Source organism: Macellibacteroides sp., assembly GCF_050251695.1.
GTDB classification, from domain to species: domain Bacteria; phylum Bacteroidota; class Bacteroidia; order Bacteroidales; family Tannerellaceae; genus Macellibacteroides; species Macellibacteroides fermentans.
The window spans coordinates 1-44,015 of sequence record NZ_JBFWMI010000017.1 but is presented as its reverse complement, the minus strand read 5'-3'; the positions used below and the strand labels follow the sequence as shown (position 1 = coordinate 44,015).

At 41.4% G+C, this 44,015-nt stretch carries 38 protein-coding genes and 3 tRNA genes; 27 read left to right on the top strand and 14 right to left on the bottom strand.

Annotated elements, in window-relative coordinates; genetic code table 11:
* Window positions 1-123: 123 nt before the first annotated feature.
* The 4 genes from AB7E53_RS04425 to AB7E53_RS04410 form a co-directional block, all read right to left on the bottom strand.
* Window positions 124-1,422 carry an FAD-dependent oxidoreductase gene (locus AB7E53_RS04425; protein ID WP_446774388.1) on the bottom strand — a complete coding sequence of 433 codons (1,299 nt, stop codon included), beginning with the start codon at window positions 1,420-1,422 and terminating at the stop codon, window positions 124-126.
* Window positions 1,422-1,829 (bottom strand): hydrogenase iron-sulfur subunit, encoded by a 408-nt coding sequence (locus AB7E53_RS04420; protein ID WP_446771619.1) that lies wholly within the window; start codon window positions 1,827-1,829, stop codon window positions 1,422-1,424. Before AB7E53_RS04420 ends, AB7E53_RS04425 begins: the two co-directional genes overlap by 1 nt.
* Window positions 1,830-1,838: 9 nt before the next feature.
* Window positions 1,839-2,090 carry a sulfurtransferase TusA family protein gene (locus AB7E53_RS04415; RefSeq protein ID WP_446771618.1) on the bottom strand — a complete coding sequence of 84 codons (252 nt, stop codon included), beginning with the start codon at window positions 2,088-2,090 and terminating at the stop codon, window positions 1,839-1,841.
* Between the two features lie 73 nt (window positions 2,091-2,163).
* Window positions 2,164-2,730: a DsrE/DsrF/DrsH-like family protein gene (locus AB7E53_RS04410; RefSeq protein WP_446771617.1), complete on the bottom strand. Its 567-nt coding sequence runs from the start codon at window positions 2,728-2,730 to the stop codon at window positions 2,164-2,166.
* 131 nt (window positions 2,731-2,861) lie between these two features.
* Here AB7E53_RS04410 and AB7E53_RS04405 point away from each other — a divergent pair, with 131 nt between their 5' ends.
* From AB7E53_RS04405 to AB7E53_RS04385, 5 genes are all read left to right on the top strand, one after another.
* Window positions 2,862-3,539 (top strand): Crp/Fnr family transcriptional regulator, encoded by a 678-nt coding sequence (locus tag AB7E53_RS04405; protein ID WP_446771616.1) that lies wholly within the window; start codon window positions 2,862-2,864, stop codon window positions 3,537-3,539.
* 47 nt (window positions 3,540-3,586) lie between these two features.
* Window positions 3,587-3,964, top strand: coding sequence for an iron chaperone (locus AB7E53_RS04400; RefSeq protein ID WP_446774385.1), 378 nt, complete (start codon window positions 3,587-3,589; stop codon window positions 3,962-3,964).
* Entirely contained in the window at window positions 3,961-4,527 is a 567-nt protein-coding gene (locus AB7E53_RS04395; RefSeq protein ID WP_446774383.1) for a DUF1697 domain-containing protein, read from the top strand. Before AB7E53_RS04400 ends, AB7E53_RS04395 begins: the two co-directional genes overlap by 4 nt.
* Window positions 4,528-4,814: 287 nt before the next feature.
* Window positions 4,815-5,066 (top strand): RNA recognition motif domain-containing protein, encoded by a 252-nt coding sequence (locus AB7E53_RS04390; protein WP_079681803.1) that lies wholly within the window; start codon window positions 4,815-4,817, stop codon window positions 5,064-5,066.
* 226 nt (window positions 5,067-5,292) lie between these two features.
* The gene (locus AB7E53_RS04385; protein WP_446774382.1) at window positions 5,293-6,288 is read left to right on the top strand and encodes a metallophosphoesterase family protein; all 996 of its coding nucleotides are present in this window, start codon (window positions 5,293-5,295) and stop codon (window positions 6,286-6,288) included.
* Between the two features lie 421 nt (window positions 6,289-6,709).
* Here the strand turns inward: AB7E53_RS04385 and AB7E53_RS04380 are convergent, their stop codons facing one another.
* Window positions 6,710-7,264: a DUF3332 domain-containing protein gene (locus AB7E53_RS04380; protein WP_068178703.1), complete on the bottom strand. Its 555-nt coding sequence runs from the start codon at window positions 7,262-7,264 to the stop codon at window positions 6,710-6,712.
* A gap of 117 nt (window positions 7,265-7,381) precedes the next feature.
* On the opposite strand from AB7E53_RS04380, the gene AB7E53_RS04375 reads away from it, so the two are divergent.
* The 8 genes from AB7E53_RS04375 (at window position 7,382) to AB7E53_RS04340 (ending at window position 17,766) form a co-directional block, all read left to right on the top strand.
* Complete coding sequence (locus tag AB7E53_RS04375; RefSeq protein ID WP_446774380.1) at window positions 7,382-8,356, top strand: alpha/beta hydrolase; 975 nt, start codon at window positions 7,382-7,384, stop codon at window positions 8,354-8,356.
* A 34-nt stretch (window positions 8,357-8,390) separates the two neighbouring features.
* Complete coding sequence (locus AB7E53_RS04370; protein ID WP_421467737.1) at window positions 8,391-10,325, top strand: ABC-F family ATP-binding cassette domain-containing protein; 1,935 nt, start codon at window positions 8,391-8,393, stop codon at window positions 10,323-10,325.
* Between the two features lie 138 nt (window positions 10,326-10,463).
* Window positions 10,464-12,449 carry a glucosamine-6-phosphate deaminase gene (locus AB7E53_RS04365; protein WP_446774378.1) on the top strand — a complete coding sequence of 662 codons (1,986 nt, stop codon included), beginning with the start codon at window positions 10,464-10,466 and terminating at the stop codon, window positions 12,447-12,449.
* Window positions 12,450-12,598: 149 nt separating this feature from the next.
* Complete coding sequence (locus tag AB7E53_RS04360; protein ID WP_446774376.1) at window positions 12,599-13,780, top strand: DUF5009 domain-containing protein; 1,182 nt, start codon at window positions 12,599-12,601, stop codon at window positions 13,778-13,780.
* A 48-nt stretch (window positions 13,781-13,828) separates the two neighbouring features.
* A complete protein-coding gene (locus AB7E53_RS04355) occupies window positions 13,829-14,707 on the top strand; it encodes a hydroxypyruvate isomerase family protein (protein ID WP_068178689.1) in 879 nt (292 codons plus the stop codon).
* A 166-nt stretch (window positions 14,708-14,873) separates the two neighbouring features.
* A complete protein-coding gene (locus tag AB7E53_RS04350) occupies window positions 14,874-15,767 on the top strand; it encodes a bile acid:sodium symporter family protein (protein WP_371688750.1) in 894 nt (297 codons plus the stop codon).
* Between the two features lie 96 nt (window positions 15,768-15,863).
* Window positions 15,864-16,301, top strand: coding sequence for a DUF695 domain-containing protein (locus tag AB7E53_RS04345; protein ID WP_068178682.1), 438 nt, complete (start codon window positions 15,864-15,866; stop codon window positions 16,299-16,301).
* A 100-nt stretch (window positions 16,302-16,401) separates the two neighbouring features.
* Entirely contained in the window at window positions 16,402-17,766 is a 1,365-nt protein-coding gene (locus AB7E53_RS04340) for an alpha-L-fucosidase (protein WP_446774374.1), read from the top strand.
* A 581-nt stretch (window positions 17,767-18,347) separates the two neighbouring features.
* On the opposite strand, the gene thrC is transcribed toward AB7E53_RS04340, so the two are convergent.
* From thrC to AB7E53_RS04310, 6 genes are all read right to left on the bottom strand, one after another.
* Window positions 18,348-19,649 (bottom strand): threonine synthase, encoded by a 1,302-nt coding sequence (gene thrC / locus AB7E53_RS04335; RefSeq protein WP_446774372.1) that lies wholly within the window; start codon window positions 19,647-19,649, stop codon window positions 18,348-18,350.
* Window positions 19,650-19,653: 4 nt separating this feature from the next.
* The gene (locus AB7E53_RS04330) at window positions 19,654-20,862 is read right to left on the bottom strand and encodes a cofactor-independent phosphoglycerate mutase (protein WP_079681813.1); all 1,209 of its coding nucleotides are present in this window, start codon (window positions 20,860-20,862) and stop codon (window positions 19,654-19,656) included.
* Window positions 20,863-20,886: 24 nt separating this feature from the next.
* Entirely contained in the window at window positions 20,887-23,328 is a 2,442-nt protein-coding gene (thrA, locus tag AB7E53_RS04325; protein ID WP_446774370.1) for a bifunctional aspartate kinase/homoserine dehydrogenase I, read from the bottom strand.
* A gap of 301 nt (window positions 23,329-23,629) precedes the next feature.
* Window positions 23,630-24,568 carry a DMT family transporter gene (locus tag AB7E53_RS04320; protein WP_446774368.1) on the bottom strand — a complete coding sequence of 313 codons (939 nt, stop codon included), beginning with the start codon at window positions 24,566-24,568 and terminating at the stop codon, window positions 23,630-23,632.
* A gap of 92 nt (window positions 24,569-24,660) precedes the next feature.
* Window positions 24,661-24,742: transfer RNA gene (locus tag AB7E53_RS04315), tRNA-Tyr, on the bottom strand.
* 18 nt (window positions 24,743-24,760) lie between these two features.
* Window positions 24,761-24,834, bottom strand: a tRNA-Thr gene (locus AB7E53_RS04310).
* Window positions 24,835-25,074: 240 nt separating this feature from the next.
* Here AB7E53_RS04310 and AB7E53_RS04305 point away from each other — a divergent pair.
* The 7 genes from AB7E53_RS04305 to AB7E53_RS04275 all read left to right on the top strand — a co-directional run bounded on the left by AB7E53_RS04305 (window position 25,075) and on the right by AB7E53_RS04275 (window position 32,858).
* Complete coding sequence (locus AB7E53_RS04305; RefSeq protein WP_446774366.1) at window positions 25,075-25,797, top strand: MBL fold metallo-hydrolase; 723 nt, start codon at window positions 25,075-25,077, stop codon at window positions 25,795-25,797.
* A gap of 16 nt (window positions 25,798-25,813) precedes the next feature.
* Window positions 25,814-26,191, top strand: coding sequence for a VOC family protein (locus AB7E53_RS04300; RefSeq protein WP_079681816.1), 378 nt, complete (start codon window positions 25,814-25,816; stop codon window positions 26,189-26,191).
* A gap of 63 nt (window positions 26,192-26,254) precedes the next feature.
* Entirely contained in the window at window positions 26,255-26,995 is a 741-nt protein-coding gene (locus AB7E53_RS04295; RefSeq protein WP_446774364.1) for a copper homeostasis protein CutC, read from the top strand.
* Between the two features lie 43 nt (window positions 26,996-27,038).
* Window positions 27,039-29,702 carry a DUF5916 domain-containing protein gene (locus AB7E53_RS04290; protein WP_446774362.1) on the top strand — a complete coding sequence of 888 codons (2,664 nt, stop codon included), beginning with the start codon at window positions 27,039-27,041 and terminating at the stop codon, window positions 29,700-29,702.
* Between the two features lie 75 nt (window positions 29,703-29,777).
* A complete protein-coding gene (locus tag AB7E53_RS04285) occupies window positions 29,778-29,966 on the top strand; it encodes a PspC domain-containing protein (RefSeq protein WP_350456006.1) in 189 nt (62 codons plus the stop codon).
* Window positions 29,966-31,987, top strand: a complete 2,022-nt coding sequence (gene uvrB / locus AB7E53_RS04280) for an excinuclease ABC subunit UvrB (RefSeq protein ID WP_079681820.1) — start codon at window positions 29,966-29,968, stop codon at window positions 31,985-31,987. Before AB7E53_RS04285 ends, uvrB begins: the two co-directional genes overlap by 1 nt.
* A gap of 22 nt (window positions 31,988-32,009) precedes the next feature.
* Entirely contained in the window at window positions 32,010-32,858 is an 849-nt protein-coding gene (locus tag AB7E53_RS04275; protein WP_446774360.1) for an N-acetylmuramoyl-L-alanine amidase-like domain-containing protein, read from the top strand.
* On the opposite strand, the gene AB7E53_RS04270 is transcribed toward AB7E53_RS04275, so the two are convergent.
* Window positions 32,847-35,027, bottom strand: a complete 2,181-nt coding sequence (locus tag AB7E53_RS04270; protein ID WP_446774358.1) for a DUF5686 family protein — start codon at window positions 35,025-35,027, stop codon at window positions 32,847-32,849. The two genes, AB7E53_RS04275 and AB7E53_RS04270, sit on opposite strands and share 12 nt — an antisense overlap.
* A 166-nt stretch (window positions 35,028-35,193) precedes the next feature.
* Here AB7E53_RS04270 and AB7E53_RS04265 point away from each other — a divergent pair, with 166 nt between their 5' ends.
* A complete protein-coding gene (locus AB7E53_RS04265; RefSeq protein WP_079681823.1) occupies window positions 35,194-35,895 on the top strand; it encodes a Crp/Fnr family transcriptional regulator in 702 nt (233 codons plus the stop codon).
* Window positions 35,896-35,974: 79 nt separating this feature from the next.
* On the opposite strand, the gene AB7E53_RS04260 is transcribed toward AB7E53_RS04265, so the two are convergent.
* Complete coding sequence (locus AB7E53_RS04260; protein ID WP_446774357.1) at window positions 35,975-37,369, bottom strand: DUF4270 domain-containing protein; 1,395 nt, start codon at window positions 37,367-37,369, stop codon at window positions 35,975-35,977.
* Between the two features lie 5 nt (window positions 37,370-37,374).
* On the bottom strand, window positions 37,375-38,196 hold the full coding sequence (locus AB7E53_RS04255) for a glycogen/starch synthase (protein WP_079681825.1): 822 nt from the start codon (window positions 38,194-38,196) through the stop codon (window positions 37,375-37,377).
* A 215-nt stretch (window positions 38,197-38,411) separates the two neighbouring features.
* Here AB7E53_RS04255 and panC point away from each other — a divergent pair, with 215 nt between their 5' ends.
* The 6 genes from panC (at window position 38,412) to AB7E53_RS04225 (ending at window position 43,492) form a co-directional block, all read left to right on the top strand.
* Window positions 38,412-39,251: a pantoate--beta-alanine ligase gene (panC, locus tag AB7E53_RS04250; RefSeq protein ID WP_446774390.1), complete on the top strand. Its 840-nt coding sequence runs from the start codon at window positions 38,412-38,414 to the stop codon at window positions 39,249-39,251.
* A 24-nt stretch (window positions 39,252-39,275) separates the two neighbouring features.
* Window positions 39,276-39,626: an aspartate 1-decarboxylase gene (gene panD / locus AB7E53_RS04245; protein WP_068178639.1), complete on the top strand. Its 351-nt coding sequence runs from the start codon at window positions 39,276-39,278 to the stop codon at window positions 39,624-39,626.
* A gap of 92 nt (window positions 39,627-39,718) precedes the next feature.
* Window positions 39,719-41,041: an MATE family efflux transporter gene (locus AB7E53_RS04240; RefSeq protein ID WP_179399254.1), complete on the top strand. Its 1,323-nt coding sequence runs from the start codon at window positions 39,719-39,721 to the stop codon at window positions 41,039-41,041.
* Window positions 41,042-41,108: 67 nt separating this feature from the next.
* Window positions 41,109-42,434 carry a signal recognition particle protein gene (gene ffh, locus AB7E53_RS04235; protein ID WP_079681826.1) on the top strand — a complete coding sequence of 442 codons (1,326 nt, stop codon included), beginning with the start codon at window positions 41,109-41,111 and terminating at the stop codon, window positions 42,432-42,434.
* Between the two features lie 20 nt (window positions 42,435-42,454).
* The gene (gene folD / locus AB7E53_RS04230; protein ID WP_079681827.1) at window positions 42,455-43,351 is read left to right on the top strand and encodes a bifunctional methylenetetrahydrofolate dehydrogenase/methenyltetrahydrofolate cyclohydrolase FolD; all 897 of its coding nucleotides are present in this window, start codon (window positions 42,455-42,457) and stop codon (window positions 43,349-43,351) included.
* Window positions 43,352-43,418: 67 nt separating this feature from the next.
* Window positions 43,419-43,492 (top strand) — tRNA-His (locus AB7E53_RS04225).
* Window positions 43,493-44,015: the final 523 nt, after the last annotated feature.

The following is a 44,015-nucleotide window of genomic DNA, read 5'->3' as shown; positions in this document are numbered from 1 at the left end:
TGGTTGTTTTAGACAATACAACCAGATCTACTCCTTCCACGGCCTGACGTACCTTTTCTACATCTACATAATCGGAAATATTGCCGCCGCAGTGACAAATGTATACTCCTAATTTTTTCTTTTTCATACGTGTTGAATTAAAAAACTGATTGCTTCGGAGGATGCTGCTCCTGCAGATAAGATTGAATCGGGTATATCCATCGGGCCGATTGCCGTACCTGCTACAAATACACCCTCGATATTTGTTTTTGAAGGGCTTCCATAGGGATCTGCCTGCCCAATGAAACTGAACTGATCCAATTGTAATTTTTCAGTCTCAAATAGCTGACTGGCATCTTTGTTGGGTAATACTCCGGTGGACAGGATCACCATGTCGTGTTCGGCCTCCATCACTTTCCCTTCATTGATATCTTCGTATCGAAGAATCAGGTCTCCACCTTCTTTCTCTGTTATCCGTCCAATTTTACCCTTTACAAAATTAACTCCCATACCTTTTGCCTGTTGATAAAATTCTTCGAATCCTTTACCGAAAGAGCGGATGTTGATGTAGTAGATGGTTACATCTGCCATAGGTAAAGCCCCCATGAGCAATTGTGCCTGTTTAATAGAATACATGCAGCATATCTGCGAACAGACCGGATTCCCTACAGAAGCATCTCTTGATCCAACGCATAGAACATAGGCAATCCTATCCGGAACCTTTCCGTCCCCGGGGCGAAGAATTGTGTTATACGGTCGGGTTGGAGCCAGCTCTCTCTCCATTTGTTGAGCTGTAATTACATTTTTGAATTCACCGAAACCGTATCTCGGCATTCTTTTAGGATCAAATAAATTGAATCCAGTTGCAATCACTATTGTTTTGATCTGTAGTTCCATCTCTACGGGCTCCATGGTAAAATCGATACAATGTGTAGGACATGCCCTTTCGCAGGCTCCGCACAGCGTACAGTTCTCTATATCGATTGCCGCAGCCTTTGGATTACAGATGCTAAAAGGAATAAAAGCAGCTTTTCTACCAATAAGTCCGAATTGGAATTGATCTTTGACGCTCACCGGACATGCTTTTTCACATAACTGGCAGGCTGTACAATCTTCAATGTGCACGTAACGAGGCTTTTGGAGCACGTTTACTTTGAAATCATCCTCTTTGGTTTTTTGTATATTACGTACCTCACTTCCGGTTAGCACCTTTATATTTGGATGCCTTGATATCTCCGATACTTTAGGGGTGGTTATGCAGGCGGCACAATCCAACGTGGGGAAAACTTTACTCAGCAAGATCATTTTACCACCCACAGACAACTCCTTTTCAACCAGTAGGACTTTATATCCGGTGTTGGCCAAATTCAATGCTGCCTCGCCTCCGGCAATACCGGCTCCTATAACCAATGCATCGTACTGCTGTTCATTTATATGTTTCATCAGGCAGGTAAGCTTTTTAATAAGTATTCGTTGAAACTTCGGATTTGTTTTACAAAAGATTCACTGCAAACAGAACAAATCGCTGCCATTCTGAGCCGCGCCGGATCAATTGCACGTTCTTTCATTAGCTCGTGTGCTTTGCCAACCAGTTTCCCTGTCTTTTCGGTACAACTTTCGCCATATACACAATCACTACCGTCGGCAGCAATAAATACACCGTCAAATCCTTTCTCGTAGGCATAAAGAATCCACGAGGGTTTTATGCCGCTCGAACAGGGTACGGTAATCGTATATACTGTAGGAGGATAGTGCAATTTCAGTAATCCTGCCATATCAATGGCAGGATCTGAAATCTTATCGGTGGAGAACACCAATATTTTTGCACTCTTTTTGTTTATCTCATTCATAAAGGATAGTTACTTTTTTTTCATATATACTTTGAAGTACCCGTTTTCTTCAACGAACCCGAGATATTCGTGCCCTTGCTTTGTGCACCATTTGGGAATGTCTTGTTTTGTACCTTCATCAGCCGAGAGTATTTCCATTACTTCCCCTGCACTTACTGTTCCAATTGCTTTTTTAGCTTCTAATAGCGGTCCCGGACATGCTGTTCCTCTTGCATCAATTGTTTTAGCTACACTCAGACCTTTTAATTCGTCGTTTGTCATGATAATTTTGTTTATGCTTCCAGCTTTGTTTCTGAAGGCAGATTAATAATTCTATTTTTTGTTTCAACTCACATCAAATGAAAAGTTGCATGCTGCTTTCTCCGGCATCAGTTACAAACGTTGCCGCACCTGCGTATGTTAAATGTGGATAGTCTATAATCTCTTCTTTCTTGAATCCCATCAGATTCATTGACATTTCGCACACTACAATTTCTATTTCCAGATCTGCTGCCTCCTTGAACATCTGTTCGAGAGACATTACGTTTTGTTTTTTCATCAATCCGTGGATCATCATGGGCCCCATTCCCATCATGTTCATACGCGACAGGGCAAGTTTGTTTTTACCATTCGGAAGCATCATCCCGAACATTTTAGACACCACATCTTTTCCCTTGGGATGTTTATTGGGGTCGCGTAAAGCCGACAGTGCCCAGAAAGAAAAGAACAGCTTTACCTTCGTATCCATTGCTGCTGCAGCGATAGATATGATCATTGCCGCCAGAATCTTGTCCAGATCTCCGGAAACAACAGCAATGGATAATTGATCTTTACGCGCGTTTTCAAGTACAGAGATTCTTTTGTTCAAAGTTTCAATCTGTTCTTTAAGGTATTGTACCTCCGAATTTTTAATGTCTTCCATATTGAATAGTTTTTAGTAGAATATATTTCTTGATTGCAAATATATACGTTCTAATTGTGTGTAAATGAAAATATTGTGTGAATGAGTGCATATTATTTTGTGATATGAATCACATAAATTATCTTTGTAATATGAAAACAGAATGTGTTAATTGTCCGTTTAATGTTCAGGCTACAGGAGTACTTCAGAAAGGTAGCTTCGACAAATTGAATGCAAATCATGCAACCGTTCAATTTGCAAGAGGTGATGCTATTATAAAACAGGGTACTTATTCTACCAATGTGGCATTTCTTCGCTCGGGGATGGTAAAACTTCACCTAACGGGCCCAACTCACGAACAAATTGTTTGTTTGGTAAAAGCACCTTCGTATCTGGGACTGCCTACAACTTTTGGTAATAAAATAAATCAGTACTCCATTACGGCAATCACAAAGGCGGAAGTCTGTTTTATTGATATGGAAGTATTTCGTTACCTGCTTAAAGAAAATGATTCTTTTGCCTACGACATCATTTTAGATTTATGCCAGCAGCAGCTGGAGTCTTATCGTCGTTGTGCAAACCGAACTCAAAAGCAGACCAGAGGAAATGTAGCCGATGTTCTGATTGAAATGGCCGATCAGCTTTTTGAATCGGATACGTTTACACTCCCTATAACTCAATCAGAAATGGGTAATCTGGTTGATACAAGCCGGGAAACCATAAGTCGAATTTTATCCGAGTTTGATAAGGACGGTATTATACATGTGGTAGGTAAGCGTATTGAAATCTTAAATAAGAATTCTCTGAAATTAATTAGTCAGAATGGTTAATTGATTGTTGATTAATCCGTTTTGTTGTTGATCAAAAAAATATAGCAATGGATGTAATTCAGAATATAGACGACTACCTGAGTCGGTTTCCGGAGGAAGCCCGGGTAAGCATGCAGATGATGCGGACAGAAATAAAACGGATTGTGCCGGATGTGGAAGAAACAATCAGTTGGGGGATGCCTTCTTTCCGTAAAAATGGAATATTGGTGCAGTTTGCCTGTCATAAGAAACACATCGGGTTTTATCCCGGACCATCCGCAATTGAAGCATTTAAAGAGGACTTGTCAGCATTCAATATCTCGAAAGGAACGATTCAATTTCCTTTTGATAAAGCTATTCCATTGGATCTGATTACTCGGATTGTTTTGTTTCGTGTAGCAGAAAACAATGATAAAATACTAAAGAAGAAAAAAGACAAGAGATGAAGCCAACGGTCTATGTTTTGCTTTTAAGAGGAATTAATGTGGGCGGTAATCAGATTATCCGGATGGCTGACTTAAAAGAGGTTTTATCCCGCACCGGATTGATGGAGGATGTTGAGACGTATATTCAAAGTGGTAACGTATTGTTTACAACGACTCAAACAGACCGCAAGCTTCTGTCCGATGGAATAGCTCAGGCTTTAAAAGAGAATTTTGGATATCAATCGGGTGTTTTCTTATTTACATCCCAAGAGGTTGACTCAATTATTTCTTCTGCTCCCCAAGGTTTTGGATCTTCTCCCGATCTATACCGATATGATGTGATTTATTTAGATGGATTACTTGATGCGGATGACATTGAAAAGCTTATTCCAATAAGACAAGGAGTGGACCAATTAAATTCCGGAAATAAAGCAATCTATTTTTCCCGCCTAATAAGCGAAGCCGGTAAAAGTTACCTGAGTAAGATTGTTTCTTTACCTTTTTATAAGTCGGTTACAGTACGAAATTGGAATACAACGGTAAAATTGCAGGTTTTGGCAAAAGGAAAAATTGCGCATGATTAAACAGATTGGAAGTGACTATTGAGTCTGTTTTAGTGAACAAGCGTTAATTGTAATGCTTTAAAGTGGCTGATTTTCAATAAAATCTTATTTATTTGAAAATAAACAGGAAAGTATAGTTGGATATCGGAATTATATGTCGTTCTTTGTGCAAGACAAACAAAAGAAGGTTTATATTGCTCTCTCTCTCCGATTTATCTTTCTCATCCCGAGAAAATTATTGCAGAAATTGATCTTTCCCCAAACTTAATTGTTTATTTTATTAATTATTTATTTTATATCGTTTTTTTATGAACATTTACATTGGCAATCTTAGCTACACAGTTAAGGAATCGGATTTAAGACAAGTTATGGAAGACTATGGTACAGTTGATTCAGCAAAATTAATTATTGACCGCGATACTAACAGATCTAAAGGATTTGCATTTGTAGAAATGCCAATCGAGGCTGAAGCTATCAATGCAATCAAAGAATTGGATGGTGCAGAATATCAAGGCCGTCAGATGGTATTGAAGGAAGCTACACCTAAGCGGTCTTATTAATATAAAGCTGAAACAAATTCTCTGTTAGCAGAGAGTTGTTACTACAGTTTTTATAAATAATACACACAAAGAGGGTAAACAGGCAAATGTCTTGTTTATCCTCTTTTTTTATTATTAACGTAATACGAATAGGTGGAAAATGTTTTATGTTTGTATATTATGAGTGAATTGCCGGTAAAGCAACTCTTTTCTGGCGGTATTCACAATAACTCTAATATATAGTATCATGAATAACTTTTCAAGAAAAACCGGTTTATTTTGTGTGGCTATCCTGTCCTTGTTTGCTGTGTCCGGACTACAGGCGCAACAATTGTCCTTTCGTAAGGATGGAAGTTTTAAGATCGTTCAGTTTACAGATGTGCATTATTGCGTTTCAAAACCTGAGTCTAAAGAGGCTCTGGTAGTTATAAACGAAACCCTGGATGCCGAGAAACCGGATCTGGTAATATTTACAGGTGATATAGTTACAGAGGCTCCTGCCAAAAATGGCTGGGATGTGGTTACAGAGGCTGTTAGTAAAAGAGGCATTCCTTTTGCTGTAACATTGGGTAATCACGACGACGAGCAGGATCTTTCGCGTGCTCAGGTTGCCCGCTTGGTAGCTTCGTACCCTAAGAGCTTGTTTAAGGATACAACGGATAATGTATCCGGATACGGAAATTATACGTTACCCATCAAGAGTGCTGCCGGAAATAAAACAGCGGCTGTGTTGTATTGCATGGACTCGCGTTCGTACAGTAAAATAAAAGCTGTGGAAGGATATGGCTGGTTCTCGCAAGACCAGGTTAATTGGTACAGAAACCAAAGTGCAGACTTTACCAAACAAAATGGAGGCAAACCGTTGCCAGCCCTGGCCTTTTTCCATATTGCCCTGCCCGAATATAACAAAGCTTATAATACCCGCGCCATTGGTTTACGTTTTGAAGACGAATGCAATCCGAAAGTGAATTCGGGAATGTTCACCGCCATGCTGGAGTCGGGCGATGTAATGGGTACATTTGTTGGTCACGACCATGATAACGACTACATTGCCTGGTTGGATGGTATTGCTTTGGTGTACGGACGCTTTACCGGTGGTAAAACTACCTACATCAACATTGAAAACGGCGCACGCGTCATTACCCTGCAAGAAGGTGAAGCTGCATTTAAAAGCTGGATCCGTCTAAGAGGGAATCGTATCATTCAGCAAACAGAATTCCCCAAAACTTTCATTAAGAAGTAACTTTTAGCTTGAATATTGTGCATCTAGGCACTTTCGTGCGGATGACAGATGATAGTTGATGACAGATCAATTTTTTGATCTGTCATTTTATATCTCTTTGTAAATTAAAAGGATAGAGCCGAATAATGATAGATAACAGATTGTTTTGCAATAAATCGGTTTTATTTGGAAGATGAACCGTCTATAAACAATTAAAGGATGTCATCCCGACATCCCCTAACCAAACTTTGTTAACCTTAAATCTAATACTATTATGAAAAAACCACGTTGCAAAGATACGGGAATGCATTTATTTGTCAAGAGTTTTAGCTATAAAACATGTTAAACAATTTATAATAAATCTGAATAAGCAGGTATTAGGACCAAAAAAAGACCTCCGTTTAAAACAGAGGTCTTCAATATACATATCCGGATGAATTTATCAGCGGGCAGCAAAGAAATTGTAGTTGTCTGCAATCTGTCTGAAAGCAAGTACACCTGCCTGATTTAATTCAACATTCATCTCTTTTCCGTCGGGAAGATACATTACCACTTTGTCGTCTTCCGTAAATTTAAGAAGCTTGGCAGTTTCGCCATCACTTTCTACACTCCAGGTTTTGTCGGCTTTGTCAAAAATAAGATCTACGGTCTTATCGTCGCCTTCCTTTTTAATCTGGTAACCATCCGCTTTTGTCTCAACTGTGTAAATACCGTCTTTACCTTCAATGGTTTTAACCTTGCCGGTGTCGGCCACAGGATTTTCGCCCGACCAGAACTCAATTGAATTGATTACGATCAGATCCGCCATAGCAGATATAGGATATACGGGTACAATGCAAAACGCAATAAAAACCAATTCGTTTACGAATTTACTGTCGATTGTCTGGTTCCATGCCAACAACTTGTTAGTAAGGCCAAATGAACCAATACAAGACGAAAACATAACGCTGCCACCTAGCACGGTAGCAAGCAATAGAGTTGAACTTTTCCTTTTCATGACTAATAGATGTTAGTATATATGTGGCGAAGTTAAAAACATTTTGTTTGTAAAAGCTATAATGCTCAATAAAAATGATAAATTTACATCGATGTAAATCTATTTAAAACAAAAAGAATGAGAAATGTCCGTTTTGTCATAACACTTTGTCTTTTTATTCTGCTTGGTTCTCATTTTGTGAAGGCACAGACTGTTACAAATCCAAACGACAGAGAGTATAGTTTGCAAACACCCCAGGGAATTATCCGGGGCATGATGATGAGTCCAGGAATAGGAGAGGGGTATCCCGTTGTGTTGCTGATTGCCGGATCCGGACCAACGGATATGAATGGAAACAGTATGCAGTTGGGTATACAGCCCAATACCCTGAAGCTGATAGCTGAAGGTTTGGCCCAAAAAGGGATTGCCACCGTACGTTTTGATAAAAGGGGGATTGCATCCAGTGCCGCTGCTGCCAAAGATGAGTTTTCGTTACGTTTCGACGATTACGTAAACGATGTACGTCTGTGGATAGATAAACTGGCGGGCGACCGGCGTTTTAAGGATACATATGTGCTTGGTCATAGCGAAGGGGCACTTATTGGGATGGTGGCATGCCGTACCAATGCAAAAGTAAAAGGGTTTGTTTCGGTAGCCGGACCCGGTAAACCGATGGACAAGCTGATCGAATCGCAGCTGTCGGCTTTGCCTCAGGAGTTGAAAGACCGGGTGGTAGCTATAAACGACTCACTTCGGAACGGGAAATTTTACCCCCAGGTTCCGTTGGGTCTGCAGGCTCTGTTCAGAACATCGGTTCAGCCGTATCTTATTTCGTGTTACAAGTACAATCCTCTCGAAATAATAGGTACACTGGAGATGCCGGTGATGATTGTTCAGGGGAAGACCGACATACAAGTTCCCTGGGCTGATGCCGAACTTTTAAAGCAGGCTGCACCCAAAGCCGGATTATTTCTGATAGCTGATATGAATCATGTTCTTAAAGATTGTAGCGTTATGGAACAGCAGGCTCAGCTTGCTACCTATTCGGATCCTTCCCTTCCGTTAAACAGCGAACTGCTGTTATTGCTCGAAAAGTTTGTAAAGAACCCCTAATCTGTTGTATCTTTGCTGTCATAAATAATGAATTATGATATCGGTTGAAGGACTTACAGTAGAGTTTGGTGGTTTTACACTTTTTGATGATGTTTCGTTTGTTGTTAACAAGAAAGACAGGATTGCCTTGGTTGGTAAAAACGGAGCCGGTAAATCCACCATGCTTAAAATCTTTGCGGGATTGCAATCGCCTACTGCAGGAAACATTAGCGTTCCCAAAGAACTTACCATCGGGTATCTTCCTCAGCAAATGCAGCTTACGGATACACGTACGGTACGCGAAGAGGCAGAACAGGCCTTCGACCAGATACATCAACTTGAAAAACAACTGGAGCGGCTTACTTTAGAGTTGGCCGAACGTACCGACTATGAATCGGAGTCGTATCACGACCTGATAGACAAGGTGACGCACCTTACCGAACATTTCCAGATGATGGGGGGAAACTCTTATCAGGCCGAACTGGAACGCACCCTGATGGGACTCGGTTTTGTGCGCGACGATTTCGAACGGCTTACCTCCGAATTCAGCGGTGGATGGCGTATGCGTATCGAGCTGGCTAAATTGTTGCTTCGTCAGCCCGACGTATTATTACTGGATGAGCCTACCAATCACCTTGATATTGAATCCATTCAGTGGCTTGAGAACTTTCTGGCTACCCGTGCCAATGCGGTTATACTGGTTTCGCACGACCGGGCCTTTATTGATGCCACTACTTTCCGTACAATCGAGATCTCGCTTGGTAAGATATACGACTATAAGGTAAATTACTCTCATTATGTAGTGCTGCGCGAAGAGCGGAGGGAGCAACAGATGCGGGCATTTGAGAATCAACAGAAAAAGCTTCAGGATACGGAAGCCTTTATTGAGCGGTTCCGTTACAAGGCAACCAAATCGGTTCAGGTACAATCGCGTATCAAACAGCTCGAAAAAATTGACCGGATTGAGGTGGATGAAGTGGATACAGCTATGCTGAACCTTAAGTTTCCACCGGCACCCCGATCGGGTTCGTATCCGGTTATTATGGAAGACGTTGCCAAACGATATGGCGATCACCTTATCTTCGAACATGCAACATTAACTATCAACCGGGGCGATAAAGTGGCCTTTGTAGGTAAAAACGGTGAGGGTAAGTCTACATTGGTAAAATGCATCATGGGTGAGATTGATTTTGAAGGCAAGCTGCAGCTCGGTCACAATGTGAAGATCGGTTACTTTGCCCAGAATCAGGCTCAGTTGCTGGACGATAAACTTACGGTATTCGACACCATCGATTATGTGGCCCAGGGAGATATACGTACCAAAATAAGGGATATCTTAGGTGCTTTTATGTTTGGAGGCGAAGCGTCGGACAAGAAAGTGGAGGTATTGTCGGGGGGTGAGCGAAGCCGCCTGGCCATGATACGCCTGTTGCTGGAACCGGTTAATTTGCTGATACTCGATGAGCCCACGAACCATTTGGACATGCGATCGAAAGATGTGCTGAAAGATGCCTTGCGCGAATTTGATGGAACGGTGATTCTGGTGTCGCACGACCGCGAATTCCTTGACGGACTGGTGGATAAGGTGTATGAGTTTGGCAACCAGCGGGTGACAGAGCATCTGGGTGGTATTTATGAATTCCTGAACCGGAAGAAGATGGATAACCTGCAGGAGCTTGAAAAAGCAACATCCGCAGTACAAAAAAACATGGAAACAGACGACCAGCCCTCGCAGAGTAAAATGTCGTACGAATCACGTAAGGAACAAAACAGGGCATTGAAAAAAGCTGAAAAGTCGGTTGCCGAAGCGGAAGCAAAAATAGAACGGCTGGAAGCCGAACAGGCCCAACTGGAATCCATGCTTGCAACGCCCGAAGGCTCTGCAGATACAGCCTTATATGCAAAATATGGTGCCATAAAAAAGGAGTTGTCCGAAACAATGGACCTTTGGAGTTGTTGTATACAAGAGCTGGAAGACCTGAAATCGTGAAAAAGATTTTAAAATAAATAAAGAATACCTTGATGTTTCATCTTTTTATTAAAAAAGTTATTTGAGGTACGTTCAGAAAAGGTTATATTTGCAGCTTAAACGTTTATGATATATATGTTGTACTAAATCAGAATAATAATGAAAACAAACCTTAGTTCTCAAATTACGTTGACCCGCATCCCTGAGCGGTTCTATCGTCCTGATAACGCCTATGAGCATTCTGTCTTGACCCGTTTCGAGAAAATTTCGACGAATATTTACGAATCGGCCGACAAAGGTGCATTAGCCATTGCTACAGAGATTGCAACGGAGATCCGTAAGAAACAAGCTGCCGGCGAAAAGCTGGTGTTGGGACTTTCAGGCGGACGCTCTCCGATCAGTGTTTATCGTAATTTGGTTCGGATGCATAAGGAAGAAGGATTGAGCTTCCGGAATGTTAAAGTGTTCAACGTGTACGAATTTTATCCGTTGACATCTGCCGCATTCAGCAATCTTTCTCAATTAAAAGAGGCTCTTCTCGACCATGTAGATATCGATCCGGCCAATATCTTTTCGCCAGACGGTTTCATGGAAAAGGATAATATCTACGAATTCTGCCGTAACTATGAACGTCAGATTCAACAGGTAGGGGGAATAGACTATATGTTGTTGGGTGTAGGATATGCTTGCAATATCGGCTTTAACGGTCCGGGTTCGAGTGCCAATACCACAACTCGTCTGGTTTTTATGGACAACAATTCCCGGAAGGAGGCTTCCCGTATGTTCAACTCTATCGACAATGTGCCCACCAGCGTTATCACAATGGGTATTTCTACCATACTGAAGTCGAAGCACATTATCTTAATGGCATGGGGTGAAGATAAAGCTGCAAACATTTTCAATACGGTTGAAGGTAAATTAAGCGATACGATTCCGGCTACTTTCTTGCAGAATCACGATAATGCGAAGGTGGTGATCGACCTGTCTGCTGCCTACAACCTTACCCGTATCAGCCATCCCTGGTTGGTTACAAATTGCGATTGGGACAATAAGCTGATAAGACGTGCCATTGTATGGTTGTGCCAGCTTACCAAAAAACCGATCCTGAAACTTACAAATAAAGATTACAGCGAACACGGCTTGGGCGAACTGCTTGGTATTTACGGTTCTGCTTACAATGTAAACATAAAGATCTTCAATGATCTGCAGCATACTATCACCGGATGGCCGGGTGGTAAACCCAATGCAGACGACAGCAACCGTCCTGAAAGAGCGAATCCGTATCCTAAGAAGGTGATTGTGTTTAGTCCGCATCCCGATGATGATGTAATTTCCATGGGTGGAACTTTACGCCGTCTTTGTGTTCAGAATCATGATGTACATGTGGCATACCAGACTTCGGGTAATATTGCCGTTGGCGACGAAGAGGTAATCCGTTACGTTTCTTACCTGCACAATGTTTGCGAGAAGTATGCTTCGAAAGATGATCCTGTTCTGAAGAAAGCCGACGAGATAAAGCATTACCTGCTTCACGAGAAGGTGGAAGGCGAAAAAGAAAAACCGGATGTACTTTTCATGAAGGGTACTATTCGTCGCGAAGAGGCACGTACAGCTTGTCGTTATACAGGTGTTAAGGATGAGAATGTGCATTTCCTTGACTTACCTTTCTACGAAACCGGTCTGGTAAAGAAGAACGACCTGGGTGAAGCCGATAAGGACATTGTAAAGGCGCTTATCGAAAAGATTCAGCCCGATCAGATGTTCGTGGCAGGCGACTTAGCCGATCCTCACGGAACACACAAGGTATGTCTGGATGCTATCCTGGCTGCCATCGATGATGTGAAAGATGAAGAATGGATGAAGAATTGCCGTGTATGGATGTACCGCGGTGCCTGGGCAGAATGGGAAATGGACCACGTTGAAATGGCCGTTCCAATCAGTCCGGAAGAATTACGCTTTAAACGTAACTCGATCCTGAAACATCAGTCGCAGATGGAAAGTGCTCCGTTCCTTGGTGACGACGAGCGTTTGTTCTGGCAACGTGCCGAAGATCGTAACCGTGCAACTGCCGAACTTTACAACGACCTCGGACTTGCATCTTACGAAGCTATCGAGGCCTTTGTTCAGTATATTCCTTTACGCTGATCCGGCAGCCTTTTAGGCTGTTGGTATAGATACTTAAAACACCGCACTGTTGTATAAAGTGCGGTGTTTTTTTATTTTATGTTTGCTTATCTGGGTAATTCATTTATCTTTGTTGCCATCTCAGTTATCCTTAAATATACGATCTGTTTATGAATAATATAAAGATGCTGCGCGTGGAGGCGTTAGACATATTCCGTGCACTTACCATGTTCCTGATGCTTTTTGTAAATGATATTCCCGGGTTGAGGGATATCCCGCATTGGTTATTGCATGCTACGGAACATGAAGATATGCTGGGTTTTTCCGATACAATATTTCCGGGGTTTTTATTTGCTATGGGAATGGCTGTTCCGTTTGCCATTGAAAACCGCTTCAAGAAGGGTAATACTACGGGGCAGGTGGCTGTCCATATTTTCTGGCGTACGGTTGCATTGTTGGTGATGGGGCTTTTTACCGTTAACCGGGATACCATTGATGCCACGGCAACCGGTATATCAAAGCCCTGGTTTTCTATCCTTATGGTATTGGCGTTTTTCCTTGTCTGGAGTGTTTATCCCAAGGTTTCCGGTTTAAGAAAATGGTTGTTTGCGGCAATGAAGCTGTTAGGTGTTGCCATATTAGTATACCTGTTTTATCGCTACCGCGGCGTGAATGGGTCCTCTTTTTCGCCACAGTGGTGGGGTATATTGGGGCTTATCGGGTGGACTTACCTGGTGTGTGCCTCCATATATCTTTTAATAAGGTCCGATCTGACGTTGAATCTGATAGCTTTAGGGCTGATGTTGGGTTGCTCGGTATGTTCGGAAGCAGGTCTGTTCAGTACGATTGGTTTTATTCAGTATCTGCCCAGTGAAGCTACCCTGCATGCCTTTGGTCTTACTGGCGTTGTTGCATCCATCCTGATGCAGCGATTTGCAAATCCTGAACGGCCCAATTGCTTTTTACTGCTCTTCCTGCAGATTGGAATCGGGATGCTGATTGCGGGAGTGGTATCGCACAACTTCTGGATAATATCAAAATTACAGGCAACTCCCACCTGGTTTTTTTATTGCTGCTCAATCTTCTTCCCTTTATTCGCATTTATATATCTGCTAACGGACGTATTGGGTAAAAGCGGTTGGTTTAAGCTGCTCGCTCCGGCAGGCAAGGTTACGCTAACCTGTTATATTATACCCTATGTATGGTATAGTTTGCAGTCGCTGCTGCAGGTTTCGTATCCGGAGGTGCTTACCTCAGGTTTGCCGGGATTGCTTAGATCGGTTGTCTACTCTTTCCTTATTCTGGCAATTGCCTGGGGATTAATGAAGATTAATATAAAGCTTAAGGTTTAGAAAAGATAAAAATACTATATTTGATTTTTAATCATATTTACAATCTATATGAAGAACATAAACAGGCGTACAGCCATTAAAACGGTATTGGCAGGTGGTGCGGCTTTGGCAGTATCGGGTGTTTCAGCACAGTCAAAACAATCAAAAAAGAATGTCCCTGCTCCCCTGAAAGGCAATATCCGTCACTCTGTGAGCAAATGGTGTTTCGGGAATTATGATCTGGATGAATTCTGTAAAATCTGTAAACGCATAGGAATTGAATCTGTAGAGCTGCTGGATCCGAAAGATTGGCCCATCGTGCAGCAAAACGGACTCACGGTGGCTATGGCGCAGGGAGCCGGTTTAGGAATTGACCGGGCATTTAACGATCCTTCATTGCACGATGAACTGGTTAAAAGCTACGAAGAGGTTATACCGCAGGTAGCAGCAGCCGGACTAACCAACCTGATTTGTTTTGCAGGTAAACGGAACGGGGTTACCGATCTTCAGGGGTGGGAGAATTGCGAGAAAGGATTGAAACGCATACTCCCTATAGCCGAGAAACACAATGTGGTACTTACTATGGAGCTGCTTAACAGTGTAGGGCATAAGGATTATTTGTGCGATCATACAGTATGGGGTGTTGAATTATGCCGTCGCTTGGGTTCTCCCAATTTTAAACTGTTGTATGATATTTATCATATGCAGATTATGGAGGGTAATATCATTGAGAACATAAACCGTTATCATTCTTTCTTTTCACATATACATACCGGAGGAAATCCTGGTAGAAATGAGATTGATGAAACTCAGGAGCTTTATTATCCGGCTATCATGCAGGCGATTGTGAAGACCGGTTATAAAGGTTTTGTAGGACAGGAGTTTGTCCCCAAACAGGCCGATCCTATTGCTTCCCTTGAAAAATGTATCCGCATTTGCGATGTATGATTAGAATCTGCATATTAATGGGTATCTGTATTGATTTTTTATAGACACTTGATAATTCGTTGTTAACATCTTCCGGCAAAGCCGGAAGATGTTATTTTGTGGAATTTCGTTTGTTACTTTACTATATAAACCGTTCCTTTGTACTGGTTTTTAATATATAGGTATCGTGCTTAAATTTATAAAGGACTGGATGCTTCCACTTGCCATGCTTACGGGAGCTCTTTCTTACCGGTTGGTCGGTTATATTTCTTTCCTTACACCGTATCTTATTTTTACGATGCTATTGCTTACGTTTTGTAAGTTGTCGCCCCGTGAGATGCGATTACATCCGCTTCATAAATGGCTATTGCTTATTCAGTTGGTTGGTTGTGTCGTTGTGTATGGGTTGGTATACCTGTATGATCCGGTGGTGGCCCAGGGCGCGCTTATCTGTGTGCTGGCTCCAACCGCCACATCGGCGGCTGTTATTACAGGTATGTTAGGGGGGAGTGTGGCATTTCTGACTAACTATGTGTTGTTATGCAACATTGGAGTGGCGATAATGGCTCCCGTTTTGTTTTCTTTTATGGGGAGCCAGAGTGAGATGCCATTCTTCGAATCTTTTCTTTTTATCTGCCGCCAGGTTGGTCCGCTGCTTATTCTTCCTTTAGTATTCGCCTGGTCTTTACGAGCATTTCTGCCTAAGCTGCATGCCAGGATACTTAGCGTTCATAAATTGTCTTTTTATTTGTGGGCTGTGGCGCTTACTATCGTTACGGGTAGTACTGTAAGGTTTCTGGTAGAGCAGCAAGATCCCGATTATACCGTTGAGATTGGATTGGCTGTGGTTTCGCTTGTAATCTGTGTAGGTCAATTTCTATTGGGCAGGCGTTTGGGTAAAACGTATGGAGATCCGGTGTCGTCAGGACAAGGTCTGGGACAGAAGAATACAATCCTTGCCATCTGGATGGCTCAGGTGTATTTAAATCCGATTGCGTCCATAGCTCCAGCAGCTTATGTGTTGTGGCAGAATTCCATAAATTCGTATCAGCTCTGGTTGAAGGGACGAAAAAATGAATAAGCTGTATAACACACTCTTTTTTTATGTGATAAGTACGGATAGTTCGTGTTGTAAACTATCTTTGAAGAAAAATACGAAAATTAATACATTAAGGATATGAGACTAAGTAAGGAATGGTTTACTGCACTTTCGGAAGACGAAAAAGGGCAGCTTGTCACGGTTTGTGGTAGAGAAGAGCTGACCGAATTTGTAAAGTCGGGTAAGTTTAAGGAGAGAGTGGAAATTTCGTGGAAGTTTGAAGGCGACGAGAAAGGGATGCCTTCGGACGAATTAGCCGAGAAAATGGAAAGTGTACAAGAGGCTATGGCGAAAGCGATGGAAAAGGATAAGCTGGCAATTCTTACGGGTGTATATACCGGTGGTGGAGAGAAGACCTGGATATTCTATACCCGTACGGTGCGTGTATTTGGTGAACGTCTCAATGAAGCATTGGAATCTTTTGAATTATTACCAATCGAAATATATACGGAAGTGGATCCGGAATGGGATGAGTATCTTGATATGTATGAAATGAAACAGTGGGCGGTAGACTAAGTATTATCTGCCTTTTATTATTTATCCCGGAAAATTCGACCCGAATTTCTCCGGGATTGTTTATTTTTGTTCTTTTAGTATCCATATTATATTTTTAATCATGAAGAAAATTATTGTGACTAGCTTGACGCTTTTGGCATTGAGTGCCTCTCTATTTGCGCAGTCGCCCGTTGTCCCTCAACCTCCGGTTCAACCCTATACACCATCCGATGCGAATATGCAATCCCGCGAATGGTTCAAAAATGCTAAATTCGGTATGTTTGTTCACTGGGGACTTTTCAGTCTGCTGGGGGATGGCGAATGGGTGATGAATAATAAAAACATAAAGATCAAGGATTATTCGTTGCTTACCAAAAGTTTTAATCCGGTAGATTTTGATGCGGCCAGGTGGGTGGCGGATGCCAAACGGGCCGGGATGAAGTATATTACGTTTGTTACCCGTCATCACGATGGTTTCAGCCTTTGGAATACCCGGTATTCCGATTTTAATATAATGAATACCCATTTTAAAAGGGATGTTCTGAAAGAGTTGGCCGAGGAGTGCCGTAAACAGGATATGAAACTTTTCCTCTATTATTCTATTCTGGATTGGCGCCGCGACGATTATTCGTGGTGGACAGGCCGGACAGGTCAGGGTACGGGGCGTACAGTGAAAGGTAATTGGGAAGATTACATCCAGTTTATGAAAAACCAGCTGAGCGAGCTGCTTACCAATTATGGTCCGATTGGAGGAATATGGTTTGATGGTTATTGGGATCAGATGCCGGTAGAAAGTGAGACTCGTAAGGATTCGGATGTCTTTGTAAATTGGCACATGCGTGAAATTTATGATCACATTCATGCTTTGCAGCCGGGTTGTCTGATTGGGAACAACCATCATATGTCACCTCTTGCCGGCGAGGATTTCCAAATGTTCGAGCAAGATGTGCCGGGCGAAAATACGAAGGGATTGAGTTTCCAGACCATTTCTCATTTGCCACTTGAAACTTGTGCTACCATAAACAATACCTGGGGGTATTCTATAACCGACAGCTCTTTTAAATCGAAGGCAGAAGTGGTTGGTTTGCTTGTAAAATCGGCCGGAAACGGGGGTAATCTGCTCCTGAATATAGGTCCGTTGCCTAACGGCGAAATGCAGCCCGAATTTGTCCATGTTTTCAATGAAATAGGTGACTGGATTAAAATATACGGAGAAAGTATTTACAATACCGAAGGCGGATATATTCGTCCACAGCCTTGGGGATGCCTCACCACAAAACCTGGTAAGGTATATGTGCATATATTGCAAGGTACACAACCCGAAATTGTGCTTACCGATTTTCCTTACAAGAAAATAACAAAGGTAACTTTATTAAAGGATGGTTCGCCCGTGAAGTTTAGCTTCAAAAAGAAGGTGCTTACTTTGCCGACAATTGCTCCCACAGCAGAAGATCCTGACCAGGTGATTGTGCTGGAAGTAAAATAAGAAGGCGTAATCTCTCAAGAAAAGAGAGCTTTATGGAAAATGGCTTCCTAAATCAGATTGATACTAAGTACGTAATAAAAAAGGAGTTCGGTGCAAATACCGGACTCCTTTTCCTATTTTCGATATATTCTTTATACTGTAATTTACAGATCTCTCTACTGCACGTTCCACAAACTGCTACGTTCTACAAACTGCTGCATGTTGTGCAATCTACTCGTTTACAAACTGCTGCATACTTTTGAAACTACTTTATGCTTTAGAAGTTACGGTATATTCTACAAAAATCTGTATTCTCTGGAAGCTACAGTATGTTCCACAAACTGCTGCATGTTGTGCAATCTACTCGTTTACAAACTGCTGCATACTTTTGAAACTACTTTATGCTTTAGAAGTTACGGTATGTTCTACAAAATCCTGTATTCTCTGGAAGCTACAGTATGTTCTATAAACTACAGCAGCTTCTACAAGCTGCAAGCTCTACATACAAACTGTTGCTGGTTCTAGAAACAACTTTATGTTCTACTAAACGAATACTCATAAATCCATCGTTATATTACGTTTAGGAACCCCAGCGAGGCGGTTCAGCAATTCATCAAAAAGCTTTTGAATCCTTCAAAATCCTTCTGCAATCCGATGCTTTGTTTGGTTCCCTTCATAAACTCCTGCAATTTGACAGGAATGTCGATCGATGTTCCAATGATAGCCTCTACAGTATCTTTGAATTTGGCCGGATGTGCTGTTTCCAGGAAAACACCGGTTTCCCCCTCTTTTAGTTGCTCCTTCAGGGCGCGGTATCCACAAGCTCCGTGAGGATCCAGCAAATAACCGGTTTCTGTAAAGGTTGACTTTACTGTCTCGGCTATTTCTTCATCTGTATACATGCATCCGCTGATTTTTTCACAGACGGCTTCGTGTGAATTTCCGTACAGATCCAGTATACGGGCAAAATTACTGGGGTCGCCTACATCCATGGCATTGGCTATGGTAGTCACCGAGGGACGAGGGGTATAGATACCTGTTTGCAGATACTGCAGAAATACATCGTTCCGATTGTTGGCTGCAATAAAACGTTTAACAGGTAATCCCATCCGCATTCCAAATAGTCCGGCTGTTATATTTCCAAAGTTACCACTCGGAACACAGAATACAAGGTTATCTGCCTTACCCATCTTAGCCAGTTGTGCATAGGCATAAAAGTAGTAGAATGCCTGTGGCAGGAAACGTGCCACATTAATGGAGTTAGCCGATGTCAGTTGCATGTGGGCATTCAGCTCCTTGTCCATGAAAGCCGATTTTACGAGTGCCTGGCAGTCGTCGAATGTTCCTTCAATTTCCAGGGCTGTAATATTCTGACCCAAAGTGGTGAACTGGCATTCCTGAATGGGGCTGACTTTCCCTTTGGGGTATAATACATACACATGGATACCCGGTACACCTAAAAAGCCATTGGCAACGGCACTTCCGGTATCTCCCGAGGTGGCAACCAATACGTTGACCTCTTTCTTACCTTGTTTACGTATAAAATGACCTAACAGACGGGCCATAAATCTGCCACCTACGTCTTTAAATGCAAGCGTGGGGCCGTGATATAACTCCAGACTATAAATAGAATTGTTTACATGCACCACCGGAGCATCAAAGGGTAGGGTGTCGTATACAATTTGTTTCAAGGTATCGGCATCTACATCTTCGCCAAAAAAGGCATCGGCAACTACGTATGAAATTTCCTGAAAAGACATATCCTTCATTTTTTCGAAGAAAGATGATGGTAATGCCTTTATCTTTTCTGGCATATACAGACCCTTGTCGCCTGCCAGTCCTTTAACTACCGCCTCTTCTAAGGTGGCAAGAGGAGCCAGTCTGTTTGTACTATAATATTTCATCTTTTTAGTCTTTAAGAAATTCACGCATAAACTCATCCTCTTTCAACTCTCCGTAATATCCTTCTTTAGCCGCATATTCATCGTAGCGTTGTACTGCATCGGGTGTTTGTCCGGGCTTGTAGATTATAAATGGGATAGGCTCGTTAGTATGCGTCCGAATTGAACATGGAGTGGGGTGATCGGGTAAAACAGCTATTGCCACCGGTTCATCCCATGTCTGCAGTGTTTCAAAGATGGGTTTGATAGCCCGCTTGTCAAGATACTCGATAGTCTTTATTTTTAGATCTACATCCCCTTCGTGACCAGCTTCGTCGCTTGCCTCCACATGCAGGTAGACAAAGTCGTTTGTCTTCAGCGCCTGCAAGGCAGCTTCTGCTTTTCCCTCGTAGTTGGTGTCGTATAATCCTGTGGCTCCCTCGACAGTTAGAACCTCCAATCCGGCATATACGCCGATACCTCTGATGAGGTCGACTGCCGATATAACAGCCCCTTTTTCAAAACCATACATCTGCTGCATGGTTTCCATGGCGGGACGGTAACCCGGAGACCAGGGCCAGATACTGTTGGCGGGATCTTTACCCAGAGCAATTCGTCGTTGGTTTACCGGATGATCTTTGAGTATTTCCTGAGATTTAAGTATCAGGTTGTTTAATAATTCGGCTGTATCATTTGCTTCGGGAGCTTCCGGTTTAATAAGCAATGGACGAAACGGACGTAAAGGGACATCGTGGGGGGGAGTACAATCCAAACGTTTGTCACCACCCTTAATCACCAATAGATTGCGGTAGGATACGCCGGTATAAAATACCACCTGTTCGCTTCCCAGTTCCTGATTCAGAAATTTAATCAGCTCGTCCGACTCTTCAGTAGATATGTGGCCGGCCGAATGATTCTTAAGAATCTCTCCTTCAACGCAAATTAGATTGCAACGCATGGCAAGATCGCCCGGTTGCAACTCTACACCTATGCTGGCAGCTTCAAGAACCCCTCTGCCTTCGTAAACCTTTGGCATATTATATCCTAAAACCGCCATATTGGCTACTTCACTTCCCGGATGAAAGCCATCCGGTACGGTTTTTAGTCTTCCATTTCTTCCTAATGCGGCCAATTTATCCATGTAAGGTGTATCAGCAGCTTGTAAGGGAGTAAGACCTCCCAGGGCTTCAATTGGCTCATCAGCCATTCCATCGCCTAAAATAACTATGTGTTTCATAATGTACCCTTTCCTCCTGATTTATTAACGAATATTGGCTATGGAAATTATGTCTGCAAACACACCGGCTGCCGTAACATCGGCTCCGGCTCCATAACCTTTAATAATCATGGGATATTCGTGATATCGCTCCGTGGAAATCATGATTATGTTATTGCTCCCTTCCAGTTCGTAGAAGGGATGATGACTGTCTACTTCCTGTAGTCCCACACGGCATTTACCCTTTTCCATGGAAGCTACAAAACGGAAACGCTTGTGTTCTTTTTCCAGATATTGTCTTTTTTCTTCAAACTCAGCGTCCAGTTCGGTAATGCTACTCCAAAAATCTTCCAATGAACCGGCAAAGAACTTCTCAGGAATAAACAGATCCTTTACAACATCGGCTTGTTCTACTTTATAACCGGCTTCGCGTGCCAGAATAACCAATTTACGTATTACATCTTTACCGCTTAAGTCAATGCGTGGGTCTGGCTCTGAATATCCTGCCTGCTTTGCCATTCGGATGGCTGTACTCAACGGTACATCTGCACTCAGGGTATTGAATATGTAATTAAGTGTTCCTGATAATACGGCCTCCAGTTTTAGAATATGATCGCCGCTGTTGATCAGGTCGTTCATCGTATTGATGATGGGAAGTCCAGCTCCAACATTGGTCTCAAAGAGAAATTTGACGCCACGGTGGCGGGAAATCTCTTTAAGTTTAAAATAATTGTCGTATGATGATGATGCAGCCAGTTTATTGGCCGCAACCACAGATATATTGTTGTTTAGCAATGTTTCATAAAGCCCTGCAACATCCGGACTAGCAGTGCAATCCACAAAAACTGAATTAAATATATTCATCTGAAGAATCTCTTCACAAAGTTTTACCGGCGAACTATCCAGACCTTTCATCTTTAAATCGTCTTGCCAATTGGTAAGGTCCAGACCTTCTCTGCAGAACAATGCTTTCCGGGTGTTGGCTATCCCAACAACATTCAGTTTAAGTCCGTTTTGTTCCATCAGGTTTACCCGCTGGTTTTTTATTTGTTCAAGCAGACTGCCACCCACGATTCCAACTCCGGTTACAAACAGGTTCAGCACTTTGTATTCCGACAGAAAAAAGGAGTCGTGAATAGAGTTTAAGGCTTTCCGAAGGTGTTTTGCTTTGATTACAAATGAGATATTTGTTTCGGATGCTCCTTGTGCACAAGCAATAACACTGATACCGCTGCGCCCTAACGTTCCGAACAGTCTGCCGGCAATACCGGGTGTGCGTTTCATGTTTTCGCCTACAATTGCAACGGTTGCCAGATCGGTTTCTGCTTCAATATCATTGATTTCACCCTGCGAACGTTCTAATGCAAACTCTTCATTCAACACCTTTACTGCCACTTCCGCATCTGCGTTGCGAACAGCAAATGAGGTGTTGTTTTCCGAACTGGCCTGCGATACCATAAAAACACTTATGCCGCTTTTGGCAAGCGTTTTGAATATCCTGTAGTTTACTCCAATTACACCAACCATACCCAATCCTTGTACAGTAATCAGGCAAGTGTCGTTAATAGAGGAAATTCCCTTAATTGATTTTTGTTTTTCGTTGGCCGGCTTTTCTTTCGAGATATATGTGCCAGGCGCGTCCGGATTAAACGTATTCCGGATTCGGATCGGTATATTTTTATGATATACGGGGTAGATTGTTGGAGGATATATAACCTTGGCTCCAAAGTTACACAACTCCATTGCCTCAATAAAGGTTAGCTGATCAATAACATATGCCGAGCTGATAACCCTCGGATCGGCAGTCATGAAGCCATCAACGTCCGTCCAGATCTCAAGAATGGAGGCATCCAATGCTGTTGCCAGAATAGAAGCAGTATAATCCGAACCACCCCTTCCCAGGTTTGTTATCTCTCCATTTTCCTTACTTGTTGATATAAAACCAGGAACTAAGGATACTTTAGGTAAGGAGGCGAATGTCTCTTTGATAAGAGCGTTCGTAAGGTCGAAGTCAACAATGTGTTTGTTAAACTGCTTGATTGTTTTAATAAACTTACGTGAATCGAATAACACAGCGTCATTTATCACATTTGATACAATCAAAGACGAAAGCCGTTCTCCGTAACTTACAATTGTATCGGAAGTTTTGGCCGACAAATCATTGATAAGATAAACCCCTCTGAAGATGTTTCCAAGTTCGTCAAGCAAGGACATAGTCTGTTTTTGAACTTCCTTGCGTATAGTTATATCTGGTATTACTCCTTCTATCACATCCAGGTGACGGGAGATAATTTCTGAAAATTCTTTTTCGTAAGCAACATCGCCTTTCGATGCCATAGCTGAGGTGGCAAGTAATTTGTCCGTTATTCCTCCTAAAGCGGAAACAACTACAATGACAGGCTCTTCAATAGCCTCTACTATCTTCTTCACACTCAAAATGCTATTCACGGAACCTACGGATGTTCCGCCGAATTTTAATACTTTCATCGGTATGACGTATTTAATTTATATTTCTAGATTGAAAGGACCGGGCATGCCGGTAAAAAGAGATGCAATACTAAGGATTGCAACATCGCAGAACGTGGTTGCTGCGTATGCTTATATGTAGATTCTTCCCCCCTAAGGGGTCATTGTCAATGCCCAGGTATGGTATGCAAAAGTTGCAATCATTATTTTCTGTTCGATTGAATTCGTTATTATTTATTCGGCAATATTAGTGATAATTTTTCAATTGAAAGCGTTTTTAGGGAAATAACTTGATGTTTTGTTTGTAAAGTTGCCTTTTTGCTTACTTTTTCCTGTTTTTTGAAGCAATACTTCTTTCTATATCATCGCGACTTTTACTTTGTGTTACCAGGTAGACGCCTGAGAAAACAAATACTGCCGCAATGAGTTTGACCAACGAAAATGTGTCTTGACCAACCATGATGGCTATGATGGATGCGCCTAAGGGCTGTATGTAATTGTACATACTCATGGTTGTGGGACGTATCCTCTTCAATGAGATGGGAATTAACAGATAAGGGATGAAGGTTGCAAAAAACAGGACATAAAGAATTGACAAAATATATTGACTGTTGATAGTTCCATGAAATGCAGGCGTTTCAATAAGGTCGTCGTAAGTAAATGGAAATATAACAAGGGTTGAAAAAAGAAACATCCACTTCATTATTGTGACAGACGAGTAGCGTTTAGTAATGGGTTTGGCGATAACCAGATATATGGAGTATGAAAAAGAGCTTAGCATACACAACATATTACCTAGCAGATTGCTTTTACCGGAAGCCACTTGTCCTGAAGCCAAGATAAGCCCGATTGCTCCTGTTGCGCCAACCAATACCCCGAAAGCCTTCATCCGGGTAATAGGTTCATTCAGGATGATTGCGGCCAATACCATAACAAAAATAGGAGAAGCAGTCGATATGATCGACGCATCGATTGGCGAGGTATTTGTAAGACCGTATATGAACAATCCCTGATTGATGGTAATCCCTGTCATCGAACAGAAAAAGAGCAAGGCAAGATCTTTTTTGGGGACATGTTCCTTAGGCAAGAAAAGAGACGTTAGCCAAAACATTACACATGCAAACAGCATACGCAAGAGGGTTAAGCCAAAAGGGGTGACGTGTATGGGTAGTAATGATTTGGAAATGGTGATATTTATAGCAAACAGAATATTTACCATAAAAATCAACAAATGGCCTATGTATTTATCCTTTGTCATCATTGACCGTCAATTTATTTTTACAAATGTACTATTTGGGCTGATACTATAAACAAAGAACCATGCATTAATGAATGCATGGTTCTGAAATTTTGTGGGCAGTGATGGATTCGAACCACCGAAGACGAAGTCAGCTGAGTTACAGTCAGCCCCATTTGGCCACTCTGGTAACTGCCCTACAATAAAAATTATTTGAGCCTCTTGTCGGATTCGAACCAACGACCCCGAGATTACAAATCACGTGCTCTGGCCAACTGAGCTAAAGAGGCATTGCTTTTTTTCTTAGCGAGTGCAAAGGTAGTATAATATTTTAACAATCCAAATATTCCTGCAATTTTGTTGTATAGGGTGGATTTCTGCATTAAATGCTGTATTTTTGTATGCACAACTTGTGTTATAATATGTAATAATCTGATAATAAGAGTAAATGATGTTGATGTAATTTGTGTGTGCTGCGAACATAATTTACTTGAAAGGGGTTTTATAAGCAGAAAATAAATTTAATGAAGATGAAATTAATATATATTTATCACAGTTGCTATGCGATAGAGGGCGACGATTATACAATTTTAATCGACTTTTATAAAGATCAGTCAGACGTAAAAGGTCGTAAAATTGTTCAGGATATTCTTCTGAATCGTCCGGGCGCTTTTTATGTGCTTTCAACACACGGGCATAGTGATCATTTCACGCCCGAAGTTTTATCCTGGAAAATTAACAGACCGGATATTCACTATATCTTTTCGAAGGATATTCTGGTAGATGGTAAAGCATCTGCTACGGATGCTGTCTATTTAAACAAAGGAGAAACTTATCAGGATGATTTGTTGAAGATTGAGGCGTTTGGCTCCACCGATTTGGGCGTGTCGTTTTACATTGAAGTAGGAGGGAAGCGGATATTTCATGCCGGAGATTTAAATAATTGGCATTGGAATGAAGAGTCAACTCCTCAGGAGTCGGCCGAATATGAAGATTTCTACTTGAAAGAATTGTCGTATCTAGCCAAGAATGTTCCTTTAATTGATATGGCCATGTTTCCGGTTGATCCCCGGTTGGGAAAAGATTACATGCGGGGGGCGGAACAGTTGACAGATTATATATCTGTAAAGAATTTTGCACCCATGCATTTTGGACTCAAATATGATAAAGCAAATGCATTTGCTGCATACGCACGCATGAAGGATGTCCGGTTTGTAATGATTACAAAACCGGGAGAAAGTTTTGAATTTTAAACTATTAAATAGAATTATGGAGATAAAAAGCAGATTTGATCATTTCAATATCAATGTTCTTGATCTTGAGAGAAGTATTGAATTTTACCAAAAGGCTTTGGGCCTGAAAGAAAAAAAACGTAAAGTGGCATCCGACGGTTCATTTATTCTGGTCTACCTCGGCGAAGAAACAACAGGATTCCTGTTGGAACTTACCTGGTTAAGAGACAAGAAAGAACCATATGAACTTGGAGAAAATGAGAGCCATTTGTGTATGCGAGTGGAAGGCGATTACGATGAAATCCGTAAATACCATAAAGAGCTTGGATGTGTATGTTATGAAAACACATCCATGGGGCTTTACTTTATTAATGACCCGGATAATTATTGGATTGAAATTCTTCCGGTAAAATAAAATAGATTGTTTGTCCCCGTCCTCTCATAAGACGGGGATATTATTTAAATCAGATTATAGAATATGAATCAGAAAAGGATTCTTGAAATTTGTGCAAATTCTGCGGCAAGTTGCGTGGAAGCAGAAGCCGGGGGGGCGGCAAGGGTTGAACTATGTGCCGGTATTCCGGAGGGAGGTACAACTCCGAGTTATGGTGAAATCAGAATGGCTAAGGAGCTTACTTCCCATATTGATATAAATGTCATTATCAGACCCAGAGGAGGTGATTTTTTATATACTCCGGCAGAAATTCAATCCATGTTGTATGATATTGAATTGGCGAAACAGCTTGGAGTACATGGCGTTGTTTTCGGATGCCTCACAAAAGAAGGAGATGTGGATGTTCCATTACTAAATAAATTAGTGGCGGCATCCAAGCCTTTGTCGGTAACATTTCACAGGGCATTCGATGTGTGCAGGGATCCATTTGAAGCTTTGGAGCAGATTATTACTGCAGGATGTGACAGAATCCTCACTTCAGGACAGCAGCAGGATGCTGTAAAGGGAATTCCTTTATTGGCTGAGTTGGTACAAAGGGCCGGTGAACGTATAATTATTATGCCGGGTTGCGGAGTAAGGGAGAACAATATTGCACAGATCGAGCAGGAAACAGGAGCGAAAGAATTCCACACATCAGCCAGAAGTACCGTTTTTAGCCAGATGGTGTACCGAAACGAAAATGTACCGATGGGAAGTGCTGCTCTGGGTTCCGAATTCGAAACGCAACAAACTGATAGAAAGAAAGTGTCTGCTTGTTTGATGTAATAATTGTTTTATGTATCTTCGTCCATTCTTTAGACGAAATCACATGAAATGCATATCTATAATTGTTAGCCTCTTTTGCTTTTTATCTGCTTATGCACAACAAGATTCTGTAGTGCCTTTTGATAAAGCATATAAACGTGTATATTACGCAACGAAAATCTCAGACAATAAACCCGTTATCGATGGGATGCTGAATGATCTTCTCTGGCAGGAGGAAGGTGTGTGGACTGAAAAGTTTGTACAGGTTTCTCCTTTCGAGAGGGTCATTTCTTTATCCCCTACAAAAGCCAAATTATTTTACGATGATAAATTTATTTATGTTGGAATTTATTGTAAAGACGCTGTTCCCGAAAAGATAAATCAATTTATTGGAAACCGCGACGATAACAGCTTGGGCGATCTGGTAAGTATTGCCTTTGATACTTACCACGACTTTCGGGCCGCTCCGGAGTTCAATATCAATGCCGGAGGAAATAAAACAGATCTTGTTGTAACCGATAAACTAAACGTTAATTTGAGTTGGAATGCTGTTTGGGAAGGGAAGACTTCGGTAAACAAAGCAGACTCCAGCTGGTCGGCCGAATTAAAAATTCCATTTAGTCAGCTTCGCTACAATCAACTGTCCGAAGAAGGGATTTGGGGATTGCACATCCGACGGATTATCCGTCGTAATAATGAAGTTCAGAATTGGAGTATGATTCCGCTAAAGAATAACGGCCATGTGTTTTCATTTGGTGAGGTACACCAGATGACAGAACTACCCAAAGCCCGTGGAATAGAATTTCTGCCTTATACGATGGGAAAGTTTACCAGCGAACCGGTAGTTCCCGGAAGTCCCTATCAAACAGGTAACCGTTGGAAAGGAAATATAGGGATGGATGCAAAGTTTGCCTTGTCTGATTTTACGCTGGATATGACAATCAATCCGGATTATGGACAGGTTGAATTGGACCCTTCTGTAATGAATCTGACTGCATACGAGACATTTTACGACGAGAAGCGCCCTTTCTTTTTGGAAGGAAAACATATTCTCGATTTTGCCAGTGGTAATGATATGATGTTCTATACACGCAGAATTGGCGGATCACCTTCATACTCACCCTCCGGAATCGATAATGTAAATTCATTTACCGAAACAAAAGAGAATGTACCTATTTTGGGGGCACTAAAGCTTACCGGAACAAACAGGCATGGACTAACCATGGGTGTTCTGCAAAGTATTACGGCCCGCTCATCAGCCAAAGTAAGTCGTAATGGAATGGAAACGGAAGAAGTGGTGGAACCGCTCACAAATTATTCCGTTGCCCGGGTTCAAAAAAACTGGAAGGGTAATACCTTGTTGGGAGGAATGGTAACGTCGGTCAACCGTTTCATGGAAGACTCGCCTTTAAAAGAGATTCTGTTCAGCAATGCCTATTCGGCCGGGATCGATTTTGTTCAATATTTTAGTAACCGTTTGTATTACATTGACTTTAAGGGAATATACAGCTCAGTAAATGGATCTGAAAATGCCATCAGTCTGCTTCAACGGAATCCGGTACACTATTACCAAAGAGAATCAGCGCAATCTTATCTGGGAGTAGATTCCAGGCGTACTTCACTAAATGGTACGGGAGGATATCTGAAAGTAGGTCGTAAAGGAAATGCAAAATGGTTTTTTTCCGAAACCGTCGGTTGGACATCTCCTGGTTTTGATTTAAATGCCATTGGTTATCTTAAAGAGGCGGATTTTTATGAAAATGAATCGGAAATAGGGTATCGTCAAACTACCAACTGGAAGATGTTCAGATCCAATACCTTTACGCTTACTCAAAGAAACCGATGGAATTATGGGGGAGAGTCAGTATTGAATACTGCATCCTTAAGATGGCAGAGTATGACAATGAAACGGTATGAAATAGATTTTAAGGAGACCTGGGTCTGGAACATGCTTGATAGTCGTATGTTGCGTGGAGGTAAGGATATGAGATTCGACCCCAGTTTCAATACCTATCTGAAAATAAATACGGATAAAGCAAAAAGGGTGCTGTTTACAATGACTTACGAAGGAACACATAATACAGACGGATACAATTCGGCCAACAAAATAAGTCCTGCTTTTACATTCCGTTTAGGAAACCATGTTTATCTTTCCAGTCAGTTTGATTATGCCTGGAACAAAGATAACTTACAATACGTAAGTTCATCCGTGCCGTTGGGAAATCAGATTTTGCCCATCCGTCCTGTTGTCCCATACTATGTGATGGGGCATATGAGTCAGGAAACCTATGGTTTAACCATGAAGCTTCAGGTAAATGTTACACCTGATATATCCTTGCAGCTTTACGGATCACCATTTACCTCAACTGCAACATTCAGCGACTTCAAAGTAGCGGATAATACCACTTCATCTACCTATTCGGAACGTTGCATACCTATCGATCCTGCCAGCTTGAAGCTTTCAAACAATATCTATTCGGTTGAAAAAGAGGGAGTACCTGTCTTTAATTTCCGAAAACCCGACTTTAGTTTCAATGAGTTCCGATCTAATGTCGTAGCTCGATGGGAATACCTTCCGGGATCAACGCTCTTTTTTGTATGGGAGCATAGAATGTCCGATCGGGCAAGCAGTGTAATTAATGGTTGGGGAGACAATCTGGATCGGATGTTTGGTCTGCCTGCCAGAAATACATTTATGATTAAAGTAAATTATTGGTTTTCCATATAAAAATATGGATATTGTCTACATGAATCTGAAACTAATTAATAAATTTGCAAGAATAGAATATTTAGATTTACTAAAATGGAAAAAAGAAGACTTACCCGTTCTAACAATGGTATGATTGCCGGAATATGTGCCGGTATAGCCGATTATTTTGATTGGGATCCTACGATGGTCCGTATCGGTTATATACTGTTAAGCCTATTTACTGTGTTTGCAGGTTTCTTGATGTACATTGTTTGTTGGATTGTTATTCCTAAAGAGAATTAATGGATTTTGAACTTTCTTCAATCTTTTCGCCTACCGGAGATCAGCCTGATGCCATAGCTGCGTTATCTAACGGAGTTACAGAAGGTGTGCCTTTTCAGACCCTTTTGGGTGTAACGGGTTCGGGTAAAACTTTTACGATTGCGAATGTAATCAAGGAGGTAAAGAAACCTACCTTGATTCTAAGTCATAACAAAACCCTGGCTGCACAATTATATAGTGAATTTAAAAGCTTCTTCCCTAATAATGCGGTGGAGTATTTTGTATCTTACTATGATTATTATCAGCCTGAAGCCTACCTTCCCACAACAGATACTTATATAGAAAAGGATCTGGCAATAAATGATGAGATTGAGAAGTTACGATTAAGAACTACCGCTTCCCTTCTTTCGGGGCGTAAAGACATCATTGTGATATCCTCTGTATCCTGTTTGTATGGTATGGCAGACCCAACAGCTTTTGCTTCTAAAGTGACACATGTTTTCAGAGGGATGAAAATAGACCGGGATGCTTTGTTGCGTTGTTTTGTTGATGCGTTTTATGTAAACAACAAGGTAGAATTCAAAAGCGGCTGTTTTCGTGTTAATGGAGATACTGTGGATCTGTTCCCGGCAATTGAAACGTTCGATGGGGTTGCTTACCGTATTGAGTTTTGGGGAAATGAAATCGATCGTATCTCATCCTTCGACCCACTGTCGGGCAGAGAAATTGATGAGCAGGAAGAATTGAATGTCTACCCAACCAATCTGTTTGTAACATCCAAGGAACGAATGGCCGAAGCTATCGGTCAGATTGATGTGGACCTTGGAAAACAGGTTGAATATTTTAAGGAAATCGGTAAACCCTATGAGGCAAAACGCTTATACGAGCGGGTTGTCTTTGATTTGGAAATGATTAGGGAACTGGGCCATTGTTCGGGTATTGAAAACTATTCCCGTTATTTCGATGGTCGAAATGCCGGTGAACGACCTTATTGCTTGCTGGATTATTTCCCGAAAGATTTTTTGTTGGTGATAGACGAGAGTCATGTCACCGTCCCTCAGATAAGGGCCATGTACGGCGGAGACAGATCCCGAAAACAAAATCTGGTTGAATATGGCTTTAGGTTACCGGCTGCACTGGACAACCGCCCTCTTACATTCGAAGAGTTTGAATCGCTTACTCCTCAGGCAATATATGTAAGTGCTACACCTGCCGATTATGAACTGATAAAATCAGAGGGTGTTGTTGTTGATCAGTTGATTCGGCCTACCGGTCTGCTGGACCCGATAATTGAGGTTCGTCCCACATTGAATCAGATTGACGATTTAATGGAAGAGATAACAAAACGATCTGCCATTGATGAGAGGGTGCTGGTTACTACGCTGACCAAACGAATGGCTGAAGAGCTTACGGCTTACCTGGGTAGAATGGGCGTGAGATGTAATTATATTCATAGCGATGTAGACACGTTGGAGCGTGTTAAAATTATGGATGACCTACGCAAAGGATTGTTCGACGTGCTTATCGGTGTTAACTTGCTGAGAGAGGGCCTGGATTTACCGGAAGTTTCGTTGGTGGCCATTCTGGATGCCGATAAAGAGGGCTTTTTACGATCCCATCGTTCATTAACGCAGACAGCCGGTCGTGCTGCCCGTAATATAAACGGGAAAGTAATTTTCTATGCAGACCGTATTACAGACAGTATGCGTAAAACTATGGATGAGACTACCCGTCGACGCGAAAAACAATTGGCATATAACGAAAAGCATGGCATTACTCCTCAGCAGATTGTTAAGAATACAGGCTCTTTCTTAGGCGAAAAGCAGCTTCAAGGCGTGGAGCCTTACGCTTACATTGAGCCAGAACCAAGTCTGGCTGCAGATCCGGTGGTTCAATATATGAACAAAGCCCAGCTTGAAAAAGCGATTGAACGAACAAAGAAACAGATGATGGAAGCAGCTAAAAATCTTGATTTTCTTGAAGCTGCACAATTTCGTGATGAGCTTATAAAGCTGGAGGATTTGCTTAAGGCCAAAGTCTGATTATCACTAAAAAGAGTAAGATATGAATTTGCTTAAGATTGTATTTGTACTGTTGTCCGTTACGGTTCAGACCGCCGCTAAGGTAGTTTATTTGCCTTCAGATTCTCTTATTTTCGAGAAGTGTATGCAGGCGATGGATGTAAACAAGGATCTTCCATTGCAAGATTTAGTGGTGCAGACAGCCTTATATTTTGAAGGCACCCCCTATGTTGCCTCAACCCTGGAACAGACGCCGGAACAACTGGTTGTAAATCTTCGTGAATTTGACTGTACTACCTTTGTTGAATCGGTCCTGGCTCTTTCATACACCCGAAAAGATAAAAACCCCTCTTTCCAAACGTATTGTATGAATTTGAAACGGATACGATATAGAGAAGAGATAAAAGATTACAGTTCGAGGTTGCATTATACGACAGACTGGATTCAGACAAACGAAAAACGGGGATTTGTAAAGGATATCTCACAACAACTCGGAGGGGCGATATTGCCTGTAAATTTATATTTTATGTCGACTAATGCCGATAAGTACAAACAGCTTTTAAATAATCCTCAGCTAACAGACAAGATTAGACAACAAGAACAAGCGGTAAACGCTCTGCCACATTATTATGTTCCTGTATCCGATATCGATAAAAGATCCGGGATGGTAAAAAGCGGAGATATGGTCTGCTTTGTCACAACAATTAAAGGATTGGACGTGTCTCATGTGGGTTTTGCACTTCATAAGGACGGGATGTTGACATTTATACATGCTTCGTTAACTGCCAAAAAAGTGATTGTAAATCCTATTTCCATTCAAGCCTACGTTGAGGGAATCAAACACAATAACGGAGTGTTGTTTGTAAGACCTCTTGAGCAATCATTGAAATAATTCAAAAGCAAAACGGAAACCCGCGCGTTGGTATTCTCCTTTCTCAAATCCTGCAAACACTGCAATATTGAAAAGATGATTACCAATTCCATAACCCACTTCAGTGTAGCTTGGGAGATAGGGCGTGAAAAGCTGGCTCAAATACAGCCGCTCTGTAAAGATATGCTTGGAAGCCTCTTTTTTTAACAGATGCATAAGGATAAACGGACTTTCATACATTACATGTGCCTGTACATAGGAATTGGATGCGTTGTACCATTCTCCCGGCAGTAATTGAAACACGCCTCCGATTCTGTCGTTCCATGAGTCGGGAAAGTGGCGTCTGGTAAAATAACGGAAATCCGCAAAATAAACAGACCTTTGTCTGGTAAAGAATCCGGCACTAACATAGTAATTAAAGCGCTTGAGAAGTCCCATGTTTATAACCTGCTGAATATCTGCTTCTATTCGTTCATAATCACTCAAACTTCCCAGTACGCCTCGTATGCCTCGGGCATATTCGACTGAAATGGTTGGAAGACAGGATTGAACATATTCCTTTAGTCTGCCATCCATCCGGTAGTACTGATAGGGGGTGTAGGATAACCCGATATACGGAACGAAATCATTGTAATTGTCGTAAATCACATCAATAATTTCACCTTCGTTAAGTAGCTTTTTTCCATTGGTGACAGGTGTTCGGTGATGGAATGTAAGTCCGCTATGCAGTTGCAATCCATTCAGTAATTCAATCTTATTTCGCAGGTCAGCATAATAGTCTCTGTAGTATTTAAGATTCAGATTGTCGAATGAAAAAGCTGAATCTTTTACCAGTTCTTTAATCTGATTTGTAATTTCCGACGAGTAATTCTGGTTGCCGTTTGCAAAGGTCAGACTTAATGTTCCTGTTTTCTCAGGAGCATAAACCCAGTCGCCTGCCAACTTATAGAAAAACTCCTTTCTCTTGAATACAAACCCAATTTCAGGACGAAAGCGTATTTGCCGGTCATCCTTAAGCCTTTTACTAACCCGTAGTTGTTGCCGGAAACTTATTCCATCCAGTTTTGTATATCCAAACATAAATGGGTTGAGTATTCCGGAATACTTCATTCGGGTTGAGTGTATGTCGAACCTCATCGAGTTTGTAAGAGTTTCGGTCAGTTTTAGATATTTCTGGATAGCCGTAGAGTCGGCTGTAATTTTCTTTTCGTTCAGGGGTAGTGCTAATAATATGGATTCCTCTACCGTTAATTTGCTTTTCCTATTTGCCGACCAATATAATGTATCCTTTACTACAGGAATGGTGTCGGTTTCAAAATGGTAATAGTTTGAAAGATCAAGCGTTCGTTCAGATTCCACATCTGCAATGTTTTCGATTTCGGTCCACGAAACCGATTTAAAGTCATAATTTATTTTATAGTTGCACTCAATTGAATTGCCTAATGCCTTATAACGTAGATTAAGTGATGCTGTATTAGGCAGACACAGATGCTGATATAATTTATTAAAGTCGATAATCAAATTAAACTCTGCGAAAGAAACCCGACCGTTTATATCGAGTTTTTCAATTGAATTAAGATTGTCTCTTATATACAGATAGCCGCAAATGAGTTTCTGACTCCATTGTTTCGGCATAACACAAATCTTGAAAATCCGGCTTGTGTCTGTTTCTTCAATCCCGTCGACCCAGTAGGTGTAATATTTGGAAGCATGAGTGCCTACGGGAGTTATAATCAGTTCGTCGTAAGCTGTTTCAGAATTTACGTTTAGACTTAAGAATTTAAGGACTTCACTAATTTGTTTGTTAGAAGGTATGTTATTGCCGTTTATAGCATTAAACTTGTGATAAAAATGGTTGGGAGAAACAAACCGGGTATTAGCCAGCAATTCAAAAAACGTTTCTTTGTTTTTGTTGTCAATCGGAAATAGCTTAGGAACGTAGCGCATGAGCGCGTTGCTTTTTAGAATTTCGGAATGACCTTTTATGTATACTTCGGCCTCATAGTTGGAAAGAGCTTTTTTATGCATTTCGGCATTTAATCCAACCAGGTACATTATAGAGTCGGCCATCTGTTCTTTAACCGGGTCATCACAAACTCTATAGGCAAAACCTTTTCCATAGGAATAAGTACTCCAAACTATATTCCCTGCCAGAAACAGAAATAGATAGATGTATCTATATAGATGCATAAGAGTCTGAAAAATCAAATTATAACAAACTTAATGATTTTCTTTTCTAAAGAAAAGAAAAGGTGCTATAATAATTTATTAAATAAAATTATTTGTTGTATTTATTATTTTATTTTCAAATAAAATTCTATATTTGTGCTTCACAAGTATGTTATAAAGCAGTATCGTGGTAAAGCATCAAAAAGAAGAAGTCGATTTTTCGGCTAGTTTATCAGAGGTATGGAGAGTATTGAACGATAAGGAACGTGATATTCTCCGCAATAATGCAATCGTTCAGCATTTTAAGCGGAATGAGTTGATTTATTGTGAAGGTGATGAGCCTAAGGATATGATGTGCTTATTAAAAGGCAAAGTCAAAATCTTTAAAGAAGGAGTTGGCGGGCGAAGTCAGATTATACGGATGATTAAACCTGTGCAATACTTCGGATATCGTGCTAATTTTGCTCAGGAGCAATATCTTACCAATGCATCTGCCTTCGAAGCATCAACTGTTTGTCTCATTCCGATGACTGTGGTTACCAGCCTGATTATGGCAAATGCTGAACTGGCCATGTTTTTTATCCGTCAGCTTTCTGTCGATCTGGGTATTGCAGACGAACGAACTGTAAATCTTACACAAAAACATATTCGCGGACGTTTGGCAGAATCTTTGTTGTTTTTGCAGGATAGTTATGGATTGGAAGAAGACGGAGCTACGATTAGCATCTATCTTTCAAGAGAAGATTTGGCCAACTTGTCGAATATGACAACATCCAATGCCATTCGTACATTATCTAATTTTGTTACCGAACGGATAATTGCTTTAGACGGAAGGAAGATTAAGATTATCGATGAAGACCGCTTACGTAAGATAAGTAAACTAGGATAATTTAAACACAACATACATTATATAGTAAAAAAGGCGTTTCTAATAAAAGAAACGCCTTTTTTGCTTATTCTGAAGTAGCTTATTTATTGTATTTGCTAGTTACAACCTGTATTTTCATACTTTCAGCATCTTTACGAAGCTTTACACCGGAGGGCGACAAGTAATGATTTAACGAGATTGTATAAAAACTGTTAGTGCCGCCGTAATAAGATCCATAGCTACCTTTTACTCTTTCTACCGGAACAACCAATAGTTGAAGATCTTTATCCGGAGCCTTTTCTATCTGATTCTTTAATATATATGAAATATTTTTAAAGTTATATTGACGACTGGCTGCATCGTAATCGTCGGATAGGAAGGACGTAACATTGTTTTCAATGCTTCTGTTTTCAAAGAAAGTCTTGACTGAATCTTCCGGAATTAACAATAAATTGGTAGGAGGAGCCAACGCATATTTCCAGTTCTCCTGTGGCATTGCTTTTAGTGTAAGCGGCATATTGTTAATAATACGTCCGTCTATAACCTTGATAATTTCGGAAGCAGGGATCGTAAGCTTCGTGAAAACACCGGCTGGGGTTTTCAAATAGGTATAATCGTTATTGGGTTGCAGAATTGTTTCCAGTCCTGAATTCGCAATGTGATTCAATTGAATAACCTCTTTTGTTGTGTTGAAACGTTCAACACCCTGGGCAACATAAGATGAATCCTGACCGGCGCTACCCTTTACAGTTGCAGTATATTTGTAATACATACTGAAGGTAGTATTGGATACATTCAATATATTACCGCTACCAAAAGTAGTAGTGATATATAGGCCAGGGAAAAACTTGTTGAAGTTTTCCTGATTTTTGAATGAATTCGGGTTATTCACCGTTTCATTATAGAAATTCTGTCCGACAGATTTGGTGAGTCGAACCGATACGTGAGGTACGTAGTAGTTTGCGTCATCCGTATTGGTTATGCCACGAATCGAATCAGACACGGTTGCATCATACGCTGTATAGGTCTGCATACCCAAAGAGGTCTGCATATTCGTATAATCGGCCGGGTTCATGTTGGTATAGTAATTCTTATTCAGAGGCTTATCAACATTGTATACCTGTACACGCATGGGGGTAAGGGTATCACCGATAGAAGAATAGTAAGTTATACGTAAATCTACAGAGTCGATCACTCCATTGATAGGTGTATGTGTAAATTTAAAATTCTCCGGACAATAAAACTGGCAAATATAATCCGATTTAAGATTTCCATACAGCGGATCATAAATCTGTCCTAATAACCCGGTTACACTTTTAGCAAAGATCGAATCGACCTTTACCGTTGAAGCTGACATCGAAAAGGTATCCGTAAATACGGCAATCTTATCGCTATCCGGTTGAATCGAGGAACCCACCAGGTTCAGATCATCATCACAACCAATCATTGACAATGCGGTTGCACCAAGTCCTAGTATAAAAAGCTTGATTTTCATTATAGTTACTGATTTTTGTCCAATACTACATCATAAAACGAGTTGAATGCATCAAGATACGTTTCTGGTGACTGGTAAGGGAGAAACGGGATTTGTTTATTTGATTCTATATACTTACTGATTTCCGGGTTGATGGACTCGCTTCCCTGTATAACACCATCCGAAAAATCGATGGCCAGTTTGGCAAGCGAAACAAAACTTGCATCCTCCTTAATAGAACGCAAATCATTTTCTGCTATTCCATCCATTTGCAGTTTCTTTCCAAAATCGTTGCGGAAAGGAACTTTAAAATCGTCGCCATAAATTGAATACACAATTTTTGCATTACGAAGACAAGGATCATCTGCATAGGCACGTTTGATGTAAAGTCCGGTAAGGGCCGACATCCATCCATGACAATGAATCAGGTCCGGGATCCAGCGTAATTTCTTTACAGTTTCAAGTACACCACGTACATAAAATATGGAACGGTCGTCGTTGTCTTCATATTCGTTGCCAGCCTCGTCGATTACGGTCGATTTCCGTTGAAAGAAGTCGTCGTTATCGATAAAGTAAACCTGCATTCTGGCAGACTGAATAGATGCAACCTTAATAATCAGCGGGTGATCAGTGTCATCAATTATAAGATTCATTCCAGAAAGACGTATTACTTCATGAAGTTGATTGCGTCGTTCGTTAATATTTCCGAACTTAGGCATGAATGTCCTGATTTCGCGGCCTCTATCCTGAATTCCTTGCGGCAAATTTCTACAAATCGTTGCAATTTCAGATTCGGGAAGATAAGGTGTAATTTCTTGAGTAATAAACAAGATCTTTTTTGCATCCATTCTATAAACATATATTTTAAAACGGTACAAAGATAGTAAAAAAAAACGGTTAATTATCAAAGGTTTCCGATGAATGATTTTTGATGAAAATTAAAACATCCTTTAATTGTCCATCATTTAGCGAGTTATCAATAATCCTCTGTATAAAAATGCCGCTTTACTTTCATATCCGGTAATTATTTATTTGCTTTGCACCTTCATTAAGCGTCTAAATGATGAAAATAGTAAACAGTATTAATGAGTTGCGTTGTCATCTTGCAGAAGATAAGCAAAAAGGCAAAAGAATTGGTTTTGTTCCTACAATGGGAGCTTTGCATGCAGGACACCTGAGCCTGGTCAACCGCTGCGTTTCAGAAAATGATATATGCGTAGTTAGTGTGTTTGTAAATCCAACACAGTTTAATAATCCGAATGATTTACTGACTTATCCCAGAACCCTGGAAAACGATTGCCGGTTATTGGAATCATCCGGGTGTAATTATGTATTTGCACCTACGGTAGAAGAAATGTATCCGGAGCCAGACACGAGGGTTTTCGATTTTGGGAAAGTATCTCAGGTGATGGAAGGAGCCCGCAGACCGGGCCATTTTAATGGTGTGGCTCAGATTGTGAGCAAGTTATTTTACGTTGTTGAGCCGGATGTGGCCTATTTCGGGGAAAAAGACTTTCAGCAGATTGCCGTAATCCGTGCCATGGTGAAGCAGCTTGATATCCCGGTTGAAATAGTGGACTGCCCTATTCAGCGGGAAGTTGACGGACTTGCCTTAAGCAGCCGGAATACACGTCTTACACCCGAACAGCGCCAAAAAGCACCTGTTATTGCCCGTACATTGAAAGAAAGTATTACCTTTGTACCCGAAAAGAGCGTCAGGGAAGTGCTTGATTATGTGGTATCCACTATTAATGCAGTTCCTGAAATGGAAGTCGAGTATTTCGAAATAGTGGATGGAAATACGCTCGAATCAATTGAGAACTGGTCCGACACCTCTTATCCGGTAGGATGTATTACCGTTTATTGTGGAGAGGTACGTTTAATTGACAATATCAAGTACTAAGGGTTTGAACAATACATTAAAACAATGTTTATAGAGGTAGTAAAATCAAAAATTCACAGAGTAACCGTAACTGAAGCCAACCTCAATTATATAGGTAGCATCACCATAGATGAAGATCTGATGGATGCAGCCAACCTGATTGAAAATGAAAAGGTTCAGATTGTGAATAATAATAACGGCGAACGTTTTGAAACTTATATCATTAAAGGAGAGCGTGGAACAGGTGTGATCTGTTTAAATGGAGCCGCAGCCAGAAAAGTGCAGCCGGGAGATGTGGTTATTATCATGTCTTACGCCTTAATGGATTTTGAAGAGGCGAAAACATTCAGACCAGCTGTTGTTTTTCCGGACACCGCGACCAATAAGTTAGTCTGAAAAAACAGTTGATTCATATAATGAACAGATAAACAAAGAAGCTCGCCCTTACACAGCGGGCTTTTTTTGTTATGATGAAACAAAAACAAATTATGTATTCTAATAAGCAAATCTGGAATGTAAGTTATCCGATATTTTTGAGTCTGCTGGCTCAGAATGTGATAAACGTAACAGACACCGCTTTCCTTGGTAGAGTAGGGGAAGTGGAGCTGGGTGCGGCAGCTATGGGCGGACTTTTCTATATCTGTATTTATACGATTGCCTTCGGATTCAGTACCGGATCACAAATAGTGATGGCCCGCAGGAATGGCGAAAAGCAATATGCAGATGTGGGGCCGGTAATGATTCAGGGAATTGTATTTCTATTCTTGTTGGCCGGGATTGTATTTACCTTATCCAAACTATATGCCGAAAACGTAATAAGTCTGCTTATCTCGTCCGAACAGGTACGAGGTGCAACCATGGAATTTCTTGATTGGCGTGTATTCGGATTCTTTTTCTCATTTGTAAACGTAATGTACCGTGCATTTTATGTGGGGATTACCCGCACAAAGGTACTTACTATGAATGCCGTTGTAATGGCTGTTACCAATGTTATTCTGGACTATGTGCTTATATTCGGTCATTTAGGATTTCCGGCAATGGGTATTAAAGGGGCGGCTATAGCTTCTGTCGTTGCCGAAGGAGGATCCATCCTTTTCTTTGTAATCTATACCCGGCTTACCGTAAACAGGAATAAGTACGGACTCAACAGGCTTACTTCATTCGATTTTGCATTACTCGGCAGGGTGCTTAACATATCCATTTTCACCATGATGCAGTATTTCTTTTCCATGGGAAGTTGGTTTATGTTTTTTGTTGTAGTTGAGCGGATCGGAGTGCGGGATCTGGCCATCGCCAATATTGTGCGAAGTATCTATGTGGTAATGGTAATTCCGGTAAGTGCCCTTTCAACAACGACCAATACATTTGTCAGCAACACGATAGGAGCCGGTAAAACAGACCAGGTTATGGGTGTAATTGCTAAAATATCCAAGCTGTCTTTTTATATAATGGCTGTATTTGCAAGTGTGGTTTGTCTTTTTCCTAAACTTATCTTGTCTGTATATACCAATGATCCGCTGCTGATAGCCGATTCTTATGCATCTATCTACGTGATATCTGCTGCGATGCTGATCAGCTCCGTCGGAAGTATCTTTTTTAGTGGTGTAACCGGAACCGGCAATACCCGTTCGGCACTTACCATGGAAACAATTACGCTGGTCTTTTACGGAGTATACATCTATCTGGTGGGGATGGTGTTTAAGCAACCGGTTGAAATCTGTTTCACTACAGAAATTGTCTATTACACAGGTTTGCTTGCATTCAGTTACTTATATTTGAAAAAAGGACGTTGGCAACATAAAAAGATATAGAGATTCCATCCCTTTTTTGTACATTTGCGCTTTAGTAAGAAAAAAAATAAATAAAATATAATAGATTATGTTTGAGAATTTAAGTGAGAGACTCGACCGATCGTTTAAACTGTTGAAAGGTGAGGGTAAGATTACCGAGATCAATGTAGCCGAAACCCTGAAAGATGTTCGTAAAGCATTGTTGGATGCTGACGTGAACTACAAGGTTGCCAAGCAATTTACCGATACAGTAAAAGAGAAAGCACTTGGACAGAATGTGCTTACATCCGTAAAGCCAAGTCAGCTTATGGTGAAAATTGTTCACGACGAGCTGGCCCGTTTGATGGGTGGTACGGCAATCGACGTTGAACTTAAAAGCTCTCCGGCTGTTATCTTGATGTCTGGTTTGCAGGGTTCGGGTAAAACAACCTTTTCCGGTAAGCTGGCCAATATGCTTAAAAGCAAGAAAGGGAAAAATCCGTTATTGGTTGCTTGCGACGTATACCGTCCTGCTGCTATCGAGCAGCTGCGGGTTCTTGGTGAACAGATCGGAGTACCTGTATATTCTGAAATAGATAGTAAAAATCCGGTTCAGATTGCGTTGAATGCAGTAAAAGAGGCCCGGGCTAAAGGACACGACCTTGTAATCGTGGATACCGCCGGCCGTTTAGCTATCGACGAGCAAATGATGAACGAGATTGCTGCGATCAAGAAAGCCCTTAACCCGGACGAAATCTTGTTTGTGGTAGACTCCATGACCGGTCAGGATGCAGTAAATACCGCTAAGGAATTTAACGAACGTCTCGACTTTAACGGAGTTGTTCTTACTAAGTTGGATGGTGATACACGAGGTGGTGCCGCACTTTCTATTCGTTCGGTTGTTGACAAGCCTATCAAGTTTGTTGGTACGGGCGAGAAGATGGATGCACTTGATATTTTCCACCCCGAACGTATGGCCGACCGTATCCTGGGTATGGGTGACATCGTTTCGTTGGTTGAAAGAGCTCAGGAGCAATACGATGAGGAAGAAGCTAAGCGTTTGCAGAAAAAAATTGCAAAGAACCAGTTTGACTTCAACGACTTTATTTCTCAGATTCAGCAGATCAAGAAGATGGGTAATCTGAAGGAGCTGGCATCCATGATCCCGGGTGTTGGAAAAGCATTGAAAGATATTGATATCGACGATAATGCCTTTAAGGGAATCGAAGCGATAATCTATTCGATGACTCCGGCCGAGCGTTCCAACCCTGCTATTTTAAACGGATCCCGTCGTGCCCGTATCGCTAAAGGAAGTGGTACCAGCATTCAGGAGGTAAATAAATTAATCAAGCAATTTGATGAAACCCGCAAGATGATGAAGATGATGACAGCCATGAAGCCGGGTAGCAAGAAATTGCCTTCAATGAGAAGATAACACCAAAAGGAGAATATAATATGGAAGAACAACAGATGCAATTATTGGATGGAAAGGCTGTTGCAGCCCAGATGAAACAAGAAATTGCAGCAGAAGTAGCCCAGATTAAGGCTAACGGAGGTAAAGTTCCTCATTTGGCTGCCATCTTGGTGGGACATGATGGCGGAAGTGAAACGTATGTAGCCAGTAAGGTGAAAACGTGCGAAGAGGTTGGATTCAAATCTTCGCTGATCCGCTACGAAGAAGACGTTACCGAAGAGGAATTGCTTCGTAAGGTGGACGAGTTGAATAATGATCCGGATGTAGACGGATTTATCGTTCAATTGCCGTTACCCGCACATATATCGGAACAGAAGGTTATCGAAGCAGTAGATTATCGCAAAGATGTGGATGGATTCCATCCTATCAATGTAGGGCGTATGGCAATTGGCCTTCCATGTTTTGTTTCGGCTACACCGGCCGGCATACTGGAACTATTGAAGCGATACAACATTGAAACAAAAGGCAAACACTGTGTAGTGCTTGGCCGTAGCAATATTGTAGGCAAGCCCATGGCTACGCTGATGATGCAGAAAGCATATCCGGGCGATTGTACCGTAACGGTTTGTCACAGTCGTTCGGAAAATCTGAAGGAGATGTGTCTTGCTGCAGATATCATTATCGTTGCTTTGGGAGTTCCTGAATTTCTTAAAGAAGATATGGTCAAGAAGGGGGCTGTTATTGTTGACGTGGGTACTACCCGTATGCCAAGCAGCGTAACCAAGAGCGGATACAAGCTAACAGGCGATGTTAAGTTTGATGAAGTGGCACCTAAGTGTTCGTATATCACACCAGTACCGGGTGGGGTAGGACCTATGACCATCATTTCTCTTATGAGAAATACCTTGCTTGCAGGTAAAAAAGCAATTTACAAGTAAAAAAACGAGCAAAAGCTTTGCAAGATTAGAAATAATCCCTATCTTTGCACCGTCTTAAAGAAAACATGGTGGTTGTAGTTCAGTGGTAGAGCACCTGATTGTGGTTCAGGGTGTCGCGGGTTCGAATCCCGTCTTCCACCCAGTGCAAAGTAGAGAGTCTGAAACATTGTTTCAGACTCTTTTTTTGTTCACCCGGTTCGAACTTAAGGCGACTATTCCGGTATAAGCTTGGTCAATTCCTGTAAGGATTAAAGTAAAGGTATAGCAGGACTGACCTGGGCAGTCAACATTTTTCAGGACGGGTCATTATTTCTGATTTTCGCAAAACCATCTGTTATCCATCATTTTTAGCGCCCAACCACCTGTATGGCAGAGGTATAACCAATGACAGATGAGGTTTTTATATCTGTCAGCAGTCGAGTAGACCTGAGCATTTCAGCTCAAGCCTCTCACAGAACCGTGCGTGACAGTCTCCCATCACACGGCTCTTCTAATTCAGTCTTATAAGATTACCATTTACTGTTAGCTGTTGGAGTCACTCCCCACTGCCAGTGGTAAAAGAGTTTAGACTCTTTCCGGGAGATGTTTCCCAGCCAGTAGTAAGCCCGATAGGGTTTCCCCTTGAAGCGCTTGAACTTGGCTGTAACCCATCTGGCCAGATGTC

What these genes read in the sequence shown, in the direction of transcription:
- AB7E53_RS04425 (WP_446774388.1), bottom strand. Translation starts at nt 1,422, where the DNA reads ATGAAACATATAAATGAACAGCAGTACGATGCATTGGTTATAGGAGCC.
- AB7E53_RS04420 (WP_446771619.1), bottom strand. Translation starts at nt 1,829, where the DNA reads ATGAATGAGATAAACAAAAAGAGTGCAAAAATATTGGTGTTCTCCACC.
- AB7E53_RS04415 (WP_446771618.1), bottom strand. Translation starts at nt 2,090, where the DNA reads ATGACAAACGACGAATTAAAAGGTCTGAGTGTAGCTAAAACAATTGAT.
- AB7E53_RS04410 (WP_446771617.1), bottom strand. Translation starts at nt 2,730, where the DNA reads ATGGAAGACATTAAAAATTCGGAGGTACAATACCTTAAAGAACAGATT.
- AB7E53_RS04405 (WP_446771616.1), top strand. Translation starts at nt 2,862, where the DNA reads ATGAAAACAGAATGTGTTAATTGTCCGTTTAATGTTCAGGCTACAGGA.
- AB7E53_RS04400 (WP_446774385.1), top strand. Translation starts at nt 3,587, where the DNA reads ATGGATGTAATTCAGAATATAGACGACTACCTGAGTCGGTTTCCGGAG.
- AB7E53_RS04395 (WP_446774383.1), top strand. Translation starts at nt 3,961, where the DNA reads ATGAAGCCAACGGTCTATGTTTTGCTTTTAAGAGGAATTAATGTGGGC.
- AB7E53_RS04390 (WP_079681803.1), top strand. Translation starts at nt 4,815, where the DNA reads ATGAACATTTACATTGGCAATCTTAGCTACACAGTTAAGGAATCGGAT.
- AB7E53_RS04385 (WP_446774382.1), top strand. Translation starts at nt 5,293, where the DNA reads ATGAATAACTTTTCAAGAAAAACCGGTTTATTTTGTGTGGCTATCCTG.
- AB7E53_RS04380 (WP_068178703.1), bottom strand. Translation starts at nt 7,264, where the DNA reads ATGAAAAGGAAAAGTTCAACTCTATTGCTTGCTACCGTGCTAGGTGGC.
- AB7E53_RS04375 (WP_446774380.1), top strand. Translation starts at nt 7,382, where the DNA reads ATGAGAAATGTCCGTTTTGTCATAACACTTTGTCTTTTTATTCTGCTT.
- AB7E53_RS04370 (WP_421467737.1), top strand. Translation starts at nt 8,391, where the DNA reads ATGATATCGGTTGAAGGACTTACAGTAGAGTTTGGTGGTTTTACACTT.
- AB7E53_RS04365 (WP_446774378.1), top strand. Translation starts at nt 10,464, where the DNA reads ATGAAAACAAACCTTAGTTCTCAAATTACGTTGACCCGCATCCCTGAG.
- AB7E53_RS04360 (WP_446774376.1), top strand. Translation starts at nt 12,599, where the DNA reads ATGAATAATATAAAGATGCTGCGCGTGGAGGCGTTAGACATATTCCGT.
- AB7E53_RS04355 (WP_068178689.1), top strand. Translation starts at nt 13,829, where the DNA reads ATGAAGAACATAAACAGGCGTACAGCCATTAAAACGGTATTGGCAGGT.
- AB7E53_RS04345 (WP_068178682.1), top strand. Translation starts at nt 15,864, where the DNA reads ATGAGACTAAGTAAGGAATGGTTTACTGCACTTTCGGAAGACGAAAAA.
- AB7E53_RS04340 (WP_446774374.1), top strand. Translation starts at nt 16,402, where the DNA reads ATGAAGAAAATTATTGTGACTAGCTTGACGCTTTTGGCATTGAGTGCC.
- thrC (WP_446774372.1), bottom strand. Translation starts at nt 19,649, where the DNA reads ATGAAATATTATAGTACAAACAGACTGGCTCCTCTTGCCACCTTAGAA.
- AB7E53_RS04330 (WP_079681813.1), bottom strand. Translation starts at nt 20,862, where the DNA reads ATGAAACACATAGTTATTTTAGGCGATGGAATGGCTGATGAGCCAATT.
- thrA (WP_446774370.1), bottom strand. Translation starts at nt 23,328, where the DNA reads ATGAAAGTATTAAAATTCGGCGGAACATCCGTAGGTTCCGTGAATAGC.
- AB7E53_RS04320 (WP_446774368.1), bottom strand. Translation starts at nt 24,568, where the DNA reads ATGATGACAAAGGATAAATACATAGGCCATTTGTTGATTTTTATGGTA.
- AB7E53_RS04305 (WP_446774366.1), top strand. Translation starts at nt 25,075, where the DNA reads ATGAAATTAATATATATTTATCACAGTTGCTATGCGATAGAGGGCGAC.
- AB7E53_RS04300 (WP_079681816.1), top strand. Translation starts at nt 25,814, where the DNA reads ATGGAGATAAAAAGCAGATTTGATCATTTCAATATCAATGTTCTTGAT.
- AB7E53_RS04295 (WP_446774364.1), top strand. Translation starts at nt 26,255, where the DNA reads ATGAATCAGAAAAGGATTCTTGAAATTTGTGCAAATTCTGCGGCAAGT.
- AB7E53_RS04290 (WP_446774362.1), top strand. Translation starts at nt 27,039, where the DNA reads ATGAAATGCATATCTATAATTGTTAGCCTCTTTTGCTTTTTATCTGCT.
- AB7E53_RS04285 (WP_350456006.1), top strand. Translation starts at nt 29,778, where the DNA reads ATGGAAAAAAGAAGACTTACCCGTTCTAACAATGGTATGATTGCCGGA.
- uvrB (WP_079681820.1), top strand. Translation starts at nt 29,966, where the DNA reads ATGGATTTTGAACTTTCTTCAATCTTTTCGCCTACCGGAGATCAGCCT.
- AB7E53_RS04275 (WP_446774360.1), top strand. Translation starts at nt 32,010, where the DNA reads ATGAATTTGCTTAAGATTGTATTTGTACTGTTGTCCGTTACGGTTCAG.
- AB7E53_RS04270 (WP_446774358.1), bottom strand. Translation starts at nt 35,027, where the DNA reads ATGCATCTATATAGATACATCTATCTATTTCTGTTTCTGGCAGGGAAT.
- AB7E53_RS04260 (WP_446774357.1), bottom strand. Translation starts at nt 37,369, where the DNA reads ATGAAAATCAAGCTTTTTATACTAGGACTTGGTGCAACCGCATTGTCA.
- AB7E53_RS04255 (WP_079681825.1), bottom strand. Translation starts at nt 38,196, where the DNA reads ATGGATGCAAAAAAGATCTTGTTTATTACTCAAGAAATTACACCTTAT.
- panC (WP_446774390.1), top strand. Translation starts at nt 38,412, where the DNA reads ATGAAAATAGTAAACAGTATTAATGAGTTGCGTTGTCATCTTGCAGAA.
- panD (WP_068178639.1), top strand. Translation starts at nt 39,276, where the DNA reads ATGTTTATAGAGGTAGTAAAATCAAAAATTCACAGAGTAACCGTAACT.
- AB7E53_RS04240 (WP_179399254.1), top strand. Translation starts at nt 39,719, where the DNA reads ATGTATTCTAATAAGCAAATCTGGAATGTAAGTTATCCGATATTTTTG.
- ffh (WP_079681826.1), top strand. Translation starts at nt 41,109, where the DNA reads ATGTTTGAGAATTTAAGTGAGAGACTCGACCGATCGTTTAAACTGTTG.
- folD (WP_079681827.1), top strand. Translation starts at nt 42,455, where the DNA reads ATGGAAGAACAACAGATGCAATTATTGGATGGAAAGGCTGTTGCAGCC.